This is a genomic window from Mameliella sp. LZ-28 (assembly GCF_012274245.1).
Lineage (GTDB): Bacteria > Pseudomonadota > Alphaproteobacteria > Rhodobacterales > Rhodobacteraceae > Antarctobacter > Antarctobacter albus.
In genome coordinates, this window is the sequence record NZ_JAANYX010000001.1 from 1 (window position 1) to 57671 (window position 57671).

Here is a 57671-nt window from a genome sequence, read left to right on the forward strand (position 1 = left end):
GACTTCGGGGAAGAGGTTTTGGGCGGCGGAAGGCCCCTGAATGTGCTGCACACAGGCGACTCTGCGCGGTTCGATCAGGATAACTATGTCATTGGCGCATCCGGTCTCTTGGTCGCGTCAGGAGGGGAGTGGGTGGAATCCGACTACCCCCTGGTCAAGGTGGGCCCAGCTAACTCTGTTCTGAATCAAGCCATGCGCATGTGGCGGTTCGCGGCGCACGGTTTTACCGGCGTGAGCTGGTCGAAATTAATTCAGACCCGAAACGACTACCTGCCCGACACCTACGCGGCAGATGTCGATGACATCGTGTTCTGGGAAATGCCACCGGATGGGATTATCCATGCGGTCAACTACTGGATCGACCCGCCGGATGCTTCGACGCCGCGAAAGGTGTCGGGCATCTGCCCAAACGACACCAACGGTTACACCGGCCTGCCGCGATATTGCATCGGCTCGATCAATGCGCCTGTTGACCAGACCCAGAGTTATGGCATTCAGACGTTCGATGCCTCTGGAAATGTCCTCTACGACAGCCGCGGGGATAACATCGTCGTTCGGGATTTCCGGGTATTCTCCCAGGCCGAGGTACAGGACGTACTCGAAAACGACACGGTGGTAACTTTTACGCCTCGCGCTGCCCCGGTTGGCGCCCCGATGGTATCTCTTTCGAGCGTCATGTCGTTCAGCAAGCCAGCCAACGGGCGACACTGGTACTATCCTCTTATCGAATGGGATGGCACCAGCTTCACCCTGTCACGATTCCGACATTCAATGGCCAGTTCCAGCAGCCTCGGTGGCTTCGCTTATTCGAGCTTCACCCTGACCGTCGCGGACGCCGAGTGGTGATAGACGGCCCGGCGGTGCTGTGCTAACTTCCGAGCCAACATAGCCGCGCAAGATGCACAGGCTCCCTTTGAACCCCACGGGAGAAGTGCATCATCATGGCAACGTGGCTTCGCACCGGAACCGCCTCAGTCACCAACGGAAACGCAACCGTCACCTTTACAGGGGCGGATGTGATCGCTGCGTCGATCAGAACGGGTGATGCATTCCACGCGCCTGATGGTCGCGTCTACGAGATCGACACCATCGACAGCGCGACCCAGGTTACGCTTGCCCAGACCTATCTCGGGTCCACGGCCTCGGGGCAGTCCTATGCGATCCAACCGACGCGCGGGGTAGTCACGGACCTCTACAACAGCGTGCAAACGCTGATTTCTTCGGTCAACGGATACGTCTCAGGTGTCCTCGCCGGCCTGTTCCCGGCTGGGACCGCTGTAACACCTTCCATCGCAAAGAGCGGCGACACCGATACGGGGCTCTTTTGGCCCGCGGCAAACCAGTTGGCCGCCGCGACAGGGGGCGTTAAGCGGTGGCTCCTGTCCTCGACGGCCTTCCAGGTCGATGTGCCAATCACCGGAACGGCCGTGACGCAAAGCGCGACCGATGCCACCACCGGGCGCCTCCTGAAGGTCGGTGATTTCGGGTTGGGGTCGAGTATCGTCGAAGCCATCCCAGCCGGCTACTCTGACATTGACGCGGCCGATATTCCGAACGGGGACTATTGGATCGGCGCAGCCGCAACCGGGGATAAACCGACCAGTATCGGCTTTCTCAAGGTGAAGCGGCGGTACACCGGAAGCCGTGTCACCCAGGAGTGGCGCGGCGACAACAGCTCAACCGTCTATCGACGTTTTTACCTCAGTGGCGTCTGGACCCCCTGGGCCTATGCATTCGACAGCGCAAATGCGGTCGGGACGGTCAGTCAATCGGGCGGGGCCCCGACCGGCGCGATTGTCGAGCGGGGCAGCAACGCGAATGGTGAGTATGTCCGCTTCGCGGATGGCACGCAGATTTGCACGCATGTTTTCGCCATCAGCGCCAACCCGACGACTTGGACATTTCCTGCGGCGTTTTCGGCTGGCCCGACGATGATGGCAAATGCGTTCAATGCTGCGGCGCGGACAGTCACCATCGGCAGCAGAACATCGACTACGGTGCAGTTCAATGTTTTCGATGCGTCTGGATCTGCTGCCTCGGCAAGCGTGGCGGTCGTTGCAATTGGCCACTGGTACTGAGGAGACCCCCATGCAAATCACCCTTTCTCCCGTTCGCCGGGAGGGTCGGCCCAGCATCGAGCGCAACGGCGACAGTCTCATCATCGACGGCGAGACATTTGATTTCTCCGGTGTGCCCGAAGGCGCCACGCTCCCGGCGGATGCCGTCGCCTCCGAATGGGTTGTCGGCCCGGTCGAGCGCATCGGCGGATCGCTGCACCTCACTCTCGCGCTCTCGCACGGTGCCAATGCACCTGCGGCGACCCTTTTCCCGGCCCCCCTAGCGCCGACCAATGGGGCTATCATCCTGCCGCCATATGAGGAAGTCCAAGAGGAGGCTCTGTGATGCCCAAGCATGAAGTGAAAAAGCGCCGCGATCAAAGCCAAGAGCGGGTGGAAATCTTCGACGGGATCGTTCGCGTCTATGACACCGGCGATATTCTGCGGGTTGAAATCGCCTCGTTGCGGGAAGCAGGTGAGAAATGAGTAACGATAAGTTGGAAGAAAAAGTCGCAGCGGCCGAGGCCACAATGGAAGGCTATCCCGATAGCGCCGTGGCGCAATACGTTTCTATCCCCGAAGCGGCCCCCATTGATTCCGCTGCCCCCCCCTCGATGATGACCAGCATACCCTTGGAAGAGTTTCTCGACTTCAAGGGGGAGATGGAGGCGCAGATCAGCGTTTTGCAGGCGCAAATCTCCACCCTTGAGAGTGAAGTCAGCCTGTTGCGCGGGCAGGTGGGGCAATGAGCAACGTCGATCTGACCAAAATTGTCACCGCCGAAGAAAGAGCCGAGGCCGAGGCGCTAGCCCGCGCGCAGGCGATCAAGGCCGAGGTGCAGGCCCGCATCTTCGCGGTGGTCGACCAGAACACGCAGGCCAGCCTCTTGGCCGCAATGGTTGCTGATGCTCTGGATCCCGCCGACCAAGCGACGTTCGTCGCTGGCCAAACGTGGATCGAGGCAACAAAGCAAGCCGGTCGGGACGCCATCGAAAACGACACGGTTCCCGTCTGGCCCGCAATTCCGGCTGGCGTTGCGGACCTGGCCGAGCGGTTCTGATGGCAGTCAGCCTCACCATGTCGGATCAGCCCGCGCTTCTCCAATGGGCGGCAGGCCGTGTTTCTGACGATCCGGGGACGTGGCCGCCTGCCGCCTGCGCTCTTGGCGTCGTGGATGCGGAAACGGGTGAGGTACTGGCTGTCATGGTCTCAATCGAAACCTATGACGGCATCATCGACGTGCATTTCGCATCGAATGGGTCTGGCCGGTGGGCACGGCCAAACGTGTTTGGGGGCTTGTTCGGATACTTGTTCCTGGTGCGACGGGCGTTCCGGGTTCAGGGGATCATCCCCGTCGATGCCCCGCCAGCGCATATCTCTATGATGTTGCGCCTGGGGTTCCGGGCAGAAGGCACTTTGGCGAGTGGGGTGGCCCCGCTCAAGGATGGGATCATGTTCGGCATGTCGATCCAAGACTGCGCTTGGATCGAGGAAAGCGACAAGGAGGAAAGTCATGGGGAAGTACGGTAGCGCGCCGAAGCCCGATAAGCGCATGGGCGAGGCCGCCATGCTTTCGGCACAGACAGGCCAGGACTTCCTTGCCTTTATGCGCGATCAGGCCGCAGTCACAAACGATTGGGCCGAAACGGATCGCGCGCGGCAACAGGGCGTCTTTGTTCCATTGCAGGACGACTACATCGAGCGAGCGCAGGAAGGGCCGGATTACGACGCTGTTGCCGGGGATGTGCGCCGGGCCGCCACCGATGTCACCAACGCCTTCGAGGGCGCGCAAGGGCAGGAAGAGCGGCGCCTTGCCGCGCGTGGCGTGAACCCGGCGTCCGGTCGTGGGCTTGAGTCCACGCGGCGTTCGGAAATGTCCCAGGCGCTCGCAACCGCTGGCGCCAAGAATACCACGCGCCTCTCTTCTCGGGCGCGGGCGGAAGCCCAGGACGAGGCCCGCAGAGCCAATGCTATCAACCTGGGGTCAGGTCTGGCCGTGAACCCGGCAACCTCGATGGGCCTGTCCAACGGTGCGACGGGGGCGGGGTTCTCCGGCGCCATGCAGGGGTATGGGCAGCAGGCCAGCATCCTTGGCGACGAATGGCGCGGCCGCATGGCAGCGTGGCAGACGGATCAGGCAAATTCCGCTTCCATGTGGGGCGGGCTTGGCAGCGTCGTCGGCCTCGGGGTCTCCATGCTGTCGTCCAAGGAACTCAAGGAGAACAAGCGCCCGGCGCGCGGGGCCCTTGAGGCCGTCAGGGATATGCCGGTCGAGGAATGGTCCTACAAGAAGGGGGTGGCCGACGAGGGGCGCCACATCGGGCCGTATGCCGAAGACTTCCACAAGGCGACCGGGAAAGGTGATGGGCGCTCCATCCCGATCCAGGACCTTCTGGGGGTTACGACTGCCGCAGTTCAGGAATTGGCCGAGAAGGTCGATGACCTGTCGAGCAAGGTTTCCAAGCCGCGTCGCGGCGGCGTCATGGACGCGGTGGCGGCGTGACGACTCCGAACGAAGTTCCCTTGTCCCTATGGGATGAAGACGACCGCTGGCGCCGCCCCGGTCGAAAAGATCAACGAAAGGCGAAATGATGTCGGGACTCGGTGCATTTATCCAGGGCGCGTTCCAAGGGTATTCCTTTGGCGAGGACGTGAAGGACCGCAAGACCAAGCGGGAGCGTGACAAGGAAAACCACGAGTGGACCAAGCAAACCCGCGACTGGGCGCGGGAGGACCGCGACTATCAGCTCGAACGCCGTGAAGCGGATGACGCCTGGATTGACGAGAGCCGCGATTACACGCGCGGGCAGAGGGCACGGTCGCGGCGGTCGGCTGATGCGGCGTGGAACCGGGCCAGCAAGGAACGCTCTGTCCTTGAGGCCGCAGGGCAGTATGCGATCGACACCTACGACAAGCCCCAGCCGCAGGCCCCGAAAGTGGCCGACCCGTCTGCGGCGCCCAAGACATCGCAGGAGAGGTCGGTGATATTGCCCGGTGGCGCCGACAGCCTGCAAGGCGGGCAGGGGAACGATACCCTGGCTGGCGGGCAAGGTGATGATGTCGACGTTGATGCTATCGTTGACGGCATCTATGCGTCGAAGCACGCACGCGCTCGATCCCAAGTACCCCCGGCAACGGCCACCCAGCGCGGCAAGCAGGCCAACCCGGGCGCCTATGCGTGGAACCCGGACAACCCGGCCAAGGATGACTATGAGCCGTGGAACGGGCGGGGAGACCCGAGCGTGTCGTATGACGCGGGCCGTGGCACCCCGCCATTCATGCCGATTGAGCGGGACGCGCCCCGTGGGCCGTTGCGCGCCCCTGTCTCCCAGATCGCCGCCGCACCCCCGGCGCCTGCCGGCCCCACGCAGCGTATGCCCTCCATGCCGGAAGGCCCGGCGCCCACGCCCTATGTTGACGAGGCCCCCACGCGGGAACGACCGCACATCCCCACCGCACAGGATCTTGCGGCCATGAATGCGCCATTGCCCGTCATGACAGCCGCCCGAGAGTACCATGAGCGGCAGGCTGGCATGGGCGATCAGACGGATCCGCGCCGCTTGCAGCGGTGGGAGCAGGAGAACCTGATTGCAGCGCGGACGGTCAACGACTGGATGGCGCAGAACCGCAGCGGGGCGCCGGCACAGCCACCGGCACCGGTCACGGCTGGTATCCCAGCGAGCGGCCTGCCGCCCCAAGGGGCTGGCCCGGCAGCGCCGCCGATGCCTAGCTATCCCACGGGTGGCCCGAGTGCGGGATCGCCCGTGCCCGCGCGGACCGCTGCGCCGCAATCCCCGCCGCGCGCGCAAGCGGCGCCCCCGGCTTCGTCTCCGGTTGCTGCGCCGATGCGTACTGGACTGGAAGGGCCGGAATCTGGCCCCGTCCCGCAGCAAGACGACCCCGCCGGGTACGCATCGAGGCCGATCACGCGCCCGGACATTCCCGCCCGGCCCGACCCCAGCACGCTGTTGTCGGCGCCGGACCACATGCCCAAGGCCGGAACCCAGCTTGCCGCGCTTCCTGGGGCGCAAGCCGCAGCGTCGTCTGTCGCACCTGATCAAGGGGGCGCTCCGGCAATCAAGATCGCAGAGGCCACGGCGCCGCGCGCCCAGCAGCGCGGGGTTCTCGGGAAAGATGATCCGGTCAAGACGACCGCAGAAGAGTCGGAGCGCGCGGCGACCAATTTCCTCGACCACTACGCGCAGACGGCGGTTCCCAAGATCGTCCAGTATTACGCATCCACGGGGCAGATCGAGAAGGCGGAAGCCTACGAGACCTGGGCGCGCAGCCGGGAGTCGCAGGGGCTACAGCGGTCATGGGCAAAAGCCACTCACGCCGCCGCGATTGGTGACGACGACGCTTTCCTCACCCACATGAAAGACCTCTACAACGGCGTGAGCGACGGATACGAGGTTCAGGACAAGGGGACCGAGTTCATCAAGGACAAGCAGGGCAACATCGTCGGCGCTCAATTGTCCCTGAAGAACCTGCAAACCGGGGAGACGTTCACGCGGCAATTCGATGACCAGCAGGACATCCTGGAAATGGGCGTCTACACCTTCTCCCCCGAGCAGATTTTCGAACACATGTGGGGGCAAATGGAGGCGGCCCGCGCGATCGACGCTGAGAACCGCGAGTTCCAGCAAAAGATCGTGCTTGAGCGGATCAAGAAAGGGTATGGCAGCGAGCAGGACCTTATCTCGACGGTCGAGGACGCCAAGAAATTCTTGTCTGAAACCATGCTCTACGGAGAGTGGGACCAGCTGACACCGGAAGAGCAGAACCAAAAAGCCTTGGATTACATCAGGTCGAACCAGGACGCAGCCGCGACCCTGCGGCGCGGTGCCCTGCCGCCGGAATATACGGGGCAGTAAACATGTTGCAGATTGGAAATTGTAGCTGCCAATGGTAACGAGGTGCAGGGTGCTGGATAGATTGCTTGGGCAATATGCGGCGCACCCGGACACCTCGTTATCGGAGGCCCTGCTTTGGCTGATCGCAACACCTTCCTCGACTCCCCCGTTGATGCAGCATCGCGCCGTCATGAGCGCACAATTACAGGGGCGCTTGGTTCGTCGTCGCCCGCGCCAAGCGGTCCGGCCACCTTCGAGGATGTCGCGCGGCAGCATCAGGTTCCGCTGAATGTGATCCGGGCTGTTGCCGACGAGGCCCAGCTTTCCAGCGAGAGCGACAAGTTGCGGTTTGCGAACGAGTTTGCAGGCCGTCTCGGACCGGAACTGCGCGGGGGCAAGAAGATGCCCGATGCCATGCGCGCCGTGTTCGGTGAAGATGCGCCGGTTGAACCGGTGCTTGAGAAGGCCATCCGTATGGCGAAGGGGGGCGTGCAGGGTTCCCCGGACGCAGCGGATGCGGATGGCCGAAGCCCCAGCACGCCGGTTGAACAGGCACAGCCCGGCGTGCTGGGCGACCTCGCCCGCCAAGGAGCCGGCGGCGTGGTGAAGGGCGCCGCCTCGTCCGTGGAAGGTATGGGCCGGTTCTTCGCCGGGAGGGACATGGACCCCCGCATCGAGGCGGATCTGGACGCGCGCTGGAACCCGGAAACCGGGACATTCGACAAGCGCACACCGGAAGAGGCGGCAGAGTTCCAGCGGGACCTGGACTCGTCGCCCCGCCCGGAAAAGGACATGGAGCGCAATTCGCGTCTCGCAGCCAAGTCCATGACCGACTACGGCGACTCGATCCAGGGCGGCGTGAGCGACGTGTCGAAAGATGCGATCCGCGCCAGCACCCCGGACGGCGACCTGTTCAACCCCTCGACGTGGACCTTGGGCGAGGCGCCATCGTTGCGTGGCTACGCGATGCTGACCGCCGATGTTCTCGGTTCGCTGGCGCCGGTCGTCCTGGCATCCGCCGTCACGAAGTCACCGATGGGTGGCGCGGCAATGGGCGGGGCGCAAAGCGCAGGCGCCGCGTCGGCGCAGGCCCGGCAGACCGTGATGGATGCACCGGTCGAGCGGCTTGAGGCCGAAAGCGCCTATTACCGTGAGGCCGTCGCCCGTGGCGCCTCACCGGATGAGGCTCGCAACCTGGTGGCCGGGGCCGCCGAACGCATGGCCGCGCTCTATGCTGCCCCGATTGGTGCCGTAGGCGGCGCTGCAACCGGCGCTATCGCAACGCGCGGTGTCGGCGCCCTGGCTGGCAAGAGCCTGCCGACCCGCGTTGGTGGCGGTGCGCTGATCTCAGGCGCCGAGGAAGGCGTGCAGGAGGTGGCCGAGACCCTGGCGGGCCGGTTGGGCACCGAACACGGTTCCGGCCTCGATGTCGATCTGACCGAGGGCACCTTTGGCGATGCCGTTCTGGGTATGCTGGCTGGTGGCCCGATTGGGGCAATGGGGGGATTGCGTGGCGAACGCCCCGATGAAGACCCCGCCCCGACAGCGCCCGCAGCGGCGGATCCCGCCGCGCCGGAAACGCCCCCTATGGCCCCCGACGCGCCCCCGGAATCGCAGCAGCGCGGCCCGCTCTCCCGTGCCGCCGCCGCCGCTGGCCCCGCACCGGAGCCGATGGGGCCCGCCCTGACCGGCGCCGAGCCGGGCCAGCGCGTGAAGATCGACATCATGGACGGCAACCCGGTCGATGCGATCTTCCAAGAGGCCGACGAGGAATCGGTGCTGGTCACGATTGACGACGAGCCGTTCCGCATCCCGCGTGCCGACATGGAAGCGGGCGACGTGACCATCACGCCGGTTGACGTTCTGCGTGAAAAGGCTGGCCTTCCGGCCCCTGCGGTTGACAGAACGCCGGTTCCGGTTGCGCCCGGGGCGGATCGGGCGCCGGGTGAGGTGCCGCCCCAGGCACAGACAGGCCGTATCCCCGGCCCGCAGCCCCGACCGCAGATCGAGGCACAGCCGGAACCAGAGGTGGATGCAGAGGCGCCTTTCAAGCTGGGCGAGACAGAAGACGCGCCGCGCGTGGTCGATGGCGAAACCCTCGACCCCATCCTCGACCTTGGCGAATTTGAAACCCGGCCCGAGCCGGAACCCGACATCATCGACCCGACCCTCGATCTGACCCCCTACGAGATCGACCGCTACCGCCGCGAAGCCGGCACGCGCCGCAAGCCGGAGGATGTGTCGACGGTGGCCGGGATGATCCGCGCCGCAGAAGAGCAGGGGTACGAGGTTACGGACGCCGATGTGAGCGCGATGGCCGGAATTGCGGATACCGCGCGTGGCGCCGAGGATTTCAGCCTTGAGATCATCAAGGGCCTGTCAGGGATGTACCGGGACCGCCCGCGCATCGAAGGCCCGAAGAAGCGGGATGCGCTGCCCGCGCCGGATGGCGCTTCTCAAGATGCAGATGCCCGCACCGACCTGCCAGAAGCGGCGGGAAAGCCGTTTCCCAAGAACAATGCCGGGTTCTGGAAAGGCGGGACGTGGGGAGAAGCTATCCAAAACGCCGTTCGCGGGCAGTCGCTGGGCGGGATGGATACCACGATCCGAAAGGACGACAGCGGCAATCTCTGGCTGTACCAGTTCGAGGGGCGGGGTCGATCCGACAAACGCAAGATCCGCCGCGACCTCTGGGATTTCGCGCTATCCGAAATGGAGGCAAACGGTATTTCTCCGCTCGCGCTTGATGCGCGCGGCGTGAAAGACCTAGCGGACACCCAGGCTTCCGACCTCGATGCGGACATCGACGCGGCTCTGGATGCTGCTATCGACGGGCAGGCGCCCGAGACGCGGCTGGGAAGCGGTCGCCGGATGATCGGCAAGAACTCTGACGGTCTCGATCTCTTCGAGGATCAGAACGGCGTTCGGTCCTACATGGACGGAACTGTGCGTGTCAGCGAGACCGTGCGCGTCGGGACGGATGGCTCTGTTCAGCGGACCCAGGGCCGCACCCCTGACTTTGAATTGGCCGAGGGTGGGGAGGTTCCGCAGAACAGGGGGGTAGGTTCGACCGAACAGGGGGGTAGGTTGCCGGAAACCTCCACCCCCATTACCGGCCCCGGCGCCACCGGCTATTCCTACAAGCTGGCCGATGCGCTGGATAAGCGCGACCAGCGCCTCATGGCGGCAAACCGCGATACCAACGCGGGGGAGGTTCTGGCCGAACTGGACGGGCTGGCCCGACGCGCGGAAAGCGCCGTTCGCCGAGCCGGTCTGGACATCCGTGATTTCGATGAGCAGGGCCGCGGCCCGGACGGATCGTTCAACCAGATGGCCCGCATGGCGAAAGAGGCCGAGGCGCTGGCCCGCGACATCATCGACCAGGCGCGAAAGGCGAAGACGGGCGACATCCCGTACCCGGAGCGAGACGAGAACGGCGATGGCTGGGTCGATGACGGCAGCGCAATGGCCCAGGCGTTGCAATACCTCTGGGACTCCGAGGCGCAGAACCCGCCGATGGATGGCATCGAGACGCCGACTGACGGGGACGCGCCGGAAAGCACCGACCCCATGCCGGCGGATCAGGTGTTCGCCACACCCGAGAAGACCGAGACCCTGGCGCGCATGGCCGAAAAGGGCCCGTTCATCGAGCAAAGCGAGGCGGACGCCCGCGTGCAGTCCTGGAAGGATGCCGCCGCCGAGATCGGCCGCACCAAGGACAACGCGAACAAGGTTGTCATCAGCCTCTTCGACTATACCGGCGCGTGGTCCCAGCCGTGGGCCGATGCCGGATACCAGGTTCTCCGCGTGGACGTGAAACAGGGCAATGATGCGCTGGTCGACCAAGCGTTCATCCTTGAGCGGATCGCGGAATACCGGGATGCCGGCATGGAGATCGTGGGCGTTCTGTCCGCGTGCCCCTGCACCACCTTCACCGGCACCGGCGCGCGCTGGTGGGCTGACCTGCACGACAAGGAAACGCCCGAGGCGGTCGAGAAGGTCTTTGGCCGCAACGCGGTCCTGTCGGGCGCCAAAAGCCCGCTCGAATACAATATCATGATGTTCGAGGCGACCAAGGCTGTGGTCGAGGCGGCAAACCCGACCCGGTTCCATGTCCTCGAAAACCCGATCGGTCGGATCCAGAAGGTGACGAGCCTCGAAAAGCCGACCATGCGGTTCCATCCGTCGAACTTTGGCGACCCCTACACCAAGCAGACGCAGCTTTTCGGCCCGATGAATACCGACCTGCCGCTGGCCAATGTTGATCCGGTCGAGGGGTCGAAGGTGCAGAGCAAGCTGCGCGGAAACGACCCCTTGGGCAAAGAGGCCCGGTCGACCACGCCGGATGGCTTCTCCTATGCGTTCTTCGTGGCGAACGACCCGGATGCCAAGGCGCTGGTCGAAAGCGCCCCGGAGACTGCGCGGGAAACCGACGACCCGCGCGACCAGGGCGAAGACGGCGACCCCATGTCCCGCTTCTATGAGGACGGGAAGCCGAGAAACGGCGATCTGTGGAACCCGTATATGCTGCGCAACACGACACTCGACAACGGATACCGCGTCGAGGTCGACAGGGACCGCGGCAAGGCGCGCGTGTTCAAGCCGAACGGTGATGCTCTGGCAGAATACCCGGCAGGGGTCAGCCCGACCGTTGCGCTCGAAGCAATCGACCGCGACCAGGGGATCCGCGATGGTCTGCAATCGAACGGCGACGGCGCTCTGATCCACTATGCGTCGAACGCTGGCCTGACCAACAAGGGCCGAAACGACACCCTGTCGTGGGAAGAGCGCGCCGCTCTCATCGCCCGGCTGCGCGACGCTGGGTTCGTGTCGACGCAAAGCGAGATCATCCAGAAACCGCTGTCCAAGGCAGAGTTCCTTGATGCGCTCCCCGCAGCCATCAGCTTCGACGGGAACGGCTCCCTGACCAAGGGTGACGAGAACCTGATCGAGAAATGGCACGACTGGATGCGGGAAAACTCGGATTACGTCGAGATCGGAAGCTGGTCGTCCAAGCGGGCCGGATTGCCCGAGGGTACGGATGTCCGGTTCACGGTCAGCGCACCACGCCCTGAAGGTGACAACGCGACAGGCGGCGGCGACCGGGTGATGGTCGAGTATTTCGTCTATGGCGACACGCCGCGCATGACGACTTCTGTGCCGCCGGGCGCCTGGAATGGCGTCGGCACGCACAAGGGCAATTTCCGCAAGGCGGTCAAATTCCTCATGGCGCTGTCGCCCGAGAAGAAGGGCGGGAAGAAGCCTGCCGACAAGCCCGACGCGCCGCCCATCGAGGACGCCCGCAAAAACGACAAGCTGCGCCAGGCGCGCGGCGCAGGCCGGAAGGCGAAGAAGGCCGGTGAGCCGCGCACGCCGCCCAGCTGGATGGACGAGGATCTGTCGAACGAATGGCTGGTCGGGTACGGCGAGGCTATCGCAGAAGGCGTGGACGCCGCAGCGGCAGACGCCGACACATCACCCACGGAGGCGCAGGCCGAGGCGGGCAACTACAAGATGGGCCATGTCTCTTGGAATGGCCTCGACATCAGCATCGAGAACGCCAAGGGCAGCGAGCGGCGCGGCAAGGACAAGGACGGAGAGGAATGGTCCGTCACGATGCCCGCGCACTATGGCTACATCAAGCGCACCGAGGGCGCGGACGGCGATCATGTCGATGTCTACATGGGCGACATGCCCGACAGCGATGCCGTGCTGATCGTCAACCAGATCGACCCGGAGACGGGCGCGTTCGATGAACACAAGGTCATCCTGGGCACCGGCAGCGAGTCGGCGGCGCGGCGCATATACGAGCAAGGGTTCTCGGATGGATCGGGCCGGTCCCGCATCGGTTCGGCCACGGCGACGACCGTGGAGGGCTTCAAGGCATGGCTGGCAGAGGCCGACCTGTCCAAGCCGAGTGAGCCGGTCAAGGTAGCGACTACGGATGACATCGACGCTCAGATCGACGCCGCGCTCGATGACGCGATCACTGCACAGACTTCCGACACCCGCAATGCGGCCGAGGCCGCGAAAGACGCCGCCGACAAGATCGGCAAGGGCGCCGATGCGGCGATGGACGGCCTCATCAACCTGTTCGGAGGCAAGGACACCCTATCGTCCGGGTTCACCTTCTCGAAAGAGACCTATGAGGCGGCCAAGCCGCTGTTCAAGGAGGCGATCTCGCAGTTCGCCGGGGCGGGGGCCGACATCGTTCAGATGGCCAACGCGCTGGTGAAGGCGTTGCTGGGTAAGGGCATGACCCGCGAGGGGCTTGTCGAAATGAAGCCCTACCTGCACCGGTTCATCAAGGACGTGCAGACTGGCGAGATTGACCTGGGTGCCCCCCGCAATGCGCCGGACGAAGAGTTCTCACCCGCACAAGGCCACCCGCTGACATCCGCTGGCCTTGTGCCGAACGGCGATGGTTCAGTGTGGAGAGCCAGGGTAGGGGATGTCGATTACCGTATTGTCGAACGCTATCAGGAAGGCAGCGGCGAAAAGGTTTTCCGCCTTGAGAATGGTAGGGAGACCATCAGCGAAACGCCGGATTGGGGATCTGCGCTCTCCGCTCTTTTGGCGGCAGGGTACAAACTGCCTTCGGACACCCCAGATTTCGTTCGCAGCATCGTTGCCAGCGACAGGCAGACCGACACCTACGCCCCGTTCCGCGCGGCGGTGGCCGACCACATGCGCGATGGCGGCGCCTATGGTGACATCCGCTCGCTCCGCAAGCAGGCCGCCGAGGCGCTGGGGCGCAAGATCGAGAAGGACGAACACAAGGACATCGAGGAAGCCGCCGAAGAGGCGATTGTCGGTCTGGCGCGCGAAATCGCACAGGGCGACGGTAGCGATGCCGACAAGTTCGACCAAATGGTTGCGCTCTACGAGCGCCAACCGCTCTTGGCACAAAAGACCTCGACCAGCGTCGAGAACCAAGCCTACTCGACGCCAGCGCCGCTGGCGTTCCTGGCGTCCCGGCTCGCCGGCATCACCCGCGATACCCGCGTGACCGAACCGACTGCCGGAACGGGTATGCTGCTGATCGAGGCCGATCCGGCAAAGGTGCGTGCCAACGAGAAGAACCCGGATCGGGTCGCCGCGCTGCGCCGCAACCTGCCGGGCGCCGAGATCACCCAGGGCGAAGCGACGGCGGTCGACTATCCGACCTATGACGTTCTCATCACGAACCCGCCTTTCGGCGTGGTGAAGGTGGATGGGGAAGCGCAAACGTGGCCGATGAACCGCACGCGGACCAAGGAAATCGACCTCGCTATCGCGTGGAAAGCTCTGCAATCCATGCCCGAGGACGGCTCTGCCGTTCTGATCGTCGGCAGCGTGAACCCCGTGAAATACAAGGGCGACGACCGTGCCAAGGGATACCAGGGGAACGGCAAGCGCCAGTTCTACCGGGCGCTCTATGACCAGTTCAACGTGGTCGAACACTTCACCGCCGATGGCTCCCTTTACAAACGGCAGGGGGCCGCGTGGCCGGTCGATGTCATCGTGATCCGTGGCAAGGGCAAATCGGACTTGCCATTGCCGATGGCAATGCCGCCGACTATGTTCAATTCGTGGTCCGACCTGAAAGGAAAGCTGGATGACGCTGAAACCCTGGGTGCCGCAGAACGCCAGCCCGGCGTGGGCGATCCTGATCCCGCAAAAGGTGCTGGACCGGGGAATGACCTATCTGGACTACAAGATGGCCCTTACGGACAAGCTGGAAGCGGCGATCCGGTATCGGGATCCCGCGGAGGATCTGATACTGGCGGAAGTGCCGTTTCCGATCCCCAGCGATCCCCGGCAAGCGGCTCTGGAAATCGTGGAGGCAACGGAGCGTCCGATGTTCCCGACACAGGCCGTGACGCAGGTGCCGGACGACCCGGAACTGGCCGCGATGATCGAGGACCAGACTCTGACCGACCTGATGCCGGAGTTTCTGGCGGCGATGTAACCCGCCCGCCGAAGCGCGAGAACACCGAAGCTGAAACCGATCTGCAAGTGCGGTATACGCCGCGCTCGAATGCCCGGTTCGCTGTCGGCACGCTGGTCCCCGTCAACATGCAGGACGCCGTGACGCGCGCTCTCGATGGCATCGAGGCCCGCTACTCGAACCGATACGGCAGCATTGATGAAATGGTGGCTGACCAGCTGGGCTACATGCTGGACGAGTTGCTGGGCACCGAGACGACCAAGGGCTATTTCTCTGCCGAACAGGTCGACGCCCTGGCAATGGCGATCGACAACGTGGAGCGTGGCAAGGGGTTCATCATCGGGGACCAGACCGGCGTTGGCAAAGGCCGTTTCGTGGCCGCCATGTTGCGGTTTGCCGAGCGCCAGGGGCGTGTGCCGATCTTCCTCACCAAATCGCCCGGACTCTACGGTGATATGATCCGAGACCTGCGCGACATTGGCGAAAAGGATGTCCACAAGCATATCCTGATGACGAACACCGGGCTGCGGGGCGACAAGGCCGTGCCGCTGAACCCGGCAGACCAGTCTGATCGACTCGCCTCTGAAACCCCTCGTGCCGTCGCCAAGGCATTCGACCATATCCGCCGCACCGGAACGCTGCCGAGTGGCAAGCGGATGCTGTTCACGACCTACAGCCAGGTGCAGACGACTGCCGGGAAGGAACCGGAGCGGCGCGACGTGCTGCGCCGCCTTGCCCCGAACGCCATGTTTGTTCTGGACGAAAGCCACGAGGCCGGCGGCGGCAAGCCAGAAGAGCGCAAGAAGAAGGATGCGCCGCAGAACCGGGCCGAGTTCATCCGAGAATTGGTGCAGATGTCCAACGGAACTGTGTACTCATCGGCAACCTATGCCAAGAACCCAGACGTGATGTCGCTCTACCTGAACACGGACCTGTCCGATGCGGTCGAGAACATCGAAACGCTGGGCGAGGCGATCCGCGCGGGCGGCGTGCCCCTGCAACAGGTCGCGGCTGCCACGCTGACCGAGGGTGGCCAGTACGCCCGGCGCGAGCGCACCTGGGATGGCGTCGAGATCGGCTTGAACCCGGTCCCCGTCGATCAGGCCCTTGCAAAGAACGTCACCAGCGCGATTGCCTCGATCTTCGAGGCCGACATCGCCATTCTTGCGGACATCCGCAAAGAGGCCGTGAAGAACCTCAAGGCCGAAGGCTACGGCCAGTTGCCCGATGGCCGCGCCATCGACATTGCCAGCGCCGACCAGACCGGGTTCTCGTCCATCCTGCACAATGTCGTGGGCCAGATGCTCCTGTCACTCAAGGTGGACGCGGTTGCCGAACGCGCCGCCGAGGCCGTCGAGCGTGGTGAAAAGCCGGTGATCGCGGTGGTGAACACCAACGGCTCTCTCTTGGCAGACATTGTGGATGATGAAGGGCTCAAGCCAGGTGCGCCGGTTAACGTCCCGTTTGACGTGATCCTGAACCGCTACATCGACAGGCTGCGCCGGATCACGGTCAAGGACCCGGACGACAACCCGCACCACATCATCCTGTCCGACAGCGCGCTGGGGCCGACCGGCGCGGCGACCATCGCCCGCTTGAAGAAGATCGTGGCGGATACGGACATGTCGGCAATCGACGCGGCGCCGCTGGACCGCCTCAAGGACAAGCTGCGCGAGAGAGGCATTAATGTCGGAGAGATCACGGGCCGCAAGACTACCATCGAAAAAGGCATCCTGACCACGCGGGACGCATCCGAGGCCGCGAAGAAACGGCAGATGCTCGCCTTCAACAGCGGTGATCTCGATGCCCTGCTCATCAACCAGGCGGGCAGTACCGGGTATTCGCTTCACGCACTTGGGACCGATCCGAACAACGATGGCAAGCCGCGCCGGATGATCGTTCTTCAGCCGGACCCGAACATCGACACCTTCATGCAGATGCTCGGTCGCATCCACAGGACCGGGCAGACTGAATTGCCGGTCTACGACATCGCTGTTTCCGATCTCGCCGTCGAGAAGCGCGTCGCCGCGGTCCTCATGAAGAAAATGGCATCCCTTAGCGCCAACACCACGGCGTCGAAGGACTCGGCTGTGTCTCTCGATGTCGTCGATCTCCTGAACGAGGTCGGTGACAAGGTGGTGCATGACTACCTGCACGATAACTTCGAGATCGCGGTGAAGCTGGATCTGGAACCGGGCGACGAAGGCATTGCCGCCAAGATGACTGGTCGCCTCGCCCTCATGGCGCCGGAAGATACCCAGCGCGTCTATGACGAGTTGGAATCGCTCTACAACGACGAGATCGCACGGCTGGACGCCCTGGGGGAAAACCCGCTCGAAGCGCAGGTTGTCGACTGGAAGGCCAAGACCCTCTCGCGCAAGGTGGTCACGCCCGCGCGCGGAACGGGCAGTTCCTTCGATGTGGATACGGTTGTCGAGACGCTTGAGACCAACCGCCTGGGCAAGCCGCACGCATGGCCGAAGGTCGAGGAACTGATCGAAGAGGCCAGAGATCACGTCGAGACGGCTCAGAACCGGGTCGATGACCTGATGCCGGCAGAAGAGGCAGCGATGAAGGCGCGGCTCGCCAAGCTGGAAACCAAGCTGGAAGCTGCGCGCGAGAAGAAGGATTCGGCGCCCAAGGCGTTCACCAAGGCCGAGGCCGCGGTTGATCGCCAGAAGCAAATGATCCGCGATGCGAATGCCGCGGCGCGCGACCTCAAGTCAGAGATCGGTGATTTCCGACCGGGCCGGTCCTTCAATCTCGCCATCGGGTCTACCCAAGTCCCGGCGGTTGTCATCGGGATCGACGCATCGAAGGTCACGGATAACCCGCTGGCCAAGTCGAAGTACCGGATCAAATTTGCCCTGGCTGACGCAACGAAGGAGATCGGGTTCAACCTGTCCATGATCGGCAGCGGCGACACGCAGATCGCGGCGTCGGCCATTTCTCAGGATGAGGCCAAGTCGGCATTCATCAACGGCGGCACGGTCAGCAAGGAACTGCGCGAGGTCGTCACCGGCAACCTGGTCAACGCCTTCGCCAAGTTCGGCAAGGGGCAGGTCGTCCAGTTCACGATGGAAGACGGCTCGAAGCGGTACGGCGTTGCGCTTCCCAAAGGGTTCAAGTCTCAGGACCACCTTGAAAATATGCCCGTGACTTTCGACAGCGTGGCCAAGGTGATGGAGTTCTTTGGGGAGGCGTTCGACGGCCAGATCCACACGGAAGGCGACAAGCTGACCGTTTCGCGCACCTCGGATGGTCGGTTCAAGATGGCGGCGAAGAAGGGCGCCAAAGAGTTCTTCGCCGGGAACACCATCAAGGGGATCACCGGGGAATGGATGGCGCGCGGCTCCGGCCCGCTCGAACGTGTTGTCGATCGCTCGATCCTTGAGCGCGCGTTGCAGCACTACCTTGATGAACTCGGGACCGTCCTGATGACCTCGACCTTCAAGGAGGTGGCGCGGGAGATCACAGGGCAAAAACTGCCCGAAGAGGTCGACGTGTCGGGGGGCGCAGTCCGTTCCCGCCGCCGAATCGAGGATGGGCAGCCCGACGCGCTCACGATGCGGGGCATTCAGCGCGCCCTGAACGCGGAACTGGCCCGCCTCGGGATCTCTGGCCCGGTCAGCGTGACGGCGTGGCGCAAGATCAAGGACGGGCCCTTGGCGCTCGACGGCTTCTATGGCCTTGGGTCGGGAGAGATCGGTATTGCAGCTGACGCCCGCGACCCGGCGCGTTCGATCCTTCACCACGAGTTGATCCACGCTCTGCGCGATCCGTCCCTGTGGGGCGGCGAGGCGGGCATATTCACCCGTGACGAATGGAACGCCCTGACCAGGGCCGCGCGGCAGGACAAGGCCCTCATGGCGCGCATCCGGGCAGTATACCCTAACGCAGGCGGCGCCGTGCAGGCGGAAGAGGCCGTGGCCGAAATGTTCCGCATGTGGGTCGAGCGCGACGACGCATCCGGCGTTGCGGCACGGGCATTCCGTCGAATCCGCGACTTCCTGTCGGCCCTTGGAAATGTCCTGCGCGGGCATGGATTCGAGAGCGCGGGGCGGGTGTTCTCGAAGATCGCCAATGGCGAGATCGGCCGGAGGACGCAGGCGCGGGACGACCAGGGCCGTTTCACCAAAGACCCGGAAGACGACCCGGACGGGCCGGGCGGTGGCGGTGTGCGTGCCAGCCGGAGAACTTCAGATGGATGGGAGAGCAAGATCACATCCATGTGGCAAGGTGAGGCGTCGGATGCCCCCGCAGTTCTCGGTCGCCTGCCTGCCGTTCTTCGCGCACTCACCGGCAAGGACAACCAGGTGGTGATTTCGTCTAGGGTCGTGAAAAAGGCCGGCAACCACGGACTTACGCTGAAAGACGTGATCGCGGCCATCGAGGGCTTGGAAGACCCGGTTATGGTGTTCGATAGCACGAACGAGACCGGCAATCTCACCGCACTTGTCGAGACGCCAGCGGAGGACGGGCGGCCTCTGGTCATCGCTGTTGATGCCGAGTTCCGGGCTGGGCGGGTTGAGGTCTCCCGTGTCGCAACGATTCACGGGAAGAACGCTCCCGATGCCATCATCGGATGGATGCGTGGAGGCTACCTGCGGTACATCAATAAGAGAAAAGCCGGTGAGTGGTCACGATCCATAGGGCGCCAATTGCCCAAGGATGGGACGACCACCCACCGACACGGACAAAAGATATTGCAGCATCGGGACGTTTTCAAGCCTGACGACGACCCGGACGGGCCGGGCGGTGGGGGCAGCACGTCCATCCGGTCCCGGCGGCGCGGCCTCGATGCCAACCCGCTGGCGGCAGCGGGGGAGGTGTTCACCTCGTCGCGCAACCGGGCGCAGGGCGCCAAGCAGCTTATCTCTGACGCTCTGACCGGTGCCATGAACGGGGCAGGGGGCGCAAACCTCCTGGCTCTGGTCCCCGGGCGCCCCCTGCTGGCGGAACTCGGGGCCAAGGCCATGCCTTCGGCGCTCAAGTACCTGCGCACCAAGGAGGCGATGGACACCCTGCGCAACGAGAAGCACGCGGAACTGGATGAGACTGCGCAGGCGTGGCGCCGCCTCATCAACCGCAACAAGGGCGCCAACGAGAGCATGATGGACATCATGCACGACGCGACCATCGCCCAGGTGGACCCGTCGCTGCCGTTCGTGGAGTTCGCCACGGCGCGGGACCACAGGATCGTTGAGAGCGGCGATACCAGCATCGGGATCTACGATCTGGCGCTTGAGCGCGTGACCCGCGACGAAGAGCGCCGCGGCGAATACGAGAAGTTGCGCAAGCGGTTCTCAGCCCTGCCTGAAGAGTTCCGCCAGATGTACCGGACGGTGCGCGACGAGTATTCCAAGATGGACGACGAGTTCCAGAAGGCCATCGAGGCGAACGTCGAGAAGGCGCTTGGCGTCAGCCTTCGCCGGGCCGAACGCGCCTATGAGGCCGAGGTGGAGCGGATCCGCGACGATGGCCTGACCGGCACGGCGCGGCAGGACGCGATGGACGAGGCGCAGCGGGTGCTGACCACGGCCCGGATGCGCGGCGGCTGGTCCAAGAATGCGCGAATGAATGACATGCGCAAGCGGTTCGAATCCGCCCGGCTTGGAGGCCCGTACTTCCCCCTGGCGCGCTTTGGCGACTTCTTCGTGACCGCGCGGGACGCCGACACGGGCGCCGTGGTCAGCTTCTCTAAATTCGAGAAGGTCAGGGACCAGCGCGAGGCGGCCAAGGCGCTGGAAGCGGAAGGTTACGATGTCGAAGTCGGCACCATGCAGGAGGGCAACCTGCGCGACATGGTGGACCCGAATTTCGTTGCCGACATCGAGGCTCTGCTTGAAGAGATCGACGCCGACGAGGGCGTGATGGACACGATCTGGCAGCGGTGGCTGGAAACCCTGCCGGATATGTCCGTTCGCAAGAGCAACATCCATCGGAAGGGGACGCCGGGTTACAGCCGCGATGCTTTCCGGGCCTTTGGGCACCACATGTTCCACGGGGCGCACCAGCTGGCCCGCCTGACGTATGCTCTGGACATGAAGGAACACCTGGATGTGGCCGAAGAAGAGGCCCGCCGGGCGAAAGACCCAGTGCGCGCTGGCCTGGTCCTCAAGGAAATGAACCGCCGGCACGAGTATGTGATGAACCCGCAGGGCAAGTGGTGGTCCCAGGCGCTCACCAGCGCGGCCTTCATCTACTATCTGGGCGTCACCCCGGCTGCGGCCATCGTCAACCTGACGCAAACCTCCGTTGTCGGCACGGCCATTCTCGGGGCCTATGCCGGGAAGAACGGGCAGGCCAAAGCGGCGACCGCACTGGTCAAGGCGCTAAAGGACTTCACCCGGGCGCGTGGGCAGCTTTCCAAGGCCAATCACCTCACTGAGGACGAGGTGCGCGCGATGAATGATGCCTACGAGCGCGGCGTGGTCGACAAGTCTCAGGCGCATGATCTGGCCGGGGTCGGTGAAACCGGCGTCGAATACAACTCGGGCTGGACGAAAGCGATGGCCTATATTTCGGCGTTCTTCCACCATGCAGAGCGGACCAACCGAGAGGTCACGTTCCTTGCGGCCTACCGGCTGGCCAAGGACAAGGGGCTGGATTTCAACCGGGCTGTCACCCAGGCGGGCGACCTGACCTGGAAGACGCATTTCGACTACCAGAACACCAGCCGCCCGCGCCTCATGCAGGACGACTACATGCGGGTGCTGATGACCTTCCGCAATTTCCAGTTGAACATGTTGTGGCGGCTGTTCCGCGATACGCACCAAGCCTTCAAAGGGGAGAGCGAGAAGGATCGAGCCGAGGCGCGGCGCCAGCTTGTCGGCATCACCTCGCAAATGTTCCTGCACGCAGGCATCAAAGGCGTTTGGGGCTATAGCCTGACGTTGTGGCTCATGAGCATGTTCGGGGGCGGCGAGGAAGACGACCTTGAGAAGGGCATGGAAAAGGCCCTGGTCGGCATGATGGGCAAGGATGTCGCCGGCATGATGCTGAACGGGGTGCCGGGGCACCTCACTGGGATCGACCTGACATCGCGCATTGGTATGCCGGATCTCTGGTTCCGCTCGCCAGACCGCCAGCTTGAGGGCGAGGACGAGTATAACTATTGGGTGCAGCAGTTCCTTGGCGCAATCCCGGGTATGGGCCAGCGGGTGCATCGCGGCGTTGGGCAAGCGTTCGACGGCGAGGTGTACCGCGGCATCGAGACAATGGTGCCGAAGGCCATGCGGGACGCTATGCGGACTGGCCGGTACATGTCCGAGGGAGCGGAGACCTACAACGGCGACCCGATCATCGAGCAGTTCAAGCCCGGTGAACTGTTCGTCCAGGCTCTTGGCTTTACGCCCGCGCGCCTGTCGGAACGCTACGACGCGAACCGGCGCCTCAAGAACGAAGAGAAGCGCATCATGGATCGTCGGCGCGACATCCAGAAGAAGGCGGCAAGAGCCGTTCTGGACGGTAGAGGTCTGCCAGACGAGATCATGAGCGAGATCCGCGAGTTCAACCGTGATGTCCCAGAATACGCCATCACGGGCGATACCTTGGAGCGGTCGATCCGTGGGCGCGCGCAGTCCAGCGCCCGCAATGAGTTCGGGGTGATCCTGAACCAAAGACTCGATCGCCGCTTGCGTGACGATATGGCCCCGCTCATCTACGACGACTAGGGTTACACGGCGCGCGCCCATGTGCTACATGTAGCGAAAGCGCGCGCAAGATGTACGCCACCCTGAGAGAGTGGACCCCGAAAGGGGGTATATCCTGGTGCCAGACCTCATCAACGCGAACATCCAAATTCATCATGTGGGCCAAGGTATTAGGGGGCCGGCATGAGCGGTTGGTATGACAAGGGCAGCGAATACTGGGCCGCTTGGCTGGGTGTTGCCATCTACATGGGGCTGCGCAACGCCGATCGCGCCCCGATCATGCGCCGTGTTCTGAAACTGGCGTCCTCAACGCTGCTTGGCGCCAGCCTGTCGGAAACGGTTTCGGGGATGGTTGGCGTCAGCGAAACCCTCGTGATGGTCTTCCTTGTCGTCGGGGCGCACCTGGTCCTCGATCTCATGGTGGCGCTGCTCTCCGACAGGGCCCTGATCGCTGACCTTGTGCGCGGGCGGCTGGGTGGGGGGCGCGGCAATGGCTGAGACATCGCACGTCAGGCAGACGATTCAATGCAGCTGGGACCGCATTTTGGTTCTGGTCCTGATCATCGTCCTCGCCGCGATGTTCCCCCGCGCCGAAAACGAGACAACACCGGCACAAATGGAGGCCACGGAATGATCCACCAGGGCAAAGCCCGATACCCGGTGCGCGAAGCGATCCTGCACACCTCGGCCACGCCGGGCGGCTGGGAGGATGGAAAGAGCGACCAGGAGATCTATGACCAGTTTTGGAACTGGCATGTGGAGGGGCACCCGCACCGCTGGCGCAAGATCGGCTATCACCGGATCATTCGCACGGACGGGACGGTGCTGTGGGACACCAAGTACCTGCGCTCGATCACCGAAATTGGCGCGCATGTGAAAGAGCGCAATCGCGGCACCATAGGGATTTGCCTGATCCCTGCGCGCACGGTGCCGAACGTCCTGCGCCGGAACGCGGTCTTCATGGACTACTATACTGGGGCGCAGGCTCAGGCGCTCAAGGGCTACCTCAAAGAATTGGGCGAAATCACCGATTTGAAATGGGTGACGGGCCACAACGACTATGCGCCCAAGGCATGCCCCGGTTTCAATGTCCAGGGCAGGAACTGGCTGCCGTGATCCGCTGGGCGCTCATCGCGGCGCTGGGGGCGGCCCTGACGCTTGCCGGGCTGCTGGTGCGGGAAATGCGGGCCACCGGTCGGCTGGCGGCCGAGAACGCGGATCTCGCCACAAAGGTCGAGGCTCTTCAGCGGAAGATCGAGGCCGACCAGATCGCCGTCGCCATCGCCCGCGACATCCAGAAACGAGAGCGCATCCGCGCGGCTGAGTTTGACCGGATCCGCGAGGATTTGATTGCCGGAGGACACGATGAGCCGATTCCTGACTGGTTCCACGATCATCTGCGCCGCCTGGGCATTGGCGGCGTGCGACCCGCCGCGGACTGAAACCGTTTTCGTCGTGCCGGATGTGCCCGAGGATTTGCTGACACCGGTCGAGGTGCCGGCGCGCCGGATCGAGATCCTGACCGACGTGGGATTGGTCTTGGCCGATCACGTCGAAGCTCTGGAACTGGCGAACGACCGAATCCGGGGCGTGCGGTGCGTGTTGGAGGGGGTGAAGAGCGGTGGAGAGTTGGAGTGTTCCGGGCCTGTCAGCGACCCTCGGTGACGCGCTGCCCGGCGCGCAGGGTCTGACGATCGAGGACCAGGAACGGATCGACGAGACGGTCGCACGGGGCTGTGCGGCTGGGGTCTGGTCGCGGGCACACTGTACGGATCACACGCCGGCGAGCGCGGAGCGGCGAGCCAAACTGGCTGCGGAATCAAGCGGCTAAAGCGACGGCGTGTTGCCGACACGCCGTCGTCGTCGCCTGTCTTGGCTACCGAGACCAGTTAGTTCAGTAGTACTCGCACATCATGACCGTTGCGAATGGACACGCGCTGTGCAAGAGCTCCACCCTCTGGGATAATATTGTTCCCGACCGTCCAAAGAACTCGCGTAATGACGTAATAGTCCCCATTGGCGACGTTTGTGAACATGAAGTCGCCTTCAGCGTCGCACTTCGACGTTCGCCTCATGGATAGATACTGAGGCGGCAGGTTCTTTTGGTTCACGCCTTGGAGTACATTGATTCGGCCGCCATTCACGTTGCCATATATCTGGCTCATGCGCTGGGTCGTGTACTTTCCTGCCGGCATTAGGCTTACTTCTTCACCGGCGCAGGTGACGACGCCGCCGCCCTGTTGGCGAAAGAAGGCTTGACCCTCAATATTGGCTGAGCCGCGCTGATTGATATACGCCACTTCACTCGGATCGAACGGAACGGTTGTCTCAATTTCTCGTCCCATGCAGCCTGCGGTCGCCATCGTCAATAGGCTCGCAAAAACAACTTTCTTCATACTGTCTCTCTGATTCTTGGCTTTGTGCTGCAAACTGTCCAGAACTGTCGCGAGAGCGCAATCAGGTTTTTGCAAGCATGTAGTGCTGGTTGGGGGGCGACACCTGATCAGAGATCGGACGCACGATCGAGAGGTCGGGCGCTATATCCTAGACGACGGCCGCGACATCGGTGCGGTCCTGATCGGGCAGGGGGTCTGTGGGCGCTGTGCGCGGTTCGATCCGCAGGGTGGGTATATCAAGGTGCAGCGTCAGGTGAGGCCGTTCCAGGGCGAGGTGCCGGGGTATTGCGCTCCATGATCTGCCTCTGGTTCAAGTGCGCGGCTTGCGGATTCGAGAACACCATTCCCGCCCCGCAAGAGAGTAACGGCCTGCTGCGTGACGAGATCCTGCGCCGGTGCAAGTGTCGTCGTTGCCGCCATGTCGGCGCCTCTGACATGCATCGGTTCTACGATCCAGGCGCCGACGCGCTCTGGGGTACGCGGACGGAGTAGGGCGGTTTCTTGTGTCCCGTTTGTGTCCCGTTTAACTGAATCCAAACGCCTTCAATCGGGACTAAACGATGAACATTTGGGAAATATATGTCGAACATGCGGATTTGCGCTGCCCTCCGAAGGCAGAGGCCAAAGGTTCGAATCCTTTCGGGTGCGCCAAAAAATCAAGCACCTGTGTCGAACGTCCTGTCACCGTTTCTGTAACGCGTAACAGTTTCAACGTCTTGGCAAGGGTTTCCGTCGCATCCCGCGCCGACCGGATGAGCGCTGGCAAGCGGTTTTGGCAGACCAGCCTGGCCGTTTTTCCGACTTTCGCGAATCCGGGTTCATTTTCTCTGAGCCTCGCGCCTTGAACTCGACACATGCTCCAATTTCGCCGTCGCCAGAATCGTCGGTTTCTGTTCGGTCAGGGCGTCGTCGCGGGGCATCGTTCTGCGACGGATGGGACGGGGCAGCGCGGCGCGCTCACGCGGGCCTGGGGCGGCACTGGTCGTTACAGCCCGACCAGTTGGCCAACCGCGCTCTCGGACTCAAGCCCTGGCAATTGGCTATCTGGCTGGACTGTTGGAAGTGGTGAGGACTGTATGGTCTTCGGCGCTGTGACTGCAATGCGTCAGCCTTGCTCGGATGCCGGCTGATGCCAGGGCGCGGCTCGACGATATGGTCATTCGGCAATTCAAATCTTGATTTGGTTGGTCACTCGTCGAGACCCCGATACGCTTCAAGCGGGATGGGCTTGACCGGCAGATAGGCGTTGAAGCGACCGCATTTCGCGATCGGCATACCTCTCGACGCGGCAATTCGCGCTGCGATGCTGCCTTCGCAATAGCGCCCCTGGCACGGCCCCATCCCGCTGCGGCATTCCAGTTTCACCGGGCTTGCAGAGGACATGAAGGGATTGTCGGCCAGGGCCTTCTCGATTTGACCGCTGGTGATTTCCTCGCAACGGCAGATCACGGTGTCATTCCGGCGCGACAATTCGGCGAGCCCGTTGCGACGTGGGTCGAACATCCGTTGCATGACGCCGGAGAACCTCTCGGCGCTCGCGAGTTGCTTGCGGGCGCCGGGCAGATCGGTGGCTTCGAGACGGCCGGACAGCGAGACGGCAATGGTCAATCCCGCCATGTGCCCCTCGGCCCGGGCGCGTTCGGCCCCGGCAAGGCCTGTCGGCTCGCCAGCGACGTAAATGCCCGGCGCGGTGCTGCGGAAGGTGTCATCATGTTCGACCGTCCAGCCGCCGCCGGCAGAATTCCAGATCAGGTCGCAGCCGGCCTGCCGGGCCAGTTCGGTCGACGGAGTAAAGCCGTACCCAAGGGCAAGCACCTCGGCCGACAGGTTGTGCGTCTTGCCGGTCAGGGCCCAGTCGCGGTCAACCTCGGCAAGTTGAACCCCGAGCCCGCCGTTCCCTTCGACGACGTCCGAGATCACGGTCCGTCGCAGGATGGATACGCGGGCGTGGAGGATCTTGTGCATGGCGCGCGCGGCCTCGGCAAAGATCGAGACGTGGCCCGGGATCGCGGGCAGGCTGCGCAGCATCTCGGCCGGTCCGGGCAGGTCGCCAGCAGCAGGCGGCGCGCGGCGATCTGACGGCCTCCGCCGGGCGTGCTGACCGCCACGGTCAGGGTTGGGGCGTCCGGATCATCGCGATCCCGCAGGACGCCAAAGGCCGTGGAGCGGAAATGCGTCTGGATGCCGGGGTGATCCTCGAACCGTTCGATCAGGTCGCGCGCCCAGCCATAGGGCCAGTAGGTGCCGTGCCGCGTTCCCCATTCCGCGGGCGGGCGGCGAAAGATCTGTCCGCCCGCCCGGGCCTGTTCGTCCACGACCGTGACCGTCAATCCGGCCCCGGCTGCGGCAAGCGCGGCGGCCATACCCGCCGGGCCGGCCCCGACGATGACAAGATCGCGCATCACGACCCCTCCTGCGTTCTGACGTCCATACCTTCACGCACATCCGTCAGGCAGGCGCGGACCAGCGGGTGCCCGTCGACGCGGACGGCAAAGTCGAAACGGGTGCCCATGTTGCAGAACGGCAGGCGCGGTTGACCTTGGCGGGTGATCCCGAAGGCCGGGATGCCTGCCGCCAGCAATGCGGCGGCCAGTGTCTCGCCCGTGTGGCCGGTGATCGGTGCGCCGTCGAAGGTGAACCGGACTTCCGGGCCGCGCGGCGTTTCCATGCGAATGGCTTTGACCATCTGTCAGGTCCTCCTGTATCGGGCCGGGTCGAAATTCGACAGGTCCGTGTCCGGTGTCCGGCCCGACACCAGCGCGGCCAGCGCCTCGGCAAAGCTGGGGCCGAGTGTGAAGGCCGATCCGCCGGTGGCGACGAAGGCGCCGGGCATGTCGGGCACCGGGCCGACCAGTGGCAACTGGTCCTCGGTCACGGTTGTCGTGCCGACCCAGCTGCGGATCGCGGGGACCCGGGCGAGTTCGGGCAGGACGCGGATCGCCATATCGGCATTGCCGGCCAGCGAGGCCGGCAGAAGCTCGGGCTTGACCGAGAAATCGGGGTCGCCAACCGCATCACGGATCAACCGCGCGGGCCAGCCGCCACCGATCAGCACGTTGGCGTCCAGCGCCTGGTCCAGACGCCTGCGGGGATTACGATGGTCTGGGTGCTGACCGCTTCGGTCACACCGTCCGATTCCAGGTCAACGTACCAGTACCCGCCGCTGCGGGTCAGGCCGGTGACCTCGGTCCGGGTACGGATCTCTGCCCCGCACTTCTTCGCGGCGCGGGCGATCGCGGGGCCAGCGGTGCGGGCGTCGGCCTTGCCCTCCAGCGGCAAAGGGCCGCCGCGATCACGCGATCCGAAAGATAGGGCGCGATGCGGTCGATCTCGGTCCGGTCGATGACCCGGTTGTCGAGGCCCCAGGCGCGCTGATCGGCCCCTTCGTCAAAGCAGGGCACCGTCCGGCCAGCACGCTTGTCGGTGGTGAAGACGCGCAGACCCTGCACGGTTTCATTGGTCATGCCGGCAGCGGCCAGCACCTCGCCGGGGTTTGCGACCGCCAGCGCAAGCTGGCCAGCCATGTCGCCGGGATGCTGTGGCGCGCCCGTGGCATCGGTGGCGCATTGACCCGACAGGGTCAGGACGCGCGTTGCCCCGGTGACTTCGCGGGCATGGGCGAAACCGAAGCCGTCCTGCCATGTCCACGGGTTTATTTCTCTGGTGTCCATTGGTGTCCTCACTGTTGTCATCACGTTTGGGGCTTGCCGGTCTTGCGCCGGCCCGCTCTTCACCCGGCCTGCGTGCCGTGGGGGGAAGGCTGCGATGACGCCTATTTTTCAGGAGGCTAAAGTTGCAATAAATGACCGTATTTCGCGGATTATGTTGCGATAAACACGACTAAAAATCATGATTGTCAGCACCCTGATGGGTGCTGTCAAAATCGGCGGCTCCGACGCCTGACAAGGAGATCGACGTGAATCTGGATGATCGCCGGATAGCCCTTCTTTACGACGCATGGCGCCACGGCTCCATGCGCGCGGCGGCCGACGTGCTGGACCTGGCCCCGTCTTCCATCAGTCGCCAGATCGCGCGCCTGGAAGAGGAAACCGGTGCCAGCCTGATCGAACATGGCCGCCGCGAGATCCGTCTGACGGAGGCCGGTCACGCGGTGATCGACTATTTTCGGGCGCGGCGGGCCGGTGTGGATGAGCTCGAAGGCCGCCTTCAGGACCTGTCTTCCGGCCGGTCAGGCCATGTCCATCTGGCGCTAGGCGAAGGGTTCCTGGGACCGGCTCTCTACGACACGCTTGACAGTTTCATGGACGGGTTTCCCGGCATGACACTCTCTGTCAGTGTGACCGACACCACGCAGATGGTGCGCCTGCTTCTCGAAGACGAGGTGCATTTCGGACTTGGCTTTCATCCCCTGTCCCATCCGCAGATCGTGTCGCGCTATCGCGCGCCGGTTCCGTTGATGGCGATCATGCGGGCGGATCACCCCTTGGCCCGCCGCGAGAGTATCGGTTTTGACGCGCTGTGCCGCGAACCGTTGGCCTTGATGGGGCAGTCATTCCGGATCCGCCAGATGCTTGACGCCGCTGCCCTGGACAGGGGGCACAGCATCGCGCCCGGGTTCACCAGCAATTCCATCGCACTGCTGACCCGGACGGCTGTCGCGGGCCGCGCGCTGACGGTGCTGCCGGCTTTCAGCGTCAGCGCGGAAATCGCATCCGGCATTTTGGCAAGCGTGGCCATCGAAGCGCCGCAACTCCAGGCCGTCTACGTTCACCTGCTGGCCCGGCGAAACCGGGTGTTTCCCCCGCATCTCGGCAGCCTGATCGAGCAGATCCGGACCCGGTTGCTGCCATCGGCCCTCAAGGCGTAGGCAGCCAGGGCCGCCTGGCAAAATGCCCGCATCGGTTTGGCAACATGCTGTTTGCCCTATGGTGCTTGATACCTTCGCGGACCCGTCCATGTCGCGTTGTGGGGCACGCAGTGGCCTGACGACGGCGTAATACCCGCCACCAGGATCGGACGCCAAGCGCTCTTGCCGCCCTTTGTGACGACCGCGCAGCGTGTCATCCGGTCGGTCGGCGGCTTGCCGGCCCTGAAACCGTGCCAGAGACATACTGCCACCACATTTCTCCTGCCTCGGGCGTGGATTCCGGCAAGAACGGCGAAACGCGTGCCGTGCTGGATCCGGAGGGATTGCGGTTCTATCGCAAGATGCCCGAAACCGTCAGGCGCAGGGCGGATGGTTTGCCGATGGGTGAACGTGCGGCCTTCGTCGGTTTGTGGGGCCGCGCCGAAGCGCGGCACTGTCCACACGGGTCTGAACGGCTCATGGAACCGGGCCGGCACTATGGGTTCCGGGTCCGCACCACGAAAGACTGGAAGGCCCCACGCAACTGGGCTTTGGAGGCCGTCCTCGACCAGTGAAGGGGCCCTTGCTGCCCGCCCTGCACGAAATCTGCACAACTCGCGCGCAAGCCCTGCACGCAGCCAGGTTCATCCTGGTCCCATTCCAAAACACGGGAGAGTGGGACATGGACAGGCAATTGAGTATTCCCGGGCTGCCACACGCATTGGCAAGAGACGGCTGGTGGCTTGACGAGGGCGCAGCCCCGCCAGCGCAGGGCGACGGTGGGTCCGGCCCTGCCGGGGTGCGGTTTCCCCGACGCCTCGCGGCGGTCTTGACGCTGGTGGCGCTGGCGGACTTTCTGTTCTGGGGCAGGGTGCCGGGCCTTTCGGTGGTGATCTTTGCCGCGGCGATCCTGGCATGGGGTCTGCAGGGGGCCGGGGCATGGCGGCGCCCGGCGGGGCTGTTCCTGGTCGCGGCCCTGCCGGCGGTCGATCATCTGCAGCCGCTCTCGCTGGCCTTCCTGCTGGTCGGGCTGGGAGGCGCGCTGACCTGGGCGCATCACCCGGCGGCGCCGATTGCGGCGCTGTCGTCCGCCACGGGCGCCTTTCTGGGGCGGTTGCCTGTGGCCTGGCTGGCACAGCTTGACCCGCGCCGCCTGTTTGCCTTGCCCGCAGCCCTGGCGGAGGCGCCGGTTCCGTTGGTGCGCAAGGTCTTGCGCGACTGGGCCTTGCCGCTGGGCGGCGCATTGGTGCTCGTGGCGCTCTTGATGCAGGCGAACCCTGTGCTGGCGCAGCTTGTGCAGATCGACCTGGATCTCTGGCAATTGGCACAGCGCCTTGTCTTCTGGGGCGGGATCGCGGTGCTGGTCGGTCCGTTCCTGGCGCCGGTGCCGCCATGCGACCGGGTAACCCGCGGCCTTGTGATACCGTCGATTGCGCCGGGATGGCTCAACCCCGGATCCGTCCTGCGCGGCCTGGCGGTCTTCAACCTGCTGATCGCGGTACAAAGCCTTACCGATGTCTCGATCCTGCTCGGGGGCGCCGATCTGCCCGAGGGGATGACCCTGGCCGAATACGCGCATCGCGGCGCCTATCCGCTGTTGGCTGCGGCGGTCCTGGCCGGCGCATTCGCCCTGGCGGTGCGGCCTTTCCTGGGCGAACACCGCCTGATCCGGCCGCTGCTGCTGCTTTGGCTGATGCAGAACATGGTGTTGTGCGGGGCGGCGGCGCTGCGTCTGGACCTCTACATCGAGACCTTCGGGCTGACCTACCTGCGGCTGCACGCGCTGATCTGGATGGCGCTGGTGGCGGCGGGGCTGGGACTGGCGCTGTGGCAGGTGCTGCGGGCGCGGTCGAATCGCTGGTTGCTGGTGCGGGGCGGTGTTCTGGGGCTGGCGACGCTGTACCTCTGCGCGATGGTGAATTTCGCCCAGGTGATCGCGGCACAGAACGTGACCCGGGCAGAGCCGGACCTGTGGTATCTCTGCGGTCTGGGCCCGATGGCCGCAGGGCCGATCGTCGAAAGCGGCCTGGGCCGGGTCACCGGGCGTTCGGTCCAGTTGGGGCCGTGCCGGATCACTCGTCCCGAGGTCGAGGACTGGCGGGGTTGGGGCTTTCGCAGTTGGCGCGCAAGCCGCTATGTTCAAGGCGTGATGGTGGAGCGGCCCTGATGAAGATCCTGATCGTGGACGACGATCCCCGCCTGCGTGAACTGGTGCGGCTGGCGCTGGAACGGGCGGGCCATGCGGTCATCACTGCCGGCGACGGGCAGCAGGCGCTGACCCATGCCGCGCGCGAGGCGCCGGACCTCGTGGTGCTGGACGTGGGCCTGCCCGAGATGGACGGGTTCGAGACCTGCCGCCGCATCCGCGCACGATCCGAGGTCCCGATCCTCTTTCTGACCGCGCGGGATGACGAGATCGACCGCATTCTCGGCCTGGAACTGGGGGCCGACGACTATGTGACAAAACCCTTCAGCCCGCGCGAACTGGTCGCGCGGGTGGGCGCGATTCTGAAGCGCACCGCGCGCGGGACCGTTCCGGCACGGCTGGAACGGGGGCGCTTGTCGCTCGATTGCCATGCGCGGCTCTGCCGCTTTGGTCCCGCCGAGATCGCTCTGACCGCAACCGAATTCGGCCTCCTCGCGCGGCTGATGCAAGAGCCCGCGCGCCTGACGCCGCGCGCCGACCTTGTCGCCGCGCTTTGGGGGGCGCAAAGCGCGGTGTCGGACCGGACGCTGGACAGCCACCTTCGCAACCTGCGCCGCAAGCTGGCCGAGGCCGGCTGCGCCGAGGCGGTCGAGACGGTGCACGGGCAGGGGATGCGGATGGGGCCGTGTCGATGACCGGGCATTGGCGGCCCTCGCTCGGCTTTGTCCTTGGCGGGGCGTTGGGCGCGACGCTGGTGGTGTCCTTCGCGGGGCTGGTGGCGCTGCGTTACCTGGGGCCGGTGATCGGGTTCCGCAACGCGGCGATCCTGCTGGCCCTGTCGATCACGCTGGTGACGGCGGTCCTGGGCTGGCTGCTGGTGCGGCTCTTGCTGCGCCCGATCCGCGCGCTCGAGGCCTATGCCGAGGCGCAGGAAAGGGGCGACACCCCGGCGCCGCCGCGCCATTTCGGCACCCATGAACTGCATGCCACCGCCCGCCGGGTGATCGCGATGGCCGAGACGCTGCGCGACCGAGAAGCGACGATCCGCGCCTTTACCGACCAGGTGACACATGAGTTGCGTACCCCCGTCACCGCGATCCGCGCGGCCAGTGAACTGTTGGAGGATGGCGGGGCGCTGGGCCGTGACGACGCGGCGCTGGTGGCGCAGGTCGACGGCGCCTGCACCCAGATCGAGCGCCAGCTTGCCGCGCTGCGCGAGGTCGCCCGCGCGCGGGAGACGCGCTACCTCGGCACGTCCAGGCTGGACGATCTGCTGCCGGGCCTGCGCGAGGACCACTCGGATCTGGTCTTGCAGGTCGAGGGCGGCAGCGTGCCCTTGCCGATCGCCGGGGCGGGCATGAAGATCGTTCTAGGCCAGCTGTTGCGCAATGCGGGCGAACATGGCGCAGGCCGGGTTCTGTTGCACGCAGGGACAGGGAACGGCGCGGCCTTCCTGGAGGTGCAGGATGACGGGGCGGGGATTTCGCCGGGCAATGCCGGGCGCGTCTTCGACCCGTTTTTCACCACGCGACGCGGCGCAGGGGGCACCGGCATGGGACTGGCCATCGTCCGCAGCCTGCTGAGCGCCCATGGCGCCGCCATCCGGCTGCTGCCGGCGGAACGGGGCACGCGGCTGCGGATCGTATTCGCATCCAGCGTGCGTTAGCTGTCCGGGCCTAGGCAGGGGTGGGCAGGGGCGTGACCTGCGACAACCGCTTTTCATAGGCGGCATCGTTTCGGTCGAGGACCGGACGGTAGGACGGGGCATAAGGCGCGCCTTCGGCAATCGCCTCTGTCGGGTCGTAGTCCTCGAACATCCGCAGGTCGCCCTGACCCGGTTTGGGCAGCAGGCCCAGGCGGGTCTTGATGCGTTTCTTGGCGACCTCCAGGAACTGCCCGAGGCGAGTCAGCATGATACGGAAAAAGGCCAGGGGCGTCTCGATCATCGCCTTGCCCAGGATCGCACCTGCATCACGCAGGTGCAGGCCGCGCGACAGCCGGATCACTGCGTTGCTGTAGGTCGTGGCCAGGGCCAGCTTGCGGATTTCCCGGCTGATTCTGGGATCTGCCATGAACTTCTCGACCACGGCATTGCCGCCAAGCGACATCGCGTAACGGTTCGAGGACATGTTGCCCGCGTAGATGCGATAGCCGACAAGATACTCGCGCACGACTTCCATCTTGTAGCGCCGCAACAGCCGCAACTGGAAATCCCGGTCCTCGCAGCCGCCGATGCCGTTCTGGGCATAGGAGGGATCGAAACCGCCGACCTCCAGCGCTGCCTCGCGCCGGACAAGCAGGCTGCTGCCGTTGCCGACGTGGTTGACGACCAGGTGACTGGGAAAGATCGCGCCGCGCGCGTCATGCACCAGCCCGTCCCCGCGCACCTCGCCGTGGGTGTTGATGGTGCGGAAGAGGGCGTAGCAGGCGGCCCAGTCGGGATCGCCCTTGTGCCGTTCCAGCGCGGCGACCTGCCGGGCGATCTTGGTGGGGTGCCACAGGTCGTCCGCGTCGAGATAGGCGACATAGTCGGCGGCAGAGGCGCGGGTGCCGACATTCCGGGCATTGGCGACACCACCGTTGGCAATCGTAATCACGCGCAGGTTGTCCACCCTGGAAGTCAACTCGCGCAGGATGTCGGGCGTGGCATCCGTCGATCCATCGTCAACTACAATTATTTCAAGGTTTTCATGCGTTTGCCGTGAGGCCGACAAGATGGTAAGTTCAACGAAAGCAGCGCCGTTGTAGACCGGGATGATCACGCTGACCGAAGGGGTATCCGCTTGCGACATTTCCGTGTCCGTGCTTTCTTGACAAGCTACCATTGATGGCAGAATTCACTGTGGTTTACGCCGGTATGGCGGCTTGGGTCCGGGGCGACAAGCCCATGCGCAGGATTTGGTTTCTCGGTTGATTGAAGTGAGATTTGACAGATGAAAAGACACTCTTCCCCTTCCCGGGGCGCCAGAGTGCTTGTTTCCGGGGGGTGTGGTTTCATCGGCTCCCATTTGTGCGATGCATTGCTGGCGCGGGATGATCTGTCCGCCCTTGTCTGCGTCGACAACCTGTGGACCGGGACGGTCGACAACATCGCGCATGTTCGCGACAGCCGCTTTTCATTTGTCGAATGCGATGTGGAAAAGTTCACCTCGGACAGCCTGTTCGACGAGGTGTATCACCTGGCGTCGCCCGCCTCGCCGCAATGGTACATGAGCGATCCGCAACGCACGATTTCGGCCAATATCGTCGGGGCGATCAACCTGCTGCGCTACCTGAAGGAGGACGGGCGGTTCTGCTATACCTCCACCTCCGAGGTCTATGGCGATCCGGTGGTGACGCCGCAGCCCGAAACCTATCTTGGCGCGGTCAGCTGTACCGGCCCGCGATCCTCCTACGACGAAAGCAAGCGCGTGACCGAGTCCCTGCTGTTCGAGATGCGCCGGACGCGGGGTCTGGATATCCGGGTTGCGCGGCTGTTCAACGTCTATGGCCCGCGCACCCGCGTCGACGATGGGCGGGCGGTGTCCAATTTCATCAGCCAGGCGCTGTCCGGGGCGCCGATGACCATTTACGGCGATGGTACACAGACCCGCAGCTGGGGCTACATCGACGATATCGTCGAGGGGCTGGCGCGGTTCTTCTGGCGGGATGCGATCGACTATCCCGGCCCGCTGAACATTGGCAATAACCGCGAGATCTCGGTGGGCGGCGTCGCGCGCTATATCGGCGACCTGACAGGCCAACCCGAGATCGTGCACATGCCCAGCCCGCCGGACGATCCGACCAACCGTTGCCCGGACCTGACGCTGGCCAACAGGATCCTGCCCGGCTGGAAATGCGAAGTCCCCTACGAAGACGGCGTGCGGCGCACGATGCAGTGGTTCCGGGACGTGATGAAACCCTCGCCGGACGTGCGGCGCGCGAAATAGGGCGGCTTCGCGGATGAAGGCTCTGTTGCGCGACAGGATGCAAACCGCAGAATGGCGGCGGTTCGGGCGCGTGCTCGGTCTGCTCAGGGCCAGCCGGGGGTCGGTTTTCGTGGTTGTCGCACTGGGCCTTGTCTCGTCGCTCTTCGAGGGGATCAGCCTTTATCTCTTTCTGCCGATCCTTGCACATCTGCCGGGCCAGTCGGGGGCAGAGGGCACGCTGCCGGCGCTGCTGGGCTGGGTCGACGACTGGTTTCCGCCGGACTGGGTCTTTACCGGGCTGCTGACAATGGCGGTGCTTGGCATCGTGCTCAAGAACGCGGTCAACTACCTGAACGTGGCGGTCTTTGCCTTTGTGAACTGCCGTGCGGGCCACCTTTTGCGCAGCAAGCTGAACGGCCAGATCCTCATGGCCAGCAGCAGCCATATCAACCAGACCCAGACCGGTGAGATCGCCAATGCCATGATCTCGGAAACCTGGCGCTCGGTCGAGGTTCTGGGCGACCTGTTCCGCATCCTGGTCAATGCCTGCGCGCTGGTGGTGCTGCTGGGAGTGCTGGCCATCGTGTCCTGGCAGGCGACACTGCTGGCGATGGGTGTCGGCGGGCTGTTCATGCTGGTGTCGCGGGTGATGACCGATGCCACCAACCGCGCCAGCGCCGAGGCGGTGGCCTCGAACACGGATTTCATCGGCCGGTTCTGGGAAACGATGGAAGGTCTGCCGGCCATCCGCCAATACGACCAGGCCGCCGCCGAGGGCGCGCGCTTTGATGCATTGTCGCGCCGGGTGGAAAAGGTCTACCTGCGGATGCAGCTGATCCAGAACGTGATCGGCCCCAGTTTCGAGGTGCTGGTCGCGATCTTCGTCGCGGTATTGCTGTCGCTGATGTTCCATTTCGGCATCGGCGGCCCCAGCGTGGCGGTGTTCCTGCTGATCCTGTTCCGCGCTGCACGGTCGTTGCGCGGGGTCATGGTGGGGGTCAACAAGATGCGCCAGCTGTCCTATGCCGTCGAAGAAGTGGGCCGCGTGGGCGAAGCCTGCGCCGCCTCGGCACTGCCCAGCGGAAACCGTCCCTTTTCGAGCCTGGCGCAGGGCATCCGCCTGCGCGACGTCAGCTATCGCTATCCCGGTCGCTCAGAGCTCAGCCTTGACGGCATCGACATCGAGATCCCCGCCGGAGGGTCCGTGGCCTTCGTGGGTCATTCGGGGTCCGGCAAGACGACGGTTGCCCGGCTGCTGGGGCGGGAATTCGATCCGACGCAGGGGCATGTGGAGGTCGACGGCATGGACCTGCGCGAGATCGACCTGGGGACCTGGCGGCGGCGGGTGGCGATCGTGCCGCAGGTGACGCATATCTTTGACGGCACCGTCGCCGAGAACATCGCCTACGGCGCCCAGGATGCCAGCGAGGCGCAGATCCGCCAGGTCGCCCACCAGGCCCAGTGCGATACATTCGTCCAGGCCCTGCCCAAAGGGTTCGACACGCGCATCGGGGCCAAGGGGGTGTTGCTCTCCGGCGGCCAGCGCCAGCGGATCGCCTTTGCCCGCGCCCTGTTGACGCGGCCGGATGTGCTGATCCTGGATGAGGCCACCAACGAGCTGGACACCCGCACAGAGACCGCGATCATGGAGAACCTGCGCCGGTCCCAGGCGGGCAAAACGCTGGTCATCATCGCGCACAGGCTGTCGACCGTGACCTGGTGCGACAGTATCGTGGTTCTTTCCGAAGGCAGGCTGGTTGAAACCGGTGCCCCGGCAGAGCTGATGGGCCGGGCCGGTGGCGCCTTTGCCGGGCTGATCCGCAACCAGCACTAGCCGCGGGCTTCCCGTTTGGCCGCATCCGCGCTAGGAATGAGAGAAGGTTGATATAGCAACAACCTTGCCGGAGGTGGTAATCATGGCCAAGCCCAGGAACATCCTGTTCATCATGTTCGACCAGCTGCGCTGGGACTACCTGGGCTGCTACGGTCACAGGACGCTGAAAACCCCCAATATCGACCGTCTGGCCGCGCGCGGGGTGCGCTTCGACCGGGCCTATATCCAGTCACCGATCTGCGGGTCTTCCCGGATGTCCACCTATACCGGGCGCTACGTCCACAGCCACGGGGCCAGCTGGAACGGCATTCCGCTCAAGGTTGGCGAGTTGACCCTGGGCGATCACCTGCGCAAGCTGGGCATGTCCTGCAACCTTGTGGGCAAGACCCACATGCGCGCCGATGCCGAGGGCATGGCCCGGCTGGGTCTTGAACCCGACAGCCTGATCGGGGCGCGGGTGGCAGAATGCGGTTTCGACGTCTTCGAACGGGATGACGGCATGCTGCCGGAGGGGCCGGATGGGGCCTATGATCCGGACGGGGCCAGGGAGTACAACAAGTACCTGCGCGCCAGGGGCTATGAGAGCGACAACCCCTGGCATGACTTTGCCAATTCGGGGCTGGATGACGCCGGCAACGTCCTGTCGGGCTGGTTCCTGAAGAACGCCCGCGAGGCTGCCAACATCGCCGAGGAGGACAGCGAAACCCCCTACCTGACCGGGCGTGGCATGGCCTTCATGGAGCAGGCGACGGCGCCGTGGTGCTGTCACCTGAGCTTTATCAAGCCGCACTGGCCCTACATCGTGCCCGAACCCTATGCCAGCATGTACGGCCCCGACGACGTGCAGGAGGTCATCCGGTCTGACGGGGAACGGCAGGACACGCACCCGGTGCTGCGCGCCTTCATGGACACCCGTGTGGGCGAGGCGTTCTCGCGCGCGGAGGTGCGAGAGGCGGTCATTCCGGCCTACATGGGGCTTATCAAGCAGGCCGACGACCAGATGGGGCGGCTGTTCGACTGGATGGAGCGCACCGGGCGGATGGAGGACACGCTGATCGTGCTGACCTCGGACCACGGTGATTTCCTGGGCGACCACTGGATGGGGGAAAAGACCTTCTTCCACGACACCTCGACCCGGGTGCCGCTGATCGTCTACGACCCTTCGCCAGAGGCGGACGCCACGCGCGGCACGGTCTGCGACGCGCTGGTGGAAAGCATCGACCTTGCGCCCACCTTCGTCGAGGTCGCGGGCGGTGAGCCGCCCGCGCATATCCTGGAGGGCGAAAGCCTTGTGCCGATCCTGCACGGTGAACGGACCGGCACGCTGCGCGACTACGCGATCTGCGAATACGACTATTCCGGTTCGCCCGTGGCGGCGAAGATGCGGGCGCCGGTGCGCGATGCGGTCATGTTCTGCGTGATCGACAGGCGGTACAAGCTGATCCATTGCGAAGGCGGCTATCGGCCCTTGCTCTTCGACCTGCAGGAGGACCCGCAAGAACTGGTCGACCTGGGCGCCAGTGCCGAGCACGCCGGGGTGATCGAGGACATGTACGACAAGCTGTTCGCCTGGACGCGGCGTCCCTCGCAGCGCACCACGCGGTCAGAGGCGCAGTTGATGGAGATGCGGCAGAAATCCGGGCGGCGCGGCGTCGTCCTGGGGGTCTACTACGAGAACGACGTCCCGCTGGAACTGACGGTGCGCTACCGGGGCCGCAAGGCACCGGACATGAAGCGCGGGCCGAAAGGGGGGTAAGGCCGGGCAAACCGGCCATACCTGTCCCGCGGCGACCGGAGATGTCGTTGCCGCGATACAATGCCGTGACCTGGCGGGCAGACGGGTGTCGTGACCGAGACCGCTGGGGAAGTTTGGCCGATGAACCATTGTGTGCAAGAGGCGGGAAAGCCGTCGGGGCAGGGGGCCGTCATCTGCGCTGGCGACTGCGCCGAGGCTCTGCCCGGGGCAGGGACATGAGGCTGGCCCTCGCCCAGGCACCGGGAGAGCTTTCCACGGTCGTGGCGCGGCTGGACCGGCTGCGCGTGGCGCTGCCCGGAATCGCCGCTGACGGGGCCGATCGTGGGCTGCTGCCTGAACTCTTTGCCTGCGGATACAATATCGGCGATGCAGTGCACGAGCGTGCGGAACCGGCCAATGGCAGGATCTTTGGCGCAATGCGGGACCTTTCCCGCGAGGCTGGCGTGGCGATCCACTACGGCTTTGCCGAGGCGGCAGACGGGGGGCCACAACTCGGTGCTTTGTGTCTCTCCGCAAGGAGCGGTCCTGACCCGCCAACGCAAACTGGCGATCCCGCCGGGGTTCGAGAGGCGCTACTACACGCCGGGACAGAGATGCCAGTTTTCCGCTGGAGGGGTGTCACCTGCGCGACGCTGATCTGCTACGACGCCGAGTTTCCCGAAACCCTGCGTCATGTCGCGACAGAGGGAGCGCAACTGGTGCTTGTGCCCACGGCGCTGGGTGCGCAATGGCTGGTGGTGGCCCAGAACCTGATCCCCACACGCGTCTTTGAAAACGGGGTCTACGTGGTCTATGCCAACAGCGCGGGGACAGAGAACGGCCTGGCGTTCCTCGGGGCAAGCTGCATCGTCGCTCCGGATGGCACCGCCGCCGCACGGGCCGGCGCGGCGGCAGAGATCCTGATGGCCGATCTCGACATCGGCCGGGTGCATGCCGCGCAATCGCGGCTGCGCTACCTGGACGACCGGCGGTCATTGCGGTTGGACGGGGATCAGTCGGACTCGATCCGGGGGCGGACGACAAGGGATTGCAACGTGTAGACGAGGATCGCCAGCCCGATCGCCCCGGCCACGGCGATCCCCAGCAACAGGATCACGTCCACCGGCCCGCCGATGTTGGACAGGTGCGAATGGGTCATGCGCAGCACGAACCAGTCGGCTGCCACCGCGCCCAGTGGCATCGACAACTGCGCCAGCAGGAATTTGCGCCAGCTGATGCTACGGTCGCGGATCAGGACGTAGAGATAGGCCAGCGTCACCAGCACGGCCACCACGACCATGCCCCAGAACAGCCCCTTGCCAAAGATTTCTTCGAAGACGGCGAGGATGGTGCCGAATGTCAGGTCTTTCATGGGTCTTTCTCCTCAGGCCCGGCCACGCAGCATGGCGTTGTAGGTGGCCTTGAGGGCGACCTCCTTCATCAGCCAGCTGATCCAGAGCTCTTCCAGCGGCGCGATCACGCCGGGGAAGGAGGGCATCAGGTTGTTGTTGTAGTCGAACTCGACCAGCATGGCGCGGCCGACGCGGGTGATCATCGGGCAGGAGGTGTAACCGTTGTAAGCCTCAACCGTCTCGCGGCCCTCGATGGCGGCGATCAGCCCGTCCTCGACCACTGGCACCTGCCATTTGACGCTGGCGGCCGTCTTGCCCTTGGGCACGCCGGCGACGTCGCCAAGTGCCCAGATGTTGTCGAAGCGCAGGTGCCGCAGGCTGGCCATGTCGCACTCGACCCAGCCCTGATCCGTCCACTTGTCGGCCCATGACAGGCCCGACTGGCGGATCACCTCCGGCGCGCGCTGCGGCGGGATGACGTGGATATAGTCGTATTCCATCTGCACATCGGCGCCCGTGGCATCGGCAAAGGTGGCCCGCTTTGCGCCGGGATCAATGGATTTCAATGTGTGCTGCATCGCCGTGTCGATGCCCCGGTCGCCGAACAGCATCCGCACCTTTTCCGCCACGATGGGCACGCCGAACAGCGATCCCTGCGGTGCGGCATAGAGGAACTGTGCCTTGCCGCGCGTGCCACTGGTGCGGGCGATGTCGTCGATCAGGAAAGTGTGTTTGAGCGGTGCCCCGGCGCATTTCATCTCTGTCGCCGGGCGGGTGAAGATCCCCAGGCCGCCGGTTTCGGTGAACCGTTGCGCGGCCTTCCAGGTGGCGGCGGCATATTGCGGCCCGGCATATAGCGCGCCGATGCCGTTTTCGCCCACCATGTCCAGCGAGAATCCCTCGATGGCGTCATGATCCAGGACCAACCCGGGTGCCACGACCAGAAAGTCATAGGACAGCGAGGTGCCGCCCGTCGTGGTCACGGTGCGGGTCTCGGGATCGATTCCGGCGGCGGCCTCGGGAACCAGCGTCACGCCGCGCGGCAGCCAGTCGACCGTCTTCGAGACGACGTAGCCCGAGGGTTTGAGACCGGCGGCCACAAGCGACAGGCCGGGCTGGTACAGGTGGTCGGCGCGCGGGTCGACAAGGGTGATCCGGGCACCGTCCAGCCGCCGCACCAGGCGGTTGGCCAGAGCCGTGCCGCCGGCGCCCGCGCCGATGATGACGATCTTTGCTTTGGTGGCGGTCTGGGCCTGCGCCCGCTCGGCGGTGCCCGCCGTGGCCAAGGCACCCGCCCCGGCGGCCAGCGTAAGGAACCCCCGGCGCGAGGGCTTGAAAGGTGATTCTGTCATGTAGCTCCTCCGAGACATGTGCGGGATTTTGAATACAATGGCATGCCGTGACATTGACTCAGGTCAAGAAAGCTGAATGTGTGAGGCGGGTTTTCGCGGGCAATCCGGTCATGAAAACGGGTCCGAACGGCAGGGGCCGGACCCGACCAGTGCAGGGCGCGGGCTCAGTAGCTGGCCACGCGGGCATTGGGCGCCATGATCGCGGCGGCCATCGTGCCGGGGTCGGCCACGGTCACGCCGTCCAGCAGAACCTCGGCGGTTGCGCCCTTGCCGGGCAGGTAGATGGCGCAGACTTCGACCTTGGTGTTCGGCTTGGCCATGACCATCTGCATCAGCCCCTGGGGCGACATGCCCTTGGGCGGCTGTGCTGCGGTGGCGCTGTCGGGTGCGTCCTTCAGCGCGATGTCCGCGGCCGGACCGCAGAGCAGGACATGGGCGGATTTGCCCTGACCCAGGGCCTGCATGGTCAGCACCATCGCCATCAGCTGGGTCTGGGGCTCGGGCGCGGTCAGCACGGTGACCAGCGTATCGGGTGCCTCCTGGGCGGCAGCAGGCAAGCCGAGGGTGGCAACGGCCAGCATGGCCGCAGTGAAAAGGGTCTTCATGAGACCTCCTGTCGGGTTTGGTAGAGTGGGGACCGGGGCAGGCCGGGTTGACCCGCCCCGGTGGGGAAATCCGCCGCCGGGACGAGTGACGGCGGATGTCTGGATCAGTGGTCGTGGTCACCCACGGGGCAGTCGCCCTCTTCGGTGAAACAGGCATCGGTGCGCAATTCCAGCCACATCGCGTTCAACACGGCGAAGGCGGCGGCCAAAGGCAGGCCGAGAAGCCAGGCGAAATACCACATGTGTTTTCTCCTTCAGTAGACGGTGTCGGAATTGCCGGTGACGTCATCTTCGCTGACCTTGCCCCAGAGCACCCTGTAGACCCAGGCGGTGTACATGAGGATCAGCGGCATGAAGATCGCGGTGACCACCAGCATGATGAACAGCGTCTGGTGCGAGCTGGAGGCATCCCAGACCGTCAGCGAACTGTTCGGGTCCACGGTCGACGGCAGGATGAAGGGGAACATGGTCAGCCCGACAGAGGCGATGATCCCGGTGATCCCCAGCTTGGACCAGAGCAGGGTCGTGACCTCGCGGCCCGACACCAGCCCGCGCAGGGTCAGGGCGATGCCGAGAAAGCCCATGAGTGGGGCAACCGCGATCCAGGGGCGTTCGGCATAGGCGGACAGCCAGCTGCCGCCATGCGTGACCTCTGAATAGAGCGGGTTGGACGGGCCGTTGGGTGTGACCTCGTTTGCAAAGGCAAAGCCGTCGATCCCCAGGGCCAGCCAGAGCCCCGCCAGCGCATAGCCCCCGGCCGCGACCATTCCGGCGATCACGCCGAACCGACGCGCGCGGGCGGCCACCAGCCCCTGGGTCTTGAGGTTCAGCCAGGCCGCGCCATGCATGAGCAGCATCGAGATCGAGACCACGCCCGCCAGCAGCGCGAAGGGACGCAGGAGGCCCAGGAACTTGACCGCGAAATTGCCGTCATACATCGGCATCAGGTCCTCGGTCAGGTGAAAGGGCACACCCAAGAGCACGTTGCCCACGGCCACGCCGAACAGCAGGGCGGGCACGGCACCACCGGCGAAGAGGGCCCAGTCCCAGCGCGCGCGCCAGGCCGCACCGTCGCGCTTGGAGCGGTACTTGAAGGCCACGGGCCGGACAATCAGCGCCGCCAGCACGACGAACATCGCCAGGTAGAAGCCCGAGAAGGAGACCGCGTAGAGCGGTGGCCAGGCGGCAAAGATCGCGCCGCCGCCCAGAATGAACCAGACCTGGTTGCCTTCCCAGACCGGACCCACGGTGTTGATGACAACGCGCCGTTCCACATCCGTTTTCGCCACGAAGGGCAGCAGCGCGCCGACCCCCATGTCGAAGCCGTCGGTCAGGGCAAAGCCGATCAGCAATATGCCCAGCAGCGCCCACCAGATCACGCGCAGCGTGTCGAAGTCGATCATCTCGAACAGGATCATGTCTTTCACTCCGCCGGATTTGCAAAGGGACCCTGGCCGTCATGCGTGCGCAGACGGTGGATATGACGTTCCTGCCAGGCCTCGGTTTCGGCCACGTCCTGGAACGGACCCTTGCGGATGTATTTCACCATCAGGCTCATCTCGATCACGAAGAGCACCGTGTAGAAGATCACGAAGCCTGCGAGCGAGATCAGCAGGTCGGCCACGCTCAGGTGACTGACCGAGAGCGCCGTCGGCAGCACCCCGTCCACGGTCCAGGGCTGGCGGCCGAACTCGGCCACGAACCAGCCCAGCTCTGCCGCGATCCAGGGTGTCGGGATGATGGCGACAGCGGCATAAAGCGACCAGCGCGGGAACTGCATCCGCCGGAAAGAGGCCCGGTAGAAGAAATACAGCATCACCGCGATAAAGCTGAAGCCAAGCGCCACCATGATCCGGAAGGCCCAGAACAGGGGGGCGACGCCGGGGATCGTGTCATTTGCGGCCTGCCTGATCTGCGCCTCTGTCGCCTCGCGGGGATCGTCGACATAGCGTTTCAGGAGCAGGGCAAAGCCCAGGTTCTCGGAATGCGCCTCGAAGGTGGCGCGCAGCTCTGGCGAGGTCGCGTCGCGTTCCGCGCGGATGGTCATCAGCGCGTCATAGGCGATCAGGCCGTCGCGGATGCGCAGCTCGGCCTCGTCCACCAGGTCGTTGATGCCGGGGATCTCCTGCGTCAGGCTGCGGGTGCCGATCAGGCCCATGACCCAGGGGATTTCCACCGCGTAATGGGTCTCGCGCGCCTCCTTGTCGGGAAATCCGATGGCGGTGAAGGGGGCGGGCGCCTCATGTGTCTCCCACATCGCCTCGATGGCGGCGAGCTTCATCTTTTGTGTGTGGCTGGCGGAATAGCCGGATTCGTCCCCCAGCACGACGACAGACAGCGCCGATGCCAGGCCGAAGGCCGAGGCCACGGCGATCGACCGACGGGCGAGGTCCTTGTGCCTCTCCTGCAGCAGGTAGAGCGCCGAGACGCCCAGCACGAAAACGCTGGCCGTGACATAGCCCGCGCTGACGGTGTGGACGAATTTCGCCTGTGCCACCTCGTTGAAGACCACGTCGAAGAAGGAGGTCATCTCCATCCGCATGGTCTCGGGGTTGAAGGCGGCACCGACCGGGTTCTGCATCCAACCGTTGGCGATCAGGATCCAGAGCGCGGAGAAATTCGAACCGATGGCCACCAGCCAGGCGACAACCATGTGCTGCACCTTGCTGAGCTTGTCCCAGCCGAAGAAGAACAGCCCGACGAATGTCGCCTCCAGGAAGAAGGCCATGAGCCCCTCGATCGCCAGCGGCGCGCCGAAGATGTCGCCGACGTAGTGGCTGTAGTAGCTCCAGTTCATGCCGAACTGGAATTCCATCGTGATGCCGGTTGCGACGCCGAGGGCAAAGTTGATCCCGAACAGCATGCCCCAGAATTTCGTCATTTGCCGCCAGATGGGGCGGTTCGTCATGACGTAGACGGTCTCCATGATCGCGACGAGGATCGACAGGCCCAGCGTCAGCGGTACGAAGAGAAAGTGATACATGGCCGTCATCGCAAATTGCAGGCGCGACAGCTCGACCAGTCCGATCTCCATGATTGGGCTCCCTTGAGCTTTGCTGATAATTCCGCATCCAAGACACGGATTATCGGCAGTTATATTCCTGATGTGCTATGTGTTGTTGATCTGGATCAAAAGTCGTATCACAAAAGCGGAATAAATTCGAGGGAGCGCCGAGTACAAGAAACTGCCTCAGGTTGTTGCGGTCAGCGGCACAAGGCGGTCTGCCTGATCGGTCTCTTCCGGGCGGTGCGCTGCCATCAGGATCGCCGTCCGGGGCAGGGCCCTGCGCAGGCCGGTCAGGACGGCGCGTGCCGTGGCACTGTCCAGCCCCTCGGTCGGTTCATCCAGCAGCAAGAGCGCGGGGCGCCGCAACAGCGCGCGGGCCAGGACCAGCCGTCGGGCCTCGCCCCCGGACAGGCCGGCGCCACGAAAGCCCAGCCTTGTTTCCAGCCCGGCCCGGTCGGCCAGGGTCCGGTCCAGGTGGACCGCCTTCAGGGCCTGCCAAAGCGCATCCTCCGTTGCCTCTGGTGCGGCAAGACGCAGGTTCTCTGCCACCGTGCCCGCGATCAGCGCATGGCGCTGTGGCACCATCGCGATATGTTGGTGCAGGATCTCGTCGGGCAGGTCGATGACGGGATGCCCGCCAAATGTCACGCGGCCCATGTCGGGGGTCAGTTGCCCGGCGGCCATCAGCAGAAGGGTGCTCTTGCCACCGCCGCTGGGGCCGGTCAGGGCCAGTGTCTCTCCGGGGCCAAGCAGCAGGTCGAGGGGGGCAAACAGCGGGGCGCCGTCGCCGCGCCGATAGGTAACCTGTTCCAGGCGCAGGATCGGGGTGTCGGGCGTGGCGCGGCGCCTGTCCGCTGGCGGCGCGGCCAGGGCCGGGGCGACGCGGCGGGCGGCGGGGATCATGCGCCCGATCTCTGTCAGGGCACGGCGCACCGGGGCGACGGTTTCCCCCAGCGCCAGCGCGACGAAGATGCCAATGGCGGCCTCGGCGGGGGTGATGGTTCCGGCCTGAGCCAGCGAGGCGCCCATCCCCAGTGCCAGCGCGGTGATGCCCGCGCCGGTCAGGTCCAGTCCCAGACCCATGCGCCGTTCCAGCCCGTCCAGCCTGTCCTGTGCCGTGGCATGGCGGGAGATGGCCTCGGCCACATGAGCGCGCGCGGCCTGAAGCTGGCCAAAGACGGTCAGGTCCTCGCGCGCGGTGACAAGGTCGATCATCCGGCTGCGCGTGGCCTGCATCGCGGCCTCGGCCCGGCGTGAGGACCTGCGCGCAAGCCTTTGCCCCACAAGGAAAACCAGGCTGGGCAGGATGGCATAGCTCAACCCGACCACCAGCGCGACCGCAGGATGCACCAGGACCCACAGTGCCAGCGCGGCCAGCGTGATGACCGCCATGCCTGCCAATCCCGGCAGCAGCAGGCGCAGCGCCACGCCGTCCAGCGCGTCGATATCCGCCGTCACCCGGTTGAGAAAGGCATTGGCGCGCAACCGTTCCAGCGCGCGATAGGGGCTGGTCAGCAATCCCTGCAACAGACGGACCCGCAGGCGGGACAGCGCGCGTAGGGTGGCGTCATGGGTCGCCAGCCGCTCGCCATAGCGCGCCGCCGTCCGCCCCAGCGCCAGGAAACGCACCATCGCCGAGGGGCCGAAGACGTTGAACACCGCACCGACCCCGGCCAGGCCTGCCGCCGCCGCGGCGGTGATGAACCAGCCCGAGAGGCCCAGCAGGGCCACCCCCATCAAGAGCACCGTCACCGCCAGCGCAAAGCCGCGCAGGAAAGCGCGGCGCTCGCCTTGCAGCAGCAGGCGGGTGATGCGGAAGAGTGCCTTCATGTCCCGGCCTCCAGCACCAGGTTGCGCGCCATGCGCGAGGAGAGGCGCGGGTCATGGGTGGCCACGATCAGCGTGCCGCCCCGCGCGACAAAACCCAACAACCCCTCGATCACGTCCCCGGCGGTTTCTGCGTCGAGATCGGCGGTGGGTTCGTCGGCCAGCAGCACGTCCGGCGCCCCGTGCAGCGCCCGGGCCAGCATGACACGCCGCGCCTCTCCGCCCGAAAGGCCCGCGCCGCGTTCGCCCAGGGGCGTCAGCGTGCCTCGGGGCAGGGCAGCGAGGACGATGCCCAGCCGGGCACGGTCCAGCGTGTCCGGGTCCAGCGGGGCGCCGAAGGCGATGTTGTGGCGCAATGAGCGGTTGAGGAAATGCGGGGCCTGCGGCATCCAGCCGATGAGCGACCGCCAGGCATCGGCGGTATCGTCTGTCAGCGCGGTCTTGCCAAAGTGGATCGCCCCTGTATCCGGCGCCTCCAACCCGGCGAGCAGGCGCAAAAGCGTAGTCTTGCCCACGCCGCTGGGGCCGGTGATGGCGACACTCTCGCCCGGACCTATGGCCATGTCGGGCCAGGACAGCACGCGGCCCTCGCGGGTCAGGGACAGGCCCTGCCAGAGCAGCCCGGCGAACCGGGGGGCAGTGTCATGCACTCCGCGCCCCAGCCTCTGCGGGCGGGTTTCCTCGCGCCAGTGGACCAGCTCATCCTTGACGGCATCGGCGGCGGCCTTGTCGTGCCATGCGGCGGCAAGATCCCGCAAGGGTTGGAAAAACTCGGGCGCCAGCAGCAGCAGGTAGATCCCCGCGAAGGGCGCCAGAGGGGCGTCCCAGGTGCCCCAGGACAGCTCTCCCAGCAGGGAAAACCCGACCCAGACCGCGATCATGGCGACGCCGAGGGCCGAAAACAGTTCCAGCACGGTAGAGGACAGGAAGGCGATCCGCAGCACCGCCATCGTCCGATGGCGCAATCCCTCGGAGGCCTCGGCGAACCCATCTACCACGGCGTCGCCGGCTCCGATCAGGCGCAGGTCGGAGAGGGCAGCCAGCCGGTCGGCCAAGAGGTCGCTCAGGGCGCCGATCTCTCCCATCTGGCGGGCACTGGCCTCTTTCGCGGCCCAGCCGACCAGTGCCATGAAAAGGGGGATCAGCGGGCCCGCCATCAGCAACACAAGTGCCACGGCCCAACTGTGCCAGGCGGCGATGCCCAGGATCAGCAGCGGCACGACGGTCGCGCGCAGGCGGGCAGGGCGATAGCGCAAGGCATAGGGGCGCAGTGCCTCCAGCTTTTCGGTGAGCAGGGCGGCAATGGCCCCGGCGCCGCCGCTGCGCGACGGCGCGGCAGCAGCGGTTTCGACCGTCAGGATCTCTGTCCTCAGGGCGTCAATCTGGGCCGAGGCCGCGCCTGACAACATGCCCTGCGCTGCCATGTCCAGTAACCCGCGCAGGCCCGCCAGGGCCAGGAATGCCAGTGCGGCCCAGAGCGGCGACAGCCCATCCGACCCGGTCAGCAGGTCGGCGAGCACGCGGGCGATCAGCACGGCCTGAACCGGCCAGACCAGCGCCGCGCCCAGCGAAAGCGCTGCGCCGATGCGGCTGGACCGCTCGGCCCTTGTCCTGGAATCCTGATTCATGCGCACGCATTTCGTACCGTTTCAGCCCGCCCTAGCGCATCAAAGAGGTGGAAGACCTGATCTGGATCAAGGAAATCCACATCACGGGTACGGAATAATGGGAAGGTAAGGACGAGAGACAAGATGCGCCTGACCATACGAACCAATCTTGCCGCGCGCGTGCTGATGTATTGCGCCGTCAACGCCAGCGAGCTGGTGCGGACCTCGGATATTGCGCGTGACTGCAACGCCTCTCTCAACCACGTGGCGCGGGTGGTGCAGCAATTGCAGGCCGAGGGCTTCATCGAGACGCTGCGCGGGCGCGCGGGCGGGCTGCGACTGGCGAAACCGGCGGACCGGATTTCGATCGGGGCGGTGTTCCGCCTGTTTGAGACCGACATCCCCTTTGCCGAGTGTTTCGATCCGGACAACAACACCTGTCCGCTGACCGGCGTCTGCCGGTTGCGCAACTATGTCATCCGCGCGCTCGAGGCGTTCTACCATGAACTGGACATGGTGACGCTGGATGACCTGGTGCGTGGAAACTGTGGGCTTGTCGACCTGCTGTCGGCGGGGCCGCAGCTGCCGGACAATTGTTCCCGGGCCGGCAGGGCCTGAGGGGGACCGGATCAGGGCCGGGCGTGTAATCGGCCCTCAGTGATCCAGCGTGCGCTTGAGCTCTCCGGTGTCGAGAACGGGCGAGGCGTCGAGATCCTCGGCGTCCAGCATTGCGGCAACCCGTTCCAGGCTGGAAACCAGCATGGATTGCTCCCAGTCCTCCATTGCGTCGAACTTGCGTACGAAGCGCTGTTGCAGTGGGTCGGGCGCCTCGTCGAGTGTCTGGCGGCCCTTGGGGGTGATGTGAATGTTGGTCTGGCGTCGATCCTGTTCGGATTTCTCACGGACGACCATGCCCTGGCGCACCAGCTTGTCCACCAGCGAGGTCACGGTGGCCTGCGACACGCGCATCCGGACAGAGATTTCCTTGGCGGTCGCGTGGCTGCGTTCAGAGATGATCTGAAGGACCCGGAACTGCACCGCCGTGATGCCGGATGTCTGTTTCAACTCGCGCCCGTAAAGCTCGGTCGCGCGCAGGATTCGGCGGATTGCGATCAGGCAGGTATCGACGCGGTCCATCAGTGTTCCATTGATTAGCATGACTAACGATATAGGTCTCTTACGGGGTATTCAAGGCAATAGTGCTTTGCCATCCTAAGCTAAATAAGGCCAGATCGGGCGGGCATGAGGCCATATTTGGCGGAAATTGGATAAAAATTGCTTTGCCAGTTGAAATGTCAGTGGCGGCACGCTATTTCGACATCCAAAGCAAACGAGGAGACTTCATCCTATGCAACATCCGCGCGATATCGCCCGTTCGTCCCTGCCCAGCCTGCGTGTACCCACCGCAGAAGACGGGGCGGCGATCTGGGAGCTGGTACGCTCGTGCAAGCCGCTCGACGAAAATTCGATGTACTGCAACCTGTTGCAGTGCGATCACTTCGCCGACACCTGCGTCGTTGCCGAACTGGATGGGGAGATCGTGGGCTGGGTTTCGGCCTACGTCCTGCCCAACGAGCCGGACACGCTGTTCGTCTGGCAGGTCGCCGTGTCCGACAAGGCGCGCGGCATGGGTCTTGGCGGGCTGATGCTTCAGACGATCCTGAACCGCGACGTCTGCGAGGACGTGACCCGCATGCAGACCACGATCACGGGTGACAATGACGCCTCCTGGGCGCTGTTCCGCAAGTTCGCGCGCCGCATGGGCCGCGGCCTGGACGTACAGCCCTACTACACGCAGTCGCTGCACTTCAACAAACGGCACAAGACCGAGAACCTCGTGACCATCAAGGTGGCCGAAGAGATGGCGCAGGCGGCCTGAGCCCCGCGCCCTTCGCCCACATTCCTCACACAGAACGAGAGCACATAATGTCTTCCCAGACCTTTCACCCGAGGATCTTCAAACGACGGGAGTCGGAGGCGCGCAGCTATTGCCGCAGCTTCGACACCGTCTTCACCACCGCGCTCGGCTCGGAAATGACCGACGCCGCGGGCCGGACCTACATCGACTTCCTGGCCGGCTGTTCCTCGCTGAACTACGGTCACAACGATCCCGACATGAAATGCGCGCTGATGAACCATCTGTCGCAGAATGGGATTGCGCATGGCCTGGACATGCACACCGGCGAGAAGGCGCGTTTCCTTGAGACCTTCGAGGAACTGATCCTCAAGCCGCGCGGCATGGACCACAAGGTCATGATGACCGGCCCGACCGGCACGAACGCGGTCGAGGCCGCGATCAAGCTGGCGCGCAAGGTGACCGGCCGGACCAACGTCATCGCCTTTACCAACGGGTTCCACGGCATGACGATGGGCGCTCTGGCCGCGACCGGCAATGCCGGCAAGCGGAACGGCGGCGGCACACCGCTGTCGGGCACCACGCATATGCCGTTCGAAGGCGCCTTTGGCGATGATGTCGACAGCCTCGACATCATCGAGCAGATGCTGGGCAACCCGTCTTCGGGCGTCGATGCACCGGCGGCCTTCATCATCGAACCCGTGCAGGGCGAGGGCGGCCTGAACGCCGCGTCGAAGGAGTTCATGCAGGGCATTGCACGCCTGGCCAAGGAACACGGCGCGCTGCTGATCGCCGATGACATCCAGGCGGGCTGTGGCCGGACCGGCACGTTCTTCTCCTTCGAGGAGATGGGCATCGAGCCGGACCTGATTCCGCTGGCCAAGTCGCTGAGCGGGATGGGCCTGCCCTTTGCCGCTCTGCTGATCAAGCCCGAGCTGGACATCTGGAAGCCCGCCGAACACAACGGCACCTTCCGCGGCAACACCCATGCCTTCGTGACCGCCCGGGTGGCTCTTGAAAAATTCTGGAGCGACGATGAATTCCAGAAGGACATCAAGCGCCGTGCCCAGACCGTGGAACACGGTCTGGAAACCATCGCCTCGATGATCCCGGACGCCAAGCTGAAGGGCCGCGGCATGATGCGCGGCGTGGACGTGGGGTCGGGTGACCTGGCGGCGGCGATCTGTGCCGAGGCGTTTGAAAACGGGCTGATCATCGAAACCTCGGGTGCCGAGGACGAAGTGGTCAAGGTCCTGGCCCCGCTGACCACACCGGACGAAACCCTCAAGGATGGTCTGAACATCCTGATCGACGCGGCGCGTTCCGTGCTGTCGACCCAGAAGATTGCAGCGGAGTAACAGTCATGATCGTCAGAGATTTCGAAGAGATCAGCAAGAACGAACCCGGGCGCGTCGTCTCCGATGCACAATGGACCAGCGTGCGCATGCTGCTGGCCGATGACGGCATGGGCTTTTCGTTCCATGTCACCATCCTCGAAGCCGGTTCGGAGCATACGTTCCACTACAAGAACCACTTCGAGAGCGTGTATTGCATGCAGGGCAAGGGGTCGATCACCGACCTCAAGACCGGCGAGACCCACCAGATCAAGCCGGGTACCATGTATGCGCTGAACGAGCACGACAAGCACACGCTGCGGGCCGAGGAAGAACTCTGGATGGCCTGCTGCTTCAATCCGCCGGTAACCGGCAAGGAAGTGCACCGCGAAGATGGATCCTATGCCGCCCCCGAGGAGGTGGAGGCCTAAACACATGACCCACACTGTTGAAAAGATCGGCGGGACAAGCATGTCCCGCCTCGCTGACCTGCGCGACACGCTGTTCCTCAAGGATGGCGAGGCGCGTTATGGTCGTGTCTTTGTCGTTTCGGCCTTTGGTGGCATCACCAACCTGTTGCTGGAACATAAGAAAACCGGCGAGGACGGCGTCTATGCGCGGTTCGCGAATGCCGAGGACGATCACGGCTGGCACGAGGCGCTGAGCCGCGTGAGCGACGCCATGATCGAGGCGCACGAGGCGGTGCTTGACCACCCCGGCGACATCGAGCAGGCGACCAACTTTGTCCAGGAGCGGATCGAGGGGGCACGCAACTGCCTGATCGACCTGCAGCGCCTGTGTTCCTACGGCCATTTCCGCCTGAACGCGCATCTGCTGCACATCCGCGAGCTGCTGTCCGGCCTCGGTGAGGCGCATTCGGCCCATGTGGCGGTTCTGCTTCTGCAACGTGCCGGCGTGAACGCGCGGCTGGTCGACCTGACCGGCTGGCGCGACGATGGCGAGGTGACGCTGCAGGAACGGCTGGACCGTGGCATGGAAGGGATCGACCCGGAAACCGAGATGCCCATCGTGACCGGCTATGCACAGTGCCGCGAAGGCCTGATGCGAGAGTTCGACCGCGGCTATTCCGAGGTGACCTTTTCCGAGCTTGCCGCCCAGACCGGCGCGCGCGAGGCGATCATCCACAAGGAATTCCACCTGTCGTCCGCCGATCCCAAGATCGTCGGCGAGGACAAGGTGCGCAAGTTGGGCCGGACCAACTACGACGTGGCCGACCAGATGGCGAACCTCGGGATGGAGGCGATCCACCCCTCGGCGGCCAAGACGCTGCGCCAGGCGAATGTGCCGTTGCGCGTCACCAACGCCTTCGATCCGGGCGATCCGGGCACGCTGATCGACGACCAGCCGGCAGAGACGCCGGGGGTCGAGATCGTGACCGGCCTCGACGTGATCGCGCTGGAGGTGTTCGAACAGGACATGGTGGGGGTGAAGGGCTATGACGCCTCGATCCTCGACGCGCTGACCCGCCACAACGTTCGCATCGTGTCGAAGGTTTCGAACGCCAACACGGTGACGCACTACGTCGACACCTCGTTGAAGTCGCTGCGCCGGGTCGAAGCCGACCTGGCCGAGCGGTATCCGCATGCCGAGATCAAAACGCGCAAGCTGTCGCTGGTCTCGGTCGTGGGCCGCGACCTCAGCGGTCTGTCGGTGCTGCAGCGCGGGCTGGAAAGCTTTGCCCAGGCGGGCATCTACTCGGTCGGCGCAAGCCAGGGGCCGCGCAACGTGGACACCCAGTACATCCTGGAACGGGACGATATGGCCAAGGCCATCAAGAGCCTGCACGACGCTTTTTTCGATGAGGAGAAAGCGGCGGGTGATAAGGCGAAGGTCGCGCTGGTCGCCTGAGGCACCAGACCGACCGACAATAGCGGCTGCGGACACGCGGCCCGACTGAAACAAAGGCCCGCCCTGCAAGGGGCGGGCTTTTTTGCTGGCCGTCGCCGAGGGCGGGTTACTCGCCCTGCCAGCCGGGGCGGGTCATGCCGATGAACGCCAGCGTCTCCGGCGCCTCGACGTTGCGCGCGATGATGTCGCGCAGCGATCCGCAGGCCCCGATCTGTTCCCAGCCGTAGCGGGTGAATGTGGGGTGTTCCATCTCCGGGTCATCGTCGAACCCGGGCGGCGGTGGAAAGACGTGTTCCGACAACAACGAGTTGGGCAGGGCCTGCGAAAAGGCATCCAGCGCGACGAAGGACAGGATGGTGCGGGGCAGGGGCGATCCGGGCACCCGGTCTTCGCAGAAGATCCCGGTGAAGAAATCGACCTCGTCGACCGAGCGGTAGGCGCGCGCCAACTGGGCGGCGACCGCGGGATCGCTGCTGATCTCGTCGAACGCCTTTGCCGGGGCCTGCCCGAGGTAGCCGCGGTAGCGGTTGTACGGGGCCAGTTCGCAGATCCGTCCCTGTCGGACCGAATCCCACTCGATGTTCAACAGGGTGTCGTTGGTATTGCGCGGGCCAAGGCGGGCGGCGGGCTGGGCGCTCATGTCCTCGAACCCGCGTTTCAGCCCGGTCTGGATCAGCGGCAGGTTGTTCATGAAATAGCTGCGGCCCACCGGGTGTTCCGTCCCGCCCCAGGTGATCGCATCGGGGATCAGCGCGTGCCAGCGATAGAGCAGGCTGAACTCCGTCGTGATCCAGTTGGGCTTGTTCCAGGGCGCGTGCCAGCAGACCGAGGGATCCGCCATGAGGTGCAGCGCGAAGGGCGCGATATGGTTGATGTAATCCTCGACCACGATCTTGATGAACTGCACGACGACCACGTTGCGCGCGTTCTCGAACACGCGGGTGTCGTCCCAGTCCGGGTGCCGGGCGCCGATCTCGTGCGCCAGGCGGTTGTGTTCCCGCAGGAAAAGCGTGTTCATCATCGACACCTGCGGCACCGAATTGACCCGGTCGCCCCCCACGGCAAACAGCGCGTCGCGAAAGGCGCGGGCGCCCGCGGCGGTGGCCGGATCGTCCGAGGCGCAGGATTTCAGCAGGTCGGTCAGGCCCAGCGGTGGGTCCAGCCCCTCGAATTCCGGCCGGATCTCTCCGTCGGCAAAGAGGAACTCGGGGAACTCCTCCCCTCCGATCCTCTGAGACCGCAGCATTCCCCGTTGGGCATGGTCCGGGTCGGGAACCCGCAGGAGGCGGGTCTGTTCCGGGGTGCGGCCATAGAGAGGGCAAAGGTCGATTTCATGGTTCGAGGTGTTGCGCTTGCGTCGCTCGGGGTCCGGGGTGTCGCCGCCGATGCTTTCGGGCACCGTGCGCAGGAAACCGTCGGTCAGGTACTGTGCGAAACTGGGAAAGAGGCAGGTGGATTTCGGGCACAGCACCTGTGTTCCGTCCGGGCGTTCGAAGAGCGGTTTCAGACCTGCCTCGCCCTTCCATCCCGGCAGGCTGTCCTGGTCGATTTCGCTGACGCCCAGGTGACGGCCCGCCCAGGTCCTGTCCGTCAGGCTGGACCAGGAGGTATAGGGCGCCATCGTCGAAAAGGGATGTGGACGCGGGCGCGCCTGCATCACGATCCGGTTGATCAGCAGGGCGTTCAGCTTGCGGTGCAGGAACGGCACCGCCTCCACCAGCCGCGCGACCCAGGGGCGTGTCAGCTGCGACAGGGCCAGTTCCGCGATGCGCGCCAGCAGGCCGTTGATCCGCGCCGCCAGCCATTCGGACCGTTTCATGCCGGGGTAGAATGGCAGGAAGACGGCGGAAAAGACGATATGCGGCAAGACGTGGTGCTGCCAGATGTCCTCGAGAATGAAGATGAACCAATAGCCGACCAGGAAATTCAGCGCCGTGAAGATCCACCAGCCGATGCGCAATTCGCGCCACATCAGCACGATGCCGAAAACGCCGCCCATGAAGATCGGCCCCAGCGTCCAGCGTTCCCAGTACTCCGGCACCCGGCAGAGCGCGCCAAGGATCGGGGTGCCCGGAAACAGCGAAACCCAGGGAGAAGGATAGCCAAAGAGGTTCAGCAGCCCGCGATAGAACATCATCGCCCCCACCAGCAGGCAGGTCAGCTGCAGGAAGGTGCGGCGCCAGACCGCCCAGTCGATGCGAAATCCCTTGTGCGGTGCCCCCGCCGAGGCCGTGCCCATAGCCGCGCCCCTTTCAATAAGACCTTCATTAATGACGCCAAGTGTGGCAGCTTTAAGGGGTTATGTCCAAATTTTTTCGCGCCAAAGATGTATCATGAAAAAGCTGCTGCTCATCGTCTTCTTCGCCCTTCTGGGATCCGCGCTGTTCCTGGAATACAAACGCCTGACCATCAAACCCTGGCCGGCCACGCATTTCGAGGACGTGGTGGAGCATTTCAAATACGGATCCATAGGGGCCGAGGTCGACGGCTTTCCCTATGCCATCTGGCGCGAACTGCCCACGATCTTTGCCGGGGAACTCCCGCAGGGGTACGCCGGGTTCGGCTTTCTCGGCGAAGAGGGCAGGGATCTTCCCATCGGTGTCTCCGTGCGTCGCATCGGGGTTGACCGGGTCGGGTTCAACTGTGCCACCTGCCATGTCTCGACCTACGAAATCGACGGCGCGCGGCACCTGGTTCTGGGCGCGCCCAACAACGCGCTGGATATCCAGGCCTATATCCGGTTCCTGACCGGCGCCGCGCAGGACCCCCGGCTGACCCCCGACGCGGTGATCGAGGCGGCCGACGCGAACGGGCGGCCGTTGGGCTGGTTTGACAGGCTGGTGCTGCGTCGCGTGGTCTTTCCCCGGCTGGCCGAGGAGGTCGCGACGCTGGAGGCCCGGCTGGCCTGGATGGACGGCCGTCCGCTGCACGGGCCGGGCCGCACGGATGCGGGCAATTTCTGGCGCGAACGCTGGGGGTTGAACCCGTCGGGCGACAGCCGTGTCGGGGTGGTCGATTTCCCCTCGGTCTGGAACCAGCGCTTGCGCACCGACGGCTGGTTTCACTGGGATGGCAACAACCGGTCACTGGACGAGCGCAACATCTCGGCGGCGCTGGCCGGAGGCGCGGCGGACTGGCTGCTGGAACGTCAGTCGATCGAGCGGGTCTCGGACTGGCTGATGGCGTTTCCCTCGCCGGACTGGCCCTTGCCCCTGGACGCGGACCGGGTGGCGCAGGGCCGCGCGATCTACGAGCGTGAGGGCTGCGACACCTGCCACGATCCGGGCAGCCCCAGCCTTGGGCAGGTGACCTCTCTTGCGATCCTGGGCACGGATCCTCAGCGCACCGACCTGTTCGATGCGGAAATGGTGAGCTATTTCAGCGACGTGGGCGAGAAGTACTCCTGGCGGTTCCACAACTACCGGACCACTGACGGCTACGCCAACATGCCGTTGGACGGGATCTGGATGCGGGCGCCTTACCTGCACAACGGTTCTGTCCCGACGCTGGCAGACCTGTTGTCGCCGCCAGACACGCGGCCC

50 protein-coding genes (1 of these 50 running past the window's edge) are annotated in these 57671 nt (G+C 64.7%); 31 read left to right on the plus strand and 19 right to left on the minus strand.

Features of this window, described 5'->3' with window-relative positions; all coding sequences use genetic code 11:
- The 15 genes from G9Q80_RS00005 to G9Q80_RS00075 all read left to right on the plus strand — a co-directional run.
- The coding region (locus tag G9Q80_RS00005) for a hypothetical protein (RefSeq protein ID WP_210426113.1) at window positions 1–846 on the plus strand (846 nt) is incomplete at its 5' end.
- A 95-nt stretch (window positions 847–941) separates the two neighbouring features.
- Window positions 942–2078 carry a pyocin knob domain-containing protein gene (locus G9Q80_RS00010; RefSeq protein WP_168246298.1) on the plus strand — a complete coding sequence of 379 codons (1137 nt, stop codon included), beginning with the start codon at window positions 942–944 and terminating at the stop codon, window positions 2076–2078.
- A 10-nt stretch (window positions 2079–2088) separates the two neighbouring features.
- The gene (locus G9Q80_RS00015) at window positions 2089–2403 is read left to right on the plus strand and encodes a hypothetical protein (RefSeq protein WP_168246299.1); all 315 of its coding nucleotides are present in this window, start codon (window positions 2089–2091) and stop codon (window positions 2401–2403) included.
- The gene (locus tag G9Q80_RS00020; protein ID WP_168246300.1) at window positions 2403–2543 is read left to right on the plus strand and encodes a hypothetical protein; all 141 of its coding nucleotides are present in this window, start codon (window positions 2403–2405) and stop codon (window positions 2541–2543) included. Before G9Q80_RS00015 ends, G9Q80_RS00020 begins: the two co-directional genes overlap by 1 nt.
- Window positions 2540–2806 carry a hypothetical protein gene (locus tag G9Q80_RS00025; protein ID WP_168246301.1) on the plus strand — a complete coding sequence of 89 codons (267 nt, stop codon included), beginning with the start codon at window positions 2540–2542 and terminating at the stop codon, window positions 2804–2806. Before G9Q80_RS00020 ends, G9Q80_RS00025 begins: the two co-directional genes overlap by 4 nt.
- Window positions 2803–3117 carry a hypothetical protein gene (locus G9Q80_RS00030; RefSeq protein WP_168246302.1) on the plus strand — a complete coding sequence of 105 codons (315 nt, stop codon included), beginning with the start codon at window positions 2803–2805 and terminating at the stop codon, window positions 3115–3117. Before G9Q80_RS00025 ends, G9Q80_RS00030 begins: the two co-directional genes overlap by 4 nt.
- Window positions 3117–3587, plus strand: a complete 471-nt coding sequence (locus tag G9Q80_RS00035; RefSeq protein WP_168246303.1) for a hypothetical protein — start codon at window positions 3117–3119, stop codon at window positions 3585–3587. The genes G9Q80_RS00030 and G9Q80_RS00035 overlap by 1 nt, the downstream gene beginning before the upstream one ends.
- On the plus strand, window positions 3571–4560 hold the full coding sequence (locus G9Q80_RS00040) for a tail fiber domain-containing protein (RefSeq protein ID WP_168246304.1): 990 nt from the start codon (window positions 3571–3573) through the stop codon (window positions 4558–4560). Before G9Q80_RS00035 ends, G9Q80_RS00040 begins: the two co-directional genes overlap by 17 nt.
- Window positions 4561–4645: 85 nt before the next feature.
- Window positions 4646–6931: a hypothetical protein gene (locus G9Q80_RS00045; RefSeq protein ID WP_168246305.1), complete on the plus strand. Its 2286-nt coding sequence runs from the start codon at window positions 4646–4648 to the stop codon at window positions 6929–6931.
- 114 nt (window positions 6932–7045) lie between these two features.
- On the plus strand, window positions 7046–22516 hold the full coding sequence (locus G9Q80_RS00050) for a PLxRFG domain-containing protein (RefSeq protein ID WP_168246306.1): 15471 nt from the start codon (window positions 7046–7048) through the stop codon (window positions 22514–22516).
- A gap of 162 nt (window positions 22517–22678) precedes the next feature.
- A complete protein-coding gene (locus tag G9Q80_RS00055) occupies window positions 22679–22993 on the plus strand; it encodes a hypothetical protein (RefSeq protein ID WP_168246307.1) in 315 nt (104 codons plus the stop codon).
- Window positions 22986–23129 carry a hypothetical protein gene (locus G9Q80_RS00060; RefSeq protein ID WP_168246308.1) on the plus strand — a complete coding sequence of 48 codons (144 nt, stop codon included), beginning with the start codon at window positions 22986–22988 and terminating at the stop codon, window positions 23127–23129. Before G9Q80_RS00055 ends, G9Q80_RS00060 begins: the two co-directional genes overlap by 8 nt.
- Window positions 23126–23611 carry an N-acetylmuramoyl-L-alanine amidase gene (locus G9Q80_RS00065; RefSeq protein WP_168246309.1) on the plus strand — a complete coding sequence of 162 codons (486 nt, stop codon included), beginning with the start codon at window positions 23126–23128 and terminating at the stop codon, window positions 23609–23611. Before G9Q80_RS00060 ends, G9Q80_RS00065 begins: the two co-directional genes overlap by 4 nt.
- On the plus strand, window positions 23608–23937 hold the full coding sequence (locus tag G9Q80_RS00070; RefSeq protein WP_168246310.1) for a hypothetical protein: 330 nt from the start codon (window positions 23608–23610) through the stop codon (window positions 23935–23937). The genes G9Q80_RS00065 and G9Q80_RS00070 overlap by 4 nt, the downstream gene beginning before the upstream one ends.
- Before the next feature lie 13 nt (window positions 23938–23950).
- Window positions 23951–24160, plus strand: a complete 210-nt coding sequence (locus G9Q80_RS00075; protein ID WP_210426114.1) for a hypothetical protein — start codon at window positions 23951–23953, stop codon at window positions 24158–24160.
- Window positions 24161–24384: 224 nt separating this feature from the next.
- Here G9Q80_RS00075 and G9Q80_RS00080 read toward each other — a convergent pair whose 3' ends face one another.
- A complete protein-coding gene (locus G9Q80_RS00080; protein ID WP_168246312.1) occupies window positions 24385–24891 on the minus strand; it encodes a hypothetical protein in 507 nt (168 codons plus the stop codon).
- Between the two features lie 249 nt (window positions 24892–25140).
- Window positions 25141–25311, minus strand: coding sequence for a hypothetical protein (locus G9Q80_RS00085; protein WP_168246313.1), 171 nt, complete (start codon window positions 25309–25311; stop codon window positions 25141–25143).
- Between the two features lie 140 nt (window positions 25312–25451).
- Here G9Q80_RS00085 and G9Q80_RS00090 point away from each other — a divergent pair, with 140 nt between their 5' ends.
- Window positions 25452–25736: a hypothetical protein gene (locus G9Q80_RS00090; RefSeq protein WP_168246314.1), complete on the plus strand. Its 285-nt coding sequence runs from the start codon at window positions 25452–25454 to the stop codon at window positions 25734–25736.
- A 343-nt stretch (window positions 25737–26079) separates the two neighbouring features.
- On the opposite strand, the gene G9Q80_RS00095 is transcribed toward G9Q80_RS00090, so the two are convergent.
- Genes G9Q80_RS00095 through G9Q80_RS00120 form a run of 6 tightly spaced genes read right to left on the minus strand, consistent with a single transcriptional unit; the run spans window position 26080 to window position 28562 of the window.
- Complete coding sequence (locus G9Q80_RS00095; protein WP_088714058.1) at window positions 26080–26919, minus strand: NAD(P)/FAD-dependent oxidoreductase; 840 nt, start codon at window positions 26917–26919, stop codon at window positions 26080–26082.
- Window positions 26808–27293 (minus strand): FAD-dependent oxidoreductase, encoded by a 486-nt coding sequence (locus G9Q80_RS00100; protein ID WP_088714057.1) that lies wholly within the window; start codon window positions 27291–27293, stop codon window positions 26808–26810. The genes G9Q80_RS00095 and G9Q80_RS00100 overlap by 112 nt, the downstream gene beginning before the upstream one ends.
- Window positions 27293–27577, minus strand: a complete 285-nt coding sequence (locus G9Q80_RS00105) for a (2Fe-2S)-binding protein (protein ID WP_088714056.1) — start codon at window positions 27575–27577, stop codon at window positions 27293–27295. The genes G9Q80_RS00100 and G9Q80_RS00105 overlap by 1 nt, the downstream gene beginning before the upstream one ends.
- 3 nt (window positions 27578–27580) lie before the next feature.
- The gene (locus G9Q80_RS00110) at window positions 27581–27946 is read right to left on the minus strand and encodes an NAD(P)/FAD-dependent oxidoreductase (RefSeq protein WP_088714055.1); all 366 of its coding nucleotides are present in this window, start codon (window positions 27944–27946) and stop codon (window positions 27581–27583) included.
- Window positions 27940–28170, minus strand: coding sequence for an FAD-dependent oxidoreductase (locus G9Q80_RS28620; RefSeq protein WP_157903773.1), 231 nt, complete (start codon window positions 28168–28170; stop codon window positions 27940–27942). The genes G9Q80_RS00110 and G9Q80_RS28620 overlap by 7 nt, the downstream gene beginning before the upstream one ends.
- Window positions 28062–28562 (minus strand): Rid family hydrolase, encoded by a 501-nt coding sequence (locus tag G9Q80_RS00120; protein WP_088714054.1) that lies wholly within the window; start codon window positions 28560–28562, stop codon window positions 28062–28064. Before G9Q80_RS00120 ends, G9Q80_RS28620 begins: the two co-directional genes overlap by 109 nt.
- Before the next feature lie 245 nt (window positions 28563–28807).
- Here G9Q80_RS00120 and G9Q80_RS00125 point away from each other — a divergent pair, with 245 nt between their 5' ends.
- The 5 genes from G9Q80_RS00125 to G9Q80_RS00145 all read left to right on the plus strand — a co-directional run bounded on the left by G9Q80_RS00125 (window position 28808) and on the right by G9Q80_RS00145 (window position 33510).
- The gene (locus G9Q80_RS00125; protein ID WP_088714053.1) at window positions 28808–29719 is read left to right on the plus strand and encodes a LysR family transcriptional regulator; all 912 of its coding nucleotides are present in this window, start codon (window positions 28808–28810) and stop codon (window positions 29717–29719) included.
- 230 nt (window positions 29720–29949) lie between these two features.
- The gene (locus tag G9Q80_RS00130) at window positions 29950–30273 is read left to right on the plus strand and encodes a hypothetical protein (RefSeq protein ID WP_133066358.1); all 324 of its coding nucleotides are present in this window, start codon (window positions 29950–29952) and stop codon (window positions 30271–30273) included.
- Between the two features lie 107 nt (window positions 30274–30380).
- Window positions 30381–31865 (plus strand): DUF4153 domain-containing protein, encoded by a 1485-nt coding sequence (locus tag G9Q80_RS00135; RefSeq protein WP_088714051.1) that lies wholly within the window; start codon window positions 30381–30383, stop codon window positions 31863–31865.
- Entirely contained in the window at window positions 31865–32539 is a 675-nt protein-coding gene (locus tag G9Q80_RS00140; RefSeq protein WP_074620792.1) for a response regulator transcription factor, read from the plus strand. Before G9Q80_RS00135 ends, G9Q80_RS00140 begins: the two co-directional genes overlap by 1 nt.
- A complete protein-coding gene (locus G9Q80_RS00145) occupies window positions 32536–33510 on the plus strand; it encodes a sensor histidine kinase (protein ID WP_088714050.1) in 975 nt (324 codons plus the stop codon). Before G9Q80_RS00140 ends, G9Q80_RS00145 begins: the two co-directional genes overlap by 4 nt.
- Before the next feature lie 10 nt (window positions 33511–33520).
- Here the strand turns inward: G9Q80_RS00145 and G9Q80_RS00150 are convergent, their stop codons facing one another.
- Window positions 33521–34636, minus strand: a complete 1116-nt coding sequence (locus tag G9Q80_RS00150; RefSeq protein ID WP_157903772.1) for a glycosyltransferase family 2 protein — start codon at window positions 34634–34636, stop codon at window positions 33521–33523.
- Between the two features lie 141 nt (window positions 34637–34777).
- On the opposite strand from G9Q80_RS00150, the gene G9Q80_RS00155 reads away from it, so the two are divergent.
- From G9Q80_RS00155 to G9Q80_RS00170, 4 genes are all read left to right on the plus strand, one after another.
- Window positions 34778–35773: an NAD-dependent epimerase/dehydratase family protein gene (locus G9Q80_RS00155; protein WP_069208796.1), complete on the plus strand. Its 996-nt coding sequence runs from the start codon at window positions 34778–34780 to the stop codon at window positions 35771–35773.
- Window positions 35774–35786: 13 nt separating this feature from the next.
- A complete protein-coding gene (locus G9Q80_RS00160; protein ID WP_088714048.1) occupies window positions 35787–37586 on the plus strand; it encodes an ABC transporter ATP-binding protein in 1800 nt (599 codons plus the stop codon).
- A gap of 82 nt (window positions 37587–37668) precedes the next feature.
- Window positions 37669–39342 (plus strand): sulfatase-like hydrolase/transferase, encoded by a 1674-nt coding sequence (locus G9Q80_RS00165; protein WP_088714047.1) that lies wholly within the window; start codon window positions 37669–37671, stop codon window positions 39340–39342.
- 215 nt (window positions 39343–39557) lie between these two features.
- Window positions 39558–40382, plus strand: coding sequence for a nitrilase-related carbon-nitrogen hydrolase (locus G9Q80_RS00170; RefSeq protein WP_157903771.1), 825 nt, complete (start codon window positions 39558–39560; stop codon window positions 40380–40382).
- Here G9Q80_RS00170 and G9Q80_RS00175 read toward each other — a convergent pair.
- The 8 genes from G9Q80_RS00175 to cydD form a co-directional block, all read right to left on the minus strand.
- The gene (locus tag G9Q80_RS00175; RefSeq protein ID WP_088714045.1) at window positions 40334–40693 is read right to left on the minus strand and encodes a DUF5368 domain-containing protein; all 360 of its coding nucleotides are present in this window, start codon (window positions 40691–40693) and stop codon (window positions 40334–40336) included. The genes G9Q80_RS00170 and G9Q80_RS00175 overlap by 49 nt on opposite strands.
- Before the next feature lie 12 nt (window positions 40694–40705).
- Window positions 40706–42025, minus strand: coding sequence for an NAD(P)/FAD-dependent oxidoreductase (locus G9Q80_RS00180; protein WP_088714044.1), 1320 nt, complete (start codon window positions 42023–42025; stop codon window positions 40706–40708).
- A gap of 164 nt (window positions 42026–42189) precedes the next feature.
- Complete coding sequence (locus G9Q80_RS00185) at window positions 42190–42630, minus strand: DsrE family protein (RefSeq protein ID WP_088714043.1); 441 nt, start codon at window positions 42628–42630, stop codon at window positions 42190–42192.
- A 104-nt stretch (window positions 42631–42734) separates the two neighbouring features.
- Window positions 42735–42872, minus strand: coding sequence for a cytochrome bd-I oxidase subunit CydX (gene cydX, locus G9Q80_RS00190; protein WP_043143396.1), 138 nt, complete (start codon window positions 42870–42872; stop codon window positions 42735–42737).
- 12 nt (window positions 42873–42884) lie between these two features.
- Window positions 42885–44048, minus strand: a complete 1164-nt coding sequence (cydB, locus tag G9Q80_RS00195) for a cytochrome d ubiquinol oxidase subunit II (RefSeq protein WP_088714042.1) — start codon at window positions 44046–44048, stop codon at window positions 42885–42887.
- A 5-nt stretch (window positions 44049–44053) separates the two neighbouring features.
- Window positions 44054–45664 (minus strand): cytochrome ubiquinol oxidase subunit I, encoded by a 1611-nt coding sequence (locus G9Q80_RS00200; protein WP_088714041.1) that lies wholly within the window; start codon window positions 45662–45664, stop codon window positions 44054–44056.
- A 156-nt stretch (window positions 45665–45820) separates the two neighbouring features.
- A complete protein-coding gene (gene cydC / locus G9Q80_RS00205; protein WP_088714040.1) occupies window positions 45821–47467 on the minus strand; it encodes a thiol reductant ABC exporter subunit CydC in 1647 nt (548 codons plus the stop codon).
- The gene (gene cydD / locus G9Q80_RS00210; RefSeq protein WP_088714039.1) at window positions 47464–49092 is read right to left on the minus strand and encodes a thiol reductant ABC exporter subunit CydD; all 1629 of its coding nucleotides are present in this window, start codon (window positions 49090–49092) and stop codon (window positions 47464–47466) included. Before cydD ends, cydC begins: the two co-directional genes overlap by 4 nt.
- A gap of 123 nt (window positions 49093–49215) precedes the next feature.
- Here cydD and G9Q80_RS00215 point away from each other — a divergent pair, with 123 nt between their 5' ends.
- Window positions 49216–49689, plus strand: a complete 474-nt coding sequence (locus tag G9Q80_RS00215; RefSeq protein ID WP_069208808.1) for an RrF2 family transcriptional regulator — start codon at window positions 49216–49218, stop codon at window positions 49687–49689.
- A 36-nt stretch (window positions 49690–49725) separates the two neighbouring features.
- Here G9Q80_RS00215 and G9Q80_RS00220 read toward each other — a convergent pair whose 3' ends face one another.
- Window positions 49726–50208, minus strand: a complete 483-nt coding sequence (locus G9Q80_RS00220; RefSeq protein ID WP_043143744.1) for a MarR family winged helix-turn-helix transcriptional regulator — start codon at window positions 50206–50208, stop codon at window positions 49726–49728.
- Between the two features lie 211 nt (window positions 50209–50419).
- Here G9Q80_RS00220 and ectA point away from each other — a divergent pair, with 211 nt between their 5' ends.
- From ectA to G9Q80_RS00240, 4 genes are read left to right on the plus strand one after another with little or no spacing between them, the layout of a single operon-like run.
- On the plus strand, window positions 50420–50950 hold the full coding sequence (gene ectA, locus G9Q80_RS00225) for a diaminobutyrate acetyltransferase (protein WP_069208809.1): 531 nt from the start codon (window positions 50420–50422) through the stop codon (window positions 50948–50950).
- 47 nt (window positions 50951–50997) lie between these two features.
- A complete protein-coding gene (ectB, locus tag G9Q80_RS00230; RefSeq protein WP_168246315.1) occupies window positions 50998–52284 on the plus strand; it encodes a diaminobutyrate--2-oxoglutarate transaminase in 1287 nt (428 codons plus the stop codon).
- Window positions 52285–52289: 5 nt separating this feature from the next.
- Window positions 52290–52691 carry an ectoine synthase gene (locus G9Q80_RS00235; RefSeq protein WP_043143407.1) on the plus strand — a complete coding sequence of 134 codons (402 nt, stop codon included), beginning with the start codon at window positions 52290–52292 and terminating at the stop codon, window positions 52689–52691.
- 4 nt (window positions 52692–52695) lie between these two features.
- Entirely contained in the window at window positions 52696–54129 is a 1434-nt protein-coding gene (locus G9Q80_RS00240) for an aspartate kinase (protein ID WP_069208811.1), read from the plus strand.
- A 106-nt stretch (window positions 54130–54235) separates the two neighbouring features.
- On the opposite strand, the gene G9Q80_RS00245 is transcribed toward G9Q80_RS00240, so the two are convergent.
- On the minus strand, window positions 54236–56368 hold the full coding sequence (locus tag G9Q80_RS00245; RefSeq protein WP_198549950.1) for a peroxidase family protein: 2133 nt from the start codon (window positions 56366–56368) through the stop codon (window positions 54236–54238).
- Between the two features lie 94 nt (window positions 56369–56462).
- Here G9Q80_RS00245 and G9Q80_RS00250 point away from each other — a divergent pair, with 94 nt between their 5' ends.
- Window positions 56463–57671, plus strand: the 5' portion of a protein-coding gene (locus G9Q80_RS00250; RefSeq protein ID WP_088714038.1) for a c-type cytochrome. 177 nt of this gene lie beyond the right edge of the window; only the first 1209 of its 1386 coding nucleotides appear in the window; its start codon is at window positions 56463–56465; its stop codon lies off the right edge, out of view.

Coding starts and splice junctions, on each gene's coding strand:
- G9Q80_RS00015 (WP_168246299.1), top strand. CDS start 2,089: ATGCAAATCACCCTTTCTCCCGTTCGCCGGGAGGGTCGGCCCAGCATC.
- G9Q80_RS00040 (WP_168246304.1), top strand. CDS start 3,571: ATGGGGAAGTACGGTAGCGCGCCGAAGCCCGATAAGCGCATGGGCGAG.
- cydX (WP_043143396.1), bottom strand. CDS start 42,872: ATGTGGTATTTCGCCTGGCTTCTCGGCCTGCCTTTGGCCGCCGCCTTC.
- G9Q80_RS00220 (WP_043143744.1), bottom strand. CDS start 50,208: ATGGACCGCGTCGATACCTGCCTGATCGCAATCCGCCGAATCCTGCGC.
- ectA (WP_069208809.1), top strand. CDS start 50,420: ATGCAACATCCGCGCGATATCGCCCGTTCGTCCCTGCCCAGCCTGCGT.
- G9Q80_RS00120 (WP_088714054.1), bottom strand. CDS start 28,562: ATGGACACCAGAGAAATAAACCCGTGGACATGGCAGGACGGCTTCGGT.
- G9Q80_RS00095 (WP_088714058.1), bottom strand. CDS start 26,919: ATGCTGCGCAGCCTGCCCGCGATCCCGGGCCACGTCTCGATCTTTGCC.
- G9Q80_RS00090 (WP_168246314.1), top strand. CDS start 25,452: ATGAACATTTGGGAAATATATGTCGAACATGCGGATTTGCGCTGCCCT.
- G9Q80_RS00100 (WP_088714057.1), bottom strand. CDS start 27,293: ATGCGCGATCTTGTCATCGTCGGGGCCGGCCCGGCGGGTATGGCCGCC.
- G9Q80_RS00160 (WP_088714048.1), top strand. CDS start 35,787: ATGAAGGCTCTGTTGCGCGACAGGATGCAAACCGCAGAATGGCGGCGG.
- G9Q80_RS00085 (WP_168246313.1), bottom strand. CDS start 25,311: ATGGCGGCAACGACGACACTTGCACCGGCGCAGGATCTCGTCACGCAG.
- G9Q80_RS00215 (WP_069208808.1), top strand. CDS start 49,216: ATGCGCCTGACCATACGAACCAATCTTGCCGCGCGCGTGCTGATGTAT.
- G9Q80_RS00245 (WP_198549950.1), bottom strand. CDS start 56,368: ATGGGCACGGCCTCGGCGGGGGCACCGCACAAGGGATTTCGCATCGAC.
- G9Q80_RS00145 (WP_088714050.1), top strand. CDS start 32,536: ATGACCGGGCATTGGCGGCCCTCGCTCGGCTTTGTCCTTGGCGGGGCG.
- G9Q80_RS00105 (WP_088714056.1), bottom strand. CDS start 27,577: ATGGTCAAAGCCATTCGCATGGAAACGCCGCGCGGCCCGGAAGTCCGG.
- cydD (WP_088714039.1), bottom strand. CDS start 49,092: ATGAATCAGGATTCCAGGACAAGGGCCGAGCGGTCCAGCCGCATCGGC.
- G9Q80_RS00170 (WP_157903771.1), top strand. CDS start 39,558: ATGAGGCTGGCCCTCGCCCAGGCACCGGGAGAGCTTTCCACGGTCGTG.
- cydC (WP_088714040.1), bottom strand. CDS start 47,467: ATGAAGGCACTCTTCCGCATCACCCGCCTGCTGCTGCAAGGCGAGCGC.
- G9Q80_RS00065 (WP_168246309.1), top strand. CDS start 23,126: ATGATCCACCAGGGCAAAGCCCGATACCCGGTGCGCGAAGCGATCCTG.
- G9Q80_RS00175 (WP_088714045.1), bottom strand. CDS start 40,693: ATGAAAGACCTGACATTCGGCACCATCCTCGCCGTCTTCGAAGAAATC.
- G9Q80_RS00060 (WP_168246308.1), top strand. CDS start 22,986: ATGGCTGAGACATCGCACGTCAGGCAGACGATTCAATGCAGCTGGGAC.
- cydB (WP_088714042.1), bottom strand. CDS start 44,048: ATGATCCTGTTCGAGATGATCGACTTCGACACGCTGCGCGTGATCTGG.
- G9Q80_RS00155 (WP_069208796.1), top strand. CDS start 34,778: ATGAAAAGACACTCTTCCCCTTCCCGGGGCGCCAGAGTGCTTGTTTCC.
- G9Q80_RS00055 (WP_168246307.1), top strand. CDS start 22,679: ATGAGCGGTTGGTATGACAAGGGCAGCGAATACTGGGCCGCTTGGCTG.
- G9Q80_RS00045 (WP_168246305.1), top strand. CDS start 4,646: ATGATGTCGGGACTCGGTGCATTTATCCAGGGCGCGTTCCAAGGGTAT.
- G9Q80_RS00140 (WP_074620792.1), top strand. CDS start 31,865: ATGAAGATCCTGATCGTGGACGACGATCCCCGCCTGCGTGAACTGGTG.
- G9Q80_RS00185 (WP_088714043.1), bottom strand. CDS start 42,630: ATGAAGACCCTTTTCACTGCGGCCATGCTGGCCGTTGCCACCCTCGGC.
- ectB (WP_168246315.1), top strand. CDS start 50,998: ATGTCTTCCCAGACCTTTCACCCGAGGATCTTCAAACGACGGGAGTCG.
- G9Q80_RS00020 (WP_168246300.1), top strand. CDS start 2,403: ATGCCCAAGCATGAAGTGAAAAAGCGCCGCGATCAAAGCCAAGAGCGG.
- G9Q80_RS00180 (WP_088714044.1), bottom strand. CDS start 42,025: ATGACAGAATCACCTTTCAAGCCCTCGCGCCGGGGGTTCCTTACGCTG.
- G9Q80_RS00010 (WP_168246298.1), top strand. CDS start 942: ATGGCAACGTGGCTTCGCACCGGAACCGCCTCAGTCACCAACGGAAAC.
- G9Q80_RS00165 (WP_088714047.1), top strand. CDS start 37,669: ATGGCCAAGCCCAGGAACATCCTGTTCATCATGTTCGACCAGCTGCGC.
- G9Q80_RS00080 (WP_168246312.1), bottom strand. CDS start 24,891: ATGAAGAAAGTTGTTTTTGCGAGCCTATTGACGATGGCGACCGCAGGC.
- G9Q80_RS00240 (WP_069208811.1), top strand. CDS start 52,696: ATGACCCACACTGTTGAAAAGATCGGCGGGACAAGCATGTCCCGCCTC.
- G9Q80_RS00035 (WP_168246303.1), top strand. CDS start 3,117: ATGGCAGTCAGCCTCACCATGTCGGATCAGCCCGCGCTTCTCCAATGG.
- G9Q80_RS00030 (WP_168246302.1), top strand. CDS start 2,803: ATGAGCAACGTCGATCTGACCAAAATTGTCACCGCCGAAGAAAGAGCC.
- G9Q80_RS00150 (WP_157903772.1), bottom strand. CDS start 34,636: ATGTCGCAAGCGGATACCCCTTCGGTCAGCGTGATCATCCCGGTCTAC.
- G9Q80_RS00025 (WP_168246301.1), top strand. CDS start 2,540: ATGAGTAACGATAAGTTGGAAGAAAAAGTCGCAGCGGCCGAGGCCACA.
- G9Q80_RS00235 (WP_043143407.1), top strand. CDS start 52,290: ATGATCGTCAGAGATTTCGAAGAGATCAGCAAGAACGAACCCGGGCGC.
- G9Q80_RS00135 (WP_088714051.1), top strand. CDS start 30,381: ATGGACAGGCAATTGAGTATTCCCGGGCTGCCACACGCATTGGCAAGA.
- G9Q80_RS00200 (WP_088714041.1), bottom strand. CDS start 45,664: ATGGAGATCGGACTGGTCGAGCTGTCGCGCCTGCAATTTGCGATGACG.